A 57,671-nucleotide genomic window follows, 5' to 3' on the forward strand; every position below is an offset into this window, starting at 1 on the left:
GGAAGCGGGGGAGATGCCGAGTTCTGGCAGCGGGGGGAATCCCCGGGTGGAAATGGGAAGGTGGCCGGGCACTGCAGCGCGGGTTGCCACGCTGATCGCAAGGCCGGAGCGGGCGATGGCAAGCAGGCCGGCGAGCCCGTTGCTGGCATGAGACACGCGATAGGGACGGGAACTTGCGTCCAGCGCGCAGCGTGCCTCGATATGGTCGATGGACCCAGGTGCGGAGAGTGCAATCGGCAACGTCGGCTCTTCCAGCAAGGTCGGTGCGTCGGTCGACGCGATCCAGACCAGCGGTTCGTGGCGGATGACCTCGATCGGGCCTGCCGAGCCCGGCTGCGACACGAGCGCCAGGTCGATGCGGCGGCGTTGCAGAAGCGGCCTCAGTTCGATGGTAGGAGCGCTGATCACCTCGATCTCGACACCTGGGTGCACGGCGCCATAGCGCCTAAGCAGATCGGGAAAGAAGGCGGTCAGGTAATCCTCGGGGCAGCCGAAGACGATGGAGCCGCGGAGGCCGTCCTGCCTGATCGATGCGAGAGTTTCGTCATGGGCAGCAAGGACGCGTTCGGCTCCCGGAAAGAACCGCTCACCCGCCACTGTAAGGGCCACGCCGGACCCGGTGCGGTGAAAAAGCTCCGCGCCCACAAGGGCCTCCAACCGCTTGATCTGCAGGCTGACCGCCGATTGCGTGCGCCCAATGCGCAAGGCGGCTGCGCGCATGGAGCCGGACCGGGACACGGTGACGAAACTGCGCAAGAGGGCGATGTCGAGATCGGGCAGATTTTGTTGCAGAAAGGCCGCCTGAGGCGTGAGTGTCCCTTTCCCGTTCGGGTTCAGGCCACGCGGACCACCTCGGCGGTGCCGAGCGCGTTGAAGCGATTGATAAGGGCGACACGGATGTGGATTTCGGCGGTCTGGCGGTCTGGGTCTCTCGCGGCGATGCGCTCGCCGAAGGCCTTCAGGCATCGCATCTTGGCCTCCACGCGGCTTCGGGCGTGGTATCCGGTCCACCGCTTCCAAAACGCCCGACCGTAGTGACGCGTGGCGCGCAGGGTTTCGTTGCGTGCCTTGGCAGCCGGACAGTCCTCCTTCCAAGCCCGACCGTTCCTTCGGATGGGTATGATTGCCGTGCCACCGCGTGCGATGACGGCGCCGTGGCAGCGGCGGGTGTCGTAGGCGCCGTCCGCGGTCACGGTGCCGATGTCTTCGTCTTCGGGGATCTGGCCCAACAGGTCCGGCAGGACGGGGCTGTCGCCTTCCCGGCTGTGGGTGAACTCGACGGCCAGGATATCCGAGGTGGCGGTGTCCATCGCCAGATGCACCTTGCGCCATTGGCGGCGACCCTGAATGCCATGCTTCCGGGCCTGCCACTCGCCATCGCCGAGGAACTTGATGCCGGTGCTATCAACCAGCAGGTTCAGTGGCCCGCCAGCACGGCGATAGGGGATCTGAACCTTCAAGGTCTTCTGCCTACGGCACAGGGTCGAGTAGTCCGGAACGGGCCAGTCCAGCCCCGCGAGTCGCAGCAGACTGGCGACCATCCCGGCAGTCTGTCTGAGCGGCAACTTGAACAGAACCTTGATCGATAGGCAGAACTGTATCGCGGCATTCGAAAAGACCGGGGGGCGCCCCGGGCGTCCCTCATGCGGCGCGTGCCAGGTCATCTCCTTGTCCAGCCAGATCAGCAGCGACCCGCGCTTCCTGAGCGCATCGTTGTAGGTGGACCAGTTCGTCGTGCGGTAGCGGGCGGGCTTGGGCTTGCTCATGCTGCTCGTCTAAGCGCATGAATTCCCGATGTGAATCCTTTACGGCTAGAGTTCTGCAACAACGCCCAAGAGACCACTCCTGCCTCTTTTCGGAGGTGTTCCTGAACTCCTTCAAGAACAAGAGGGACACATGCCTCCACAAGTTGACCCTCGGCTTGGTCAAGTTTCTTTTTGAGTTCGGGAGATTTCCTTCGAGTGGCTTTCTTTGCCCCCGGAAAGCTAGCTTCAAGCCATGCCGAGAATTGATCGTAGTACGCCTCTGCAGCGTCGAAAATAGATAAGATGATTTTACTTGCAGTCTCGCTAACTTCCGGCATTGAATTCTCATTCGGCTTCTGTGGCCGCGCCGAGAAAGTGCTGGTTGCACGAATTGACTGGTTCTTTAGCTCCCGCCGGTAATTGTCCAACAATCGTAGCGATGGCCGATTGTGATTGATTTTTGTCATGGCAGTTAGAGCATCCAGAATACCTTCACTACAAACTCACACCAATCTTACCGCGATGACAATCAAAGAAACCATCCTCACCGCGCTGCATGCGCGGCTTTCGGCGCTGCCCGCCACCGCCCTGCGCGGTGAGGTGCTGCCCGAGCGCGTTCCGACCGACGGGCTGCTGATCCTGCGCGACGGCGAGCCGGGGGAGCCGGAGGTGACGCTGTCGCCTCTACGCTACCACTACCAGCACCGTGCCGAGTTCGAGGCGGTTGTGCAGGGTGAGGCCTGTGACGCCGCTTTCGATGAATTGACCGCCAGCATCGGCGCGGCGATTGCCGCCGACCGCACTCTGGGCGGGCTCTGCGACTGGGTCGAGGCGGAAGCGCCGAGGCCAGTCGATCTGCCCATCGAGGGCGCGGCCAGCCTGAAGGCTGCCCTCATCCCGGTGGTGCTGCACTATTCCACGGCCGATCCGCTCGGCTGACCCCGACAATCCGAGGAGAACATGATGGCACGAGCCCAAGGGGCGCGGGCGCAGATGGCGCTAGCGTTCGAAACGACCTATGGAACGCCCCCCGTGGGCGGCTTCACGAAGATGCCCTTCGCCAGCACCTCGCTGGGGGCGGAACAACCACTTCTCAATTCCGAATTGCTGGGTTATGGCCGCGATCCGCTGGCACCGATCAAGGACGCGGTGACGGCCGATGGCGATGTCGTCGTACCGCTTGACGCCGAGGCCTTCGGGTTCTGGCTGAAGGCGGTTTTTGGTGATCCAACGACGACCGGCACCGGCCCCTGGACGCACGAGTTTCAGTCGGGTTCTTGGACACTGCCCAGCATGTCCATCGAGACAGGCATGCCCGAGGTGCCGCGTTACGCGATGTATTCCGGCTGCGTGCTCGACCAGATCAATTGGCAGATGCAGCGCTCGGGGCTCCTGACCGCGACGGCGCGGCTGGTCGCGCAGGGCGAGACGGTTGGAACGACGACCAGTGCAGGCACGCCTGCCGCTCTTGAATTGCAGCGCTTTGGCCATTTCAACGGAGCAATCACCCGCAACGGCTCCGCCCTCGGCAACGTCGTTTCGGCCGACATCACATATGCCAACAACCTCGACCGCATCGAAACTATCCGTTCGGACGGTCGCATCGACGGCGCGGACCCGTCCATTGCGGCTCTGACCGGCTCCATCGAAGTGCGGTTCGCCGATCAGACACTGGTGACACAGGCGATCAATGGCGATCCCTGCGAGCTCGAGTTCGCCTACGTGCTGCCCTCGGGCGAAAGCTTCACCTTCACTGTGCACGCTGTCTACCTGCCGCGCCCGCGCATCGAGATTTCCGGGCCGCAGGGCGTGCAGGCGACCTTCGACTGGCAGGCCGCGCGCGACAGCACCGTCGGCCGGATGTGCACGGCGACCCTGATCAACGACATAGAGGTGTATTGACGATGCTGACGCTCGACCTGACGAATGAACCGCGCTGGCACGACCTTGCGTCTGGCGTCCGGGTGCAGCTGCGCCCGCTGACCACCGCGCTGATGGTGGCGACGCGCAGCGATCCGGCTGTCGAGGCGGTTCCCGAGGAGGCTTCCGACGAGGAACGCGCCGTGGCCTTCGCGAAGGCTCTGGCCCGGCGGGCGGTGCTCGCCTGGGAAGGCGTGGGCGATGCCCACGGCAAGCCCATCGACCCGAGCCCCGAGGCCATCGACGCGCTGCTCGATGTCTGGCCGATCTTCGAAGCCTTCCAACTGACCTACGTCTCCAAGGGCCTGCTGCTGGAACGGGAAAAAAATGTCTCCGCGCTCTCGCCGAATGGTCCTTCGGCGGGGGTGAGCGATACTGCCAAGCCTGCACGCAAGCCTGCCAGGACTGCCCGGCGCGGCTGAACCGGCCCCTGACGCATGAAGGCTGGCAGGTCTGGGACCTTGTCGGCCGTCTCGGTGGCCAGCTGCGCGTGCTGCCCGGCGCGGTGATCGGCTGGGACATGTCGGCGGCGCTGGCGCTCGGAGACGCCCTCGGCGTGCCGCCGCTCGCAATGGCCGAACTGCTGCCGGTCATCGAAGCGGTGATGGTGGCCAAACTCAACGAACAGATGGAACGCCCCAATGGCTGAAAAACGCGTCAGCGTCCGGCTCGCCGCGGTCGGCGGCCGACAGGTCCGCGCCGAGCTGGAAGGCGTCGGCGAGGCTGGTGCCAGAGGCTTTAGTCGGTTGAGCCGCGAGATGGAGGCGGCCAATGCCCGGCTCGCCGGTTTCGCGCGCCGAGTTCGCGTGGCGGCAGCCGCGGCCGTCACCGCAGCCACGGCCGCCGGTGTCGCCATGGTGCGGTCCGGTCTGCAAACCGTCGATGCGCAGGCGAAGCTGGCGCAGTCGCTCGGCACCACCGTCGCCTCGATCCAGACCCTCGAGCGCGCAGGCGAGCTGGCGGGCGTGTCGATGTCCGGCATCGAGCAGGCGACGAAGGATCTGACACGACGGCTCAGCCAGGCGGCCGCCGGGACTGGGCCCGCTGCCGACGCTCTGGACCGGCTGGGGCTTTCGGCTGCCGATCTGATTTCCCTGCCGCTGGATCAGCGGGTCGGCGCGATCAATGCGGCCATAAAGGAGTTCGTGCCCGCCGCTGAACGTGCGGCTGTCGCGGGACAACTTTTCGGTGAGGAAGGCTCCATCGCCATGTCGCGGATCGACACCGCGACGCTGCGCCAGGCGACCGAGGACGTGCGCGCCTTCGGCGTTGTCGTTTCGGAGCAGGACGCCGACCAGATCGAGCGGACGAACGACGCCATCTCCCGCCTTGGCCTGATCTGGCGCGGTCTGTCGAACCAGCTTGCCGTTGCCGCGGCTCCCGCGCTGGAAGCCGTGGCAGATGCCATGGCGGCGGTCGCCAGTCGCACCGGGCCGCTTGGCATCGCGATCCGCGGCCTCTTCGACAACATCGGCCGCCTGACCACCTATGCCACGACCTTCGCGGCGTTCCTCGCGGGCCGCTGGGTCGCCGGCATGGCCGCCGCGGCGCTCTCTGTCCGTGGACTCGCCACGGCGCTGGTCCTGCTGCGCGGCGCGCTGATCCGCACCGGCATCGGGGCATTGATCGTCGGAGCAGGTGAGCTCGTCTACCAGTTCACCCGCCTCGTCTCCGGAGCGGGAGGATTTGGCGAAGCGATGTCGCTCCTGAAGGACGTCGCCGTCGAGGTCTGGGAACGCATCCGCATGGGTGCCGCAGCGGCGGGCGCGGCCGCCACGGCGATGTTCTTCGACCTGAAGGCTGACGCCGCCTCGGCCATGCAGAGCGCCATCGAGAGCGTCGTCGATTTCGGGAATACGGCGGCGAACACGTTCGAGGGCGCCTACGAGGCGATCAAGGCGATCTGGGGTCTGCTGCCCGCGGCCATCGGCGATCTGGCTTTCCAGGCGGCCAACAGCCTGGTCGACGGCGTGGAGGCGATGCTGAACGGCGTCGTCTCGCGCATCAACGGCTTCATTGGCGGCATCAACCAGGGGCTCGAAGCCCTCGGCTCCGAGCGGCGCATCTCGGTCATCCCCGACCTCGACCTTGGGCAGATCGAGAACCGCTTCGAGGGTGCGGCGACCGCTGCGACCACCGCCGCGCAGACGGCATTCGACCGGGCCTTCGAGGATAACCCGCTCACTGCGCCCGATCTCGGGCTCACCCAGGCGGCTAATACTGCACTGACCACGGCCAACACGTATCGCGATGCCGCGCGAGATTTAGCCGAAGGCGCGCGTGCGCCACTCGCCAGCTGGCAGGCCCTGCGTGACGCGGTGCAGGGCAGCAATCAGGGTAGCGCGGACGCGCTGACCGAGGCGACCGACGCGGCTGAGCGGTTCGAGACAGCCCTTGGTGACGCCGGACGCGCCGCTGCCGGTGTGGGCGCAGAGGCCGGGGCTGCAGCGGCCGCCGCCGAACCAAATACCGAAGCCGCTGTTTCCGGCTGGCAGGCAGTCACCGCAGCGCTCAGTGACTATGCCAGCAAGGCCCGAGATATCGGCAGCGATATTGGACAGAGCCTCGTCAGCGCGTTCCAATCGGCCGAGAATGCAGTGGCTATGTTCGTGAAGACCGGCAAGCTGGATTTCCGCGATCTCGTCACCTCGCTGCTGGCCGATCTCGCCAAGCTCGCGGCGCGACGGTTCATCCTGGGGCCGATCGCCAACGCGCTTTCCGGCGCGCTCGGGGGTGCGGGCGGCATTTTTGCCAACGTCCTGCATGCGGGCGGGATGGTCGGATCGGTTGGGCCGTCGCGCATGGTCCCGGCCATGGCTTTCGCCGCCGCGCCCCGGATGCATTCAGGCGGCATGGCCGGACTTCGCCACGATGAGGTTCCTGCGATCCTGCAGCGCGGCGAGCGGGTGCTGTCTCGGCGCGAGACGCAGAGCTACGGTGCCGGCGGAGGGGTCAACGTCACCATCTTGGCTCGCGACGCCGAGAGCTTTCGGCAGTCGCGCACGCAGGTCGCGGCTGACATCGCCCGCGCCGTGTCGATGGGTCGGAGGGGCATGTGATGGCTTTTCATGAGGTCCGATTTCCGGACAACATCAGCCGGGGCGCACGCGGCGGGCCTGAACGCCGCACTCAGATCGTCGAACTGGCCAGCGGCGACGAGGAACGCAATGCCAGCTGGGCCAATTCCAGACGCCGCTACGATGTTGCTTACGGCATCCGCCGCGCGGACGATCTTGCAGCGGTCGTCGCCTTCTTCGAGGCGCGCAACGGTCGCCTCCATGGCTTCCGGTTCAAGGACTGGGGCGACCACAAGTCCTGCCTGCCTTCGGGTGCGCCATCGCCGATGGATCAGGCGATCGGCACCGGCGATAGCACGACGACCGCCTTCCAGCTGGTGAAGCACTACGCCTCGGGCGCGCAATCCTGGACTCGCGCCATCGCGAAGCCAGTGGCGGGAACTGTGCGCATCGCGTTCGGTGGGGTGGAGCAGCCCTCCGGCTGGTCGGTCGATACGACCGCTGGCCTCGTCACCTTTAGCTCCGCGCCCGGCGCTGGCGTCGCGATCACGGCGGGCTTCGAATTCGACGTGCCGGTCCGCTTTGATAGCGACGCGCTCGATGTAACGCACGACATTGAGCGACTGGGCTCGATCACCTCAATCCCGCTTCTGGAACTCCGCCGATGAAAAGCATCAACCCCGACCTGCAGGCCCATCTCGACGAGGGCACGACGACGCTGTCCTGGTGCTGGCGGATTGCGCGCGCAGACGGCGTGAGCTTTGGCTTCACCGATCATGATCGGACGCTGAACTTCGACGGCACCACCTTTGAGCCGGAGAGCGGGTTGACGGCCTCCGAGGTGAGATCGGGGTCTGACCTGTCGGTCGATGCGCAGGACGCGGAGGGCGTGCTGACCTCGGACCGGATCACCGAGACCGACATCCTGGACGGCCGCTGGGACAACGCGGAGGTCGAGGTCTGGCGGGTGAACTGGGCGGACACGGGTCAGCGCGTCCTGATGCGCCGCGGGGCCATCGGCCAGATCCGGCGTGGGCGGCTGGCGTTCGTCGCGGAGGTGCGCTCGCTCGCCCATGTCCTCGGCCAGACGGTCGGGCGGACGTTTCAGGCAACTTGCGATGCGGCACTCGGGGATGCCCGCTGCGGCGTCGATCTCGAGGATCCCGCATTCAAGGGCACGGGCACCGTCATCGATCTCCTGCGCGACCGAGCATTCACCGCCTCAGGACTCAGCGGCTTCAACGCTGGCTGGTTCACCTTTGGCACCGTCGAATGGACTGGCGGCGCGAACGCGGGGCGGCGCACCGAGGTGCTGGGCCATGACGAAACGGACGGTATCGCGGTGCTGACTCTGCTTGAACCGCCAGTGCGGTCCATCGCTGGCGGCGATGCCTTCACCGTCCGCGCGGGATGCGACAAGCGGATCGAGACCTGTGGCACGAAGTTCGCCAATACCGCCAATTTCCGGGGCTTCCCGCACATCCCCGGCCAGGATGCCGTCCTGCGCTACGCCACCAAGGATGGCGGCCACGAGGGAGGCGTGCTGTGACGCAACCCCTCGCATTGGCCGACCCCGCGCGCGTCATCACCATCGCGCGGGCCTGGCTGGGGACGCCGTATCACGACCAGGCGAGCCTACGCGGCGTCGGCTGCGACTGCCTCGGCCTCGCGCGCGGCGTCTGGCGCGAGGTCGTCGGCCCGGAGCCGTTCCCGATCCCACCCTACAGCCGCGACTGGGGCGAGACCGGTCCCCGCGAGGTTCTGGCCGAGGGCGCGCGGCGCATGATGACCGAGGTGCGGCCCGCCGACGCCGGACCCGGTGCGGTGGTCCTCTTCCGCATGAAGCCCCGCGCCATCGCGAAGCATGTCGGGATCCTGACCGGGCCCGACAGCTTCCTCCATGCCTATGAGCGGCTCGGCGTCATTGAGGAACCGCTCACCCCATCCTGGCGGCGGCGGATCGCCTTCGCTTTCCTGTTCCCGCAACGCTGAGACCCCGACATGGCAACGCTCGTTCTCGGCGCAGCCGGCGCTGCAATCGGCGGTTCGATCGGCGGCGCGATCCTCGGTGTCAGCGCCGCGACCATCGGCGGCTTCGTCGGCTCCACCATCGGCTCGGTCGTCGACAGCTGGATCATCTCCTCGCTCGCGCCGACCCAGCGCATCGAAGGCGCGCGGCTGGACAATCTGCGCATCACCTCGGCCACCGAAGGGGCGGTGATCCCACGCCTCTATGGCCGCATGCAGATCGGGGGTAATATCGTCTGGGCGACGGATTTTCGCGAGGAGACAAAGACCACCACGCAAGGCGGCGGCAAGGGCGGTGGGGGTGGCGGCAAGGTCAAGACGACTGAGTATTTCTACTATGCCAGTTTCGCGGTCGCGCTCTGCGAGGGGCCAATCACCGGCATTGGCCGCATCTGGGCCGACGGCAAGCTTCTGGACACCGCCGGGATTACATGGCGCTGGTATCCGGGCGATGAGAGCCAGGCGGCCGATCCGTTCATCAAAGCCAAGATGGGCGCGGCCAATACGCCCGCCTATCGCGGCACCGCCTATGTCGTTTTCGAGGACCTGCCACTCGGGAATTACGGTAACCGCATCCCGCAGATGAGTTTTGAGGTGTTTCGCCCGTTCGCCGATCCGGACACCGCGGAGGGTCTCACGCAAGCAGTCACCATGATCCCGGCCTCAGGTGAGTTCGCCTATGCCACGCAGGGCATCCGCAAGGGCGGAGGTGGCTCGTCCGAGCCCGAAAACCTCAATGCCCTGACCGACACCGCCGACATGGTGGTGGCGCTGGATCGGCTGCAAGCCATGGCCCCAAAGGTCGGAAGCGTTTCGCTGGTCGTGGCCTGGTTCGGCGACGATTTGCGGGCGGGCAATTGCAAGGTGCGGCCCGGCGTCGAGGTCACCGCGAAATCGACCACGCCGTCGACGTGGTCCGTGAACGGCGTCAGCCGGGCGAATGCCTTTCTGGTCAGCCGCGATGATCAGGATCGCCCGGTTTATGGCGGCACACCCGCCGACTTCGCTGTCGTGCAGGCGATCCAGGAGATGAAGGCCCGTGGGCTGCGGGTCACTTTCTATCCGTTCATCCTGATGGACGTGCCGCCGGACAACGCGTTGCCGAACCCATATTCGGACAACGCCGCCGACACGGGTCAGCCCGCGTTCCCCTGGCGGGGGCGGATCACTTGCTCCCCGGCGGCAGGCTACGCGGGGACCGTGGACAAGACCGCTACGGCCGCAAGCCAGGTCGAGGCGTTGTTCGGCACGGCCACGCCCGCGAGCTTCAGCATCTCGGGTCAGTCGGTTTCGTGGACTGGCACTGCGAACGACTGGGGTCTGCGGCGCATGGTGCTGCACTACGCCCATCTCTGCGCGGCTGCGGGTGGGGTCGACGCCTTCCTGATCGGGACCGAGATGCCGGGGCTGACGACCATCCGCTCGGGCGCGTCCACCTATCCCGCCGTGCAGGCGTATCGGGATCTGTTGGACGATGTCCGCTCCATCCTCGGGTCCGGCACCAAGATCGGATACGCGGCGGACTGGTCGGAGTATTTCGGGCACCAGCCGGGTGATGGCAGCGGCGACGTGTTCTTCCACCTCGATCCACTCTGGGCCGACGCGAACACCGACTTCATCGGGATCGACAACTACATGCCGCTCTCCGACTGGCGCGACGGCTTCGAGCATGCTGACGCGGCCGAGGGCTGGCCTGCGATCTACGACCGGACCTACCTGCAGGGGAACATCGCGGGCGGCGAAGGCTTCGACTGGTTCTATGCCAGCGCGGCCGATCGCTCCGCACAGGTGCGCACTCCGATCACGGACGGCGCGGCGGCCAAGCCATGGGTCTTCCGCTACAAGGATCTGAGCAGCTGGTGGTCGAACGCGCATTACGATCGCCCGGGCGGGGTGGAGAGCGGCACGCCGACGGCGTGGGCGCCCGAGTCCAAGCCGATCTGGTTCACCGAGTTGGGCTGTCCCGCCATCGACCGGGGCACAAACCAGCCGAATGTTTTCTTCGATCCAAAATCGTCCGAGAGCTTCACGCCGCATTTCTCGCGGGGCTGGCGCGATGACGCGATCCAGCGGGCTTATCTTGAGGCGACCTATCTCTGGTGGGGTGAGGCCGCGAATAACCCTCTGTCATCGGTCTATGGCGGCCGCATGGTGCATGTGCCGGAATGCGCCGCATGGACCTGGGACGCGCGGCCCTATCCCTTTTTCCCGGCGCTGACCGACGTCTGGACGGACGGGGCGAACTGGCGGCTCGGGCACTGGCTGACCGGGCGGCTGGGCGCGGTGTCGCTGGCGGCGCTGGTCCGGCACCTCTGCTTGCGCGCGGGCCTGCCCGAGGATCGCATCGACGTCACCGGCCTCTGGGGCGCGGTCGAGGGCTACGCCATCGGCGCGCTGGAGAGCCCGCGCGCCTCAATTACGACGTTGTCGCGGCATTTCGGCTTCGACGCGGTCGAGACTGAGGGCGTCATCCGCTTCGTCATGCGCGGCCGGGCGCAAGTGGCGAGCGTCGCGCCGGACGATTTGGTCGCCGCGCGCGAGGGCGATGTCCTCGAACTGACCCGCGGCCAGGAGACCGAGCTGCCGCAGGCCCTGAAGTGGCAGGTTGCCCGTGCCGACGAGGACTACGACGCGGCCCTCGTTGAGGCGCGCCGCATCACCGTGGACACGACCCGGATTGCGTCGGAGTCATTCCCGATGGCGGTGCCGCCCGAGGAGGCCGAGCGCCGCTGCCGCCGCGCGCTTATGGAAGCCTGGACCGGGCGGGAAACGGCCGCGTTTAGCCTGCCGCCCTCGCGGCTGGCGCTCGATCCGGCCGATGTCGTCACACTCGCCCATGACGGTCACGCCGTGCCGCTGCGGCTCGTTTCTATTGCAGATGCAGGCGCGCGCGGCATCGAAGCAGTCCGACAGGATCGAGAGGCCTATGACTTGCCGCCGGGTGCCCCGCGCCCCTCGGCGCTTTCGCAGGCCGTCGTCTTTGGTGCGCCCGAGGCGGTTATACTCGATCTCCCGCAGCTGACCGAGGACCAGCCGCCGCATCGCCCTTTCGCGGCAGCCCATGCCGTGCCGTGGCCGGGCGAGATGGCGGTGTTCCGCAGCCCATCGACGGACGGCTTCGAGCTGCTCACCACGTTTGGCACGCGGGCTCGGATCGGGACGCTGGTGTCTGATCTCTATGCTGGACCGACATCGCGCTTCGACCTCGGCAATGTGCTGGTGGTCGATCTACTCTCGGGCACGTTGGAGAGTGTCACCGACCTGACGCTCTTCGGCGGTGCCAATGCGCTCGCCATCGAGAGCACGCCCGGGGTCTGGGAGATCGTTCAGGCGGGCGTGGCCGAATTGCTGGCGCCGGGCCGGTATCGGCTCACCCGGCTCCTGCGCGGCCAACGCGGGACGGAAGTCGCCATGGGCAATCCGACGCCCGCTGGCGCGCGGGTGGTGGTGCTCGACGACAGCCTCGCATCGCTGCCGATCGCCGAAGCCGATCTCGGCATCCCGTGGAACTGGCGCATTGGCCCCGCGAGCCGTCCCGTCAGCGACGAGACCTATGTGGCGCAAACCTTCACGCCTTCGGGTGTCGGGCTACGGCCGTTCTCCGTCACCCATGTCGAACAGCCGTGGCGCACACCGCGCACGCCCGGCGATCTGACCATCCGTTGGACGCGCCGGTCCCGGTCACTCGCGGCCGATAACTGGGGCGCGGTCGACGTGCCGCTCGCCGAGGAAACCGAGGCCTACGAGGTCGAGATCCTCGACGGCGCAACCGTGGAGCGGGTGCTGAACACGACCACCACCAGCGCGGTCTACACCGCCGCAGACCAGACCCGCGATTGGGGCGCACCGCTCGCCACCGGCGACAGCCTCACCGTCCGCATCTACCAGCTCTCCGCACTCGTCGGGCGGGGCGCGCCGAAAACCGTCACGCTCACGTTCTGAGGGCCCCATGTCCGACACCACGACGCATCTGCTGCTGCCATACATCCTAGCGGCGCAGGCCCAGAAACATGTCACCCACAACGAGGCGCTGCGGCTGCTCGACGGGCTGATCCAGCTCGCCGTACTCGACCGCGACCTGACCGCTCCGCCTGGCAGCCCCGCTGATGGCGACCGATACATCATCGCATCAGGCGCGACGGGAGACTGGGCGGGGTGGGACCAGAACGTCGCGCTCTGGACCGACGGCGCCTGGATGCGCCTTCAACCACGGACCGGCTGGCGAGCGTGGGTCGAGGATGAGGGGCTGCTGCTGGTCTACGACGGCGCGGGCTGGGTCGGCACCACGCCCAGCGAGTTGCAGAATATGGCGCTGCTCGGGGTCGGCACGACGGCGGATGCGTCTAACCCGTTCTCGGCCAAGCTGAACGCCGCGCTCTGGACCGCCAAGATGGTGGCCGAAGGCGGCACGGGCGACCTGTTCTACACCATGAACAAGGAGGCGGCGGGCTACGATCTCGGCCTGACGCTGCAGACCAACTTCGTGACCAAGGCGCTGGTTGGGCTGTTCGGTTCGGACAGGTTCCGCTTGGCGGTCTCGGGCGACGGCAGCACCTTCTTCGACGGGCTCAGCGTCGACAACGCCACCGGCATTGTCGATCAACCGCGGCTCCCGCGCTTCAAGGCCTACACGAACTACGACAACTATGTCGGCGTCGGGACCTGGACGAAGATCGGTCTCAACAACACCGATTATGACGATCAAGGCGTCTTCGATGCCGGGACCAACCTGTTCACCGCGCCTGTGGATGGGACCTACCTCTTCGGCGCAACGCTGCTCTACAAGGTCAATTCCAGCACCTCGGCCCGGATGCGCGGGCGGCTTGTTCTGAACGGCGCGACTGAAATCCGGGGCTCCTACGGCGAGATCAGTGGCGCGCATGTCTCGGAAGCCACGGCCCTCTGGCTGCAGACGATGGTGCCGCTGACGGCAGGTGATACCGTCGAGCTGCAGGGGTATTTCCGCGCGCAGGACGGATATTTCGCGGCGGATCACACGTCCTTCTGGGGCTGCAAGATCGGCTGAGCGGAGAGAGGAATACCACATGACACCACCCCGATCCGATCAGGGTTTCGTGCGCATGCCCGACGCCGAGTTCGAGGCCATGCTGGCACGCGCCGCAGAAGAGGGCGCGAAACGCGCGCTCGCCGATGTCGGCCTCGATGGTGAAGAGGCTGCCCTCGACATCCGCGACCTGCGATCCTTGCTCGACTGCGTGCGGCTGGTGCGGCGCACCGCGATGCAGACCGCCGTCCGCATGATCACCACCGGTGTGATGCTGGCGCTCCTCGCAGGCATCACGATCAAGCTCAAAATCTTCGGTGGCAGTCCATAGCCGCTCGCCACCCCAAACTGTCAGTCCAATCGACCCGCCTCGGAGGCGGGTTTTTTCGTTTCTGGAGGATCCCCAATGACCACGACTTTTTACGATCACTGGCGCGAGGTGCCCGAGAGTGCCTGGCGCTGGCCGAATTTCAGCCCGGCCGAGATCGCCTGCCGGGGCACCGGTAAGCTGCTCGTAAACGAACTGGCGCTCGACAAGCTTCAGGCGCTGCGTGACCGGCTGGGCAAGCCGCTGATCGTCCGTTCTGCCTATCGCAGTCCAGAACACAACCGCTCCGTCGGCGGCGCAACCCGGTCGAAGCACATGGACGGTGCGGCCTTCGACATCGCCATGTCGAACCACGATCCGTTGGCGTTCGAAGCGGCGGCGCGGGAGGTCGGCTTCCTCGGCTTCGGTTTCTATCCGCGCTCGGGGTTCATGCACATCGACCTCGGCCCAGCCCGCCAGTGGGGCGAGCGGTTCCCGGTCCGGGAGACGGCATTTGCAGCCGAAACCCCGCCTGCGCGCGAGGTTCTGGCGCAGAGCCGCACCATGAAAGGCAGCGGCGCAGCGGGAGCGGCGACGTTGGGCGCGGCCGGTGTGGAAGTGGCTGAGGCGGTGCTGACCGACACCCAGACAGCGATCCTACCGCTCGTCCCGTATCTCGACACGCTGCGTTGGGTGTTCATCGCCGTCGCGCTCGGCGGTATCGCGGTCACGATCTATGCTCGGTTCGACGACTGGAAGCGTGGGCGGCGATGATCGGCGGCCTCCTCGCTGCGCTCGCGGGATCGGCATGGGCAAGCGCAGCGCTCCGCTACGGCGTCACAGCCTTCGCGATCCTTCTTTTCCTGCTTGCCCTGCGCCGCTCCGGCGAACGCGCTGGTCGCCTCGCGGAACGCCTCGACACCAGGGAGAAAGCCAATGAAGTTCAGAGAAGGATGCTGGAGGCGGCGGCTCGCCGTCCTCGTAATCGCGACGAGCTTGTTGACCGGTTGCGCGACGGCAGGTTTTGAAGCTGGCGGCGTGGCAGCGTGTCCGCCGGTCGTGGAATACAGCAGGGAGTTTCAGGCACGGGCGGCCGAGGAGATGGCGATGCTGCCTGACGGGTCGGCTCTCGTCGAGATGATGGGTGACTACGCTGTTTTGAGGAAACAGCTTCTCATTTGCTTGTCGCAATAGGTTAAAATTATCAACAAAACTCAACGTAACCAATCAGTTCAGCGGAATAGCTTCCATCGCCACTAGCCGAACCTTTGTGCTTCAATTCCCGCTGCAGAGTGGGCTCCATATGCCGCTGAAAAAGTTCAAAACGTTGTTCAACACTCATGATGGGAGGTGAAGTCTTTGCGCGAAGAACAGCTTCTACTTGGCGTTCAGCGGCGGGAATCCGTTGCCCATCCAAATTAACGGCAATGGTTTGAAGTGTGGTTTTTCGTTCTCCCGTGCTGTTCGAAGTCTCAACCATCCAAACAGAGAGGACACCCTGACCAAACTCTGCGCCGTCTATCGAGACGCCGAGATCTTCCGGGGGGACACTACGCCAGCGACCCAACTCCTCTTGGACGACCGGATGGTCTAGTCCTAAAAGGTCGAAGTCATCGCGTGTGGTAGCTGTTTCGCGGTCGAGGGTGAACCGATTGAGGCGAGTTCCGTCTGCTCCAACAAGATCTAACGTTTGCTCATCGACCATGACAATGCTGAGGTTGCGTCCGGCAAATGCTGTTGAAAGAAAGTCGACCAAACGCCCCAAACCAGATGTGACATCAGAAAAGGGCTTGTAGTCGTCCAAACTGAAGCCATCGAGATCTTGGAACAAATCAAATACCACCTCCCTTGCTTCCCGCGCATTAGACAAAGCGGCCTCCAATTCCACGGCTGTCCTTTTTAGTTCCGGATCGCCTAACGCCTCCTGATACAGGCGGTCGTAGTTCAAGCGTTCAGAGAGCTGTCCAAGTATTTGCGATCGAAGATCTTCAGCAACATTCCCTTCGGCATCCACCTTGCCGAGAGTACGGGCAATCTCTTGAAGCTTATCGTCAAGAAGCAGAAAGATCCGTCCTTCGATCGTGTCGGATAAGACTAGATTGTAGACCTGTGCAGTATGCGTTTGGCCATAGCGGTGAATTCGTCCGATCCGTTGCTCCATGTCCATCGGGTTCCAAGGGAGATCAAAATTGAACAGGATGCGCGCGAATTGTAGATTGATACCCTCCCTGCCTGCCGCCGTACAGACAAGCACTCGAGGTCCATTCTTCTGTTTGAAACGACGCTCGGCAGCGACTTTTGCGCCGTGATCACCGCCTCGGAGCACCACGACGCCTTGCCCCGGGTATACTTCTTCGATTTCGCGGGCGAGTAGATCAACGGTGCCTAGGTATGTTGCGAAGATCACGACTTTCTCGTCGGAGTTCTGCCTCCAAAGAACACCGAGCCCATCCAGCAGTTTTTGAACTTTGGTTTCGCGTTGGCTTGGGAAACAAGCAAGCAGATCGGCGATGCGTAGCCGCTCTTCAGGCAGATGAAGTTCTACCGCCGCGGACGCTATGTCCTCTACGTGAGACGAGGCAAATTCGCTGCCATATGGGTCGGAGGCCATTTCAAGCGCTTCTTCGTCCAGCTTCTTTGCCAAGCGGTATTTTAAATCCGCCATCACCCGGTCAACTTCGCTTCGGCTGATCGGATCCCGCTCTAGTCCCCATTCTGCGTGGATTAACTCGCGGGCTTCATCGTAGAGTCGTTCCCGACCTTCAATGTCCAATTCTCGGTCGCGTAGCAGTGCCTCCTGCAGAGTAAGCATCAGCATCCTGCGCTTAAGCGTCCTTCGCACGGCCGCAAAACTTGATGCTGCAATCTTTTGGAAGATCGCCATCAGAAACCCAAGAGCACGGCCTTGATTTCCTTGTCGCTTAGCCAAATCGAAACCGTCTTCAAGATATTCTCTGAGCTTTTCGTAGAAACCGCGCTCTTCCTCTCCCATCAGGAAAGATTCGGTATGCACCCAGCGACGCGCGAACAATGCATCTCCGTCTGGTTTGCACGCGTCCGCCTTTGTTCTCCTGAACATCACGGTATTCAAGCGATGACGGTTTTCGAGCATATCCTCGGGATTGTTAAAGAGCGTCGGGTTCAACAACTGGACCAACATCCAGAACTGGAAGTGGTTGCCTTGGTGCGGCGTCGCAGAGAGCAAAAGCAGGTCGCGAGTATGGCCTTTGAGAGCTTCGCCCAGCTTATAGTTCTCTGTCTTTCGGACCTTTCCGCCGGTGCGGTGCGCCGTCAGATGGTGGGCTTCATCGAAGACCACTAGGTCCCATCGAGGCGCATCGAGAAGCCGCTTAATCCGTGCCGGACGCTTCAATGTGTCAATGCTGGCAATCAGCCTGTCATGTTTGGCGAATGCATTTGTCTTTCGGTCCGTGATATCGCCTGCGGATCCAAAGACTTCAAAATCCAGATTGAAGACATCATTCAGTTCTTCGTGCCAGTTATTCACCAACCCAGCGGGAACCACCATCAAGGCGCGATCCAACTCACCTCGACTAGCCAGCTCTCGAAGGACCAGCGCAGTTTCGATAGTCTTTCCAAGGCCGACTTCATCGGCAATCAGATACCGGCGGGGAGAGGCCGTTGCGATCCGGTGGGTCAGAACAACCTGGTGCGGCAACAGGTCAATCCTTGCGGAGGTAAGCGCTGAGGCGCTTTCCATCGCGGGCAAAGCATGTGCCTCATAGGAAAGCCAAACCTTCTTCGCCCGATCAGCAGTTCCTTCAACAGATCCCAGGATTCGCTCTGTTCTCGACAGTTCGCGCTGGATGCTGGCGACGGGCACGCGGCGTTCGCCGCCGCTGAAGAACGCGCGTAGATAGCCGTCCCGAGGTGCTTCCAAGACAACGCCGGGGCCATGGTCAGAATGGTTGATCCGTTCGCCTGGGGAGTATGTGACCTCTTCAACCTCCATGCTCAGGTGATCCGCAGATGAAAAAGCCCGGCAGGCTTGTTGCCGTTTGCGAGGATGATTTCCTGTGGATACTCGCGTGCTTCGCCCCACAGCAGTCGGCCAAAGTCCAGCGTTTCCCCTCCATATGGTGCAGAGCATTTCCAGGTGACAGCATCGCTCGCCGTCTGAACCTGCAATCGGCGTTGACCACCGGGGAGCCAGAACACCAGTGCGGCATCACCTTCATAGGCATCCTGAAATGACAGGATGACATGCTTGAGCGTGTCTGCGAGCCACTCTTCGGCTTCGGCAGGGGACAGCAGATCGATGCAAGCGTCCAGACCCGCAACGACCAGTGTGTTCCCAGCATTGCTGGGCAGATCGTCGGGCCAGTTCTTCGACGCGCGGATCATTTCGCGGAGGCTGAAAACCTCTCCGGCCTTGGTGACCTCGGAGAAGGCATCGTTCTCCCAGATCCAGCTTACGCCGCGCCGTTGCCAAACCGTGTCATGCAGCAGCTTCATGGTCAGTCCTCCTGAAACAGGGACAGCTGCCGGACCTGGTCTTTGTTGCTGGCGGCCCAGTTGTTGTAGATGGTCAGCGCCCGCGACGCGGCGTTTCGCATCGATTGCGTCTGCCCCCGCTTGCTCAACCATTCGAGCAGGCTTTTCAGGGCGGCGTGCGGTTTGAAGTTTTCGTTCTTCAGCGTGTCCGACGCGTTGATGCCGCTGCCGTCGAAACATGCGCCGATGATCACCAGCGCCTGATCAAGATCGGCGGTCAGACGGCGACGATGCTTGCCCTGCCAATCGCGGGCGAAGGCCAGCGGATCGGCGAGGTGGAACACCTTCTTCTCTTCGCTGCACCAGCCTCGATTGACGAATTCGTCAGGCGCGATGCCGGAACCGCGCAGCAGCTTCTGCATCTGGTCGCGGGCGAGCTCGGTCTTGCCATCGAAGATGCGCAGGAACTGCCGGGTGATGGGCTCCGCGATGACTGGGGGCGGTTCTGAGGCCTTATTGGCATCCTCATCGATCAGCTGGTTGATGCCGACCAGAGCGTCCTTGACCGAGATCGGGCGGCCTTCGTCGACGTAGACCTTGCCATAGTGGCGCGAGAAGTATTCGAGCGCCTTACCACGACGGATGACCTGAAGGTCGGCCGCGGGCAGACCTGCGCGAGCATGGTTTTCCAGCATACCCTGAAGCTGGCGAACGTCGGCCAAGACCTCTCGGCGCATGCGGCCCCAGCTGACTTCCTTGGGCTCTTCAATGCGTTTCCGGCAAACGTGGATAATGTCGTACTCAATAGTTTTTGACCCGAACTCCCCGTCGCCTTTTGTTTCGTCAGATCGGATTGGATAGGTGGCTTCAAGATAGAAACCTGCGTCAAACAGCGACTCCAACACTGAAACCCAAGGCGCATCCTCGCTGTGATGAAATGTAAAGGCCAGCATGCCGCCCGGTTTTAGTATGCGATGGGCTTCCTTCCAGCATTCGGTCAACAGCCTTTGATAGAAAGCATCCGGATCCTCGGGTTCGCGAGCTCGGTTTGCTACAGCTTCCATGGCTTTAGGGGTGAGTTCAGGTTGAAGTATTTCAGGGTACCGATCTTTAAGAACTAGCCTTAACCAGACATAAAAGAAGTCAGACAATTCTGAATAGTGTAGTAGCCCTCCAAATGGCGGGTCCGTAATGACAAGATCTATGGAGTTGTCTTGGTAGCTAATTAGATCGGTCGAAGATACGCAGGAAATATCTTTGACTTCAGTTGGCGCATCGGTGCAGGGGATCTTCTCTGTGCTTCCGACTTGTCCTTCTGAGAGGTTTAAATCGCTTTCAAGCCTGGCCAGTTCCCATGGAGACTGTTTCCACTCCAAGGACTTGAAGAGTGGCTTTGTAGCAGAGCTCCAGGGCCCGTAGCCCACTGGGCAAAACACTCCGGTTTCTACGACGTTTGTTTTAGGGTGAAAATTGCTGTTCGATAGCGCGGGCGCGAGCGTTCCTAGCTTTTTATGCCAGAAAGCAAACATACTCTGGTTTCTCAGGTAGTTCTGGAACGAGCCCAGGACGTACTCTCTGGTTTTCCAATCGTGATCTCCGCATTTAGCAATAGCTTTCAAGATTTGAGCGTGAACAAGAAGTTGCCGCGGATTGAACATTGTCCACCAATGGGTGAAGCCATAGTTCTTTCTTATATCGCTATTGGCAATAACCGTCATAAAGCCATACGGGATTTCGGATTTTGGCCAATATGGCTCCAAATCTGAGACTTTGCGACTCTCCCACTCACGCAAAGCGCAGTTGTATTGTTTTGCAGAATATTCTCCAAAGGGGGCAAAAAATCTCTCGTATGAGAGCTTTTCATCTTTCTTAATGGGTAATATGCCTTGGAACGCATAACCAGCGACCTGGCCGCCCTTGCCAGAGTCTCTTGTCGATTTCATTACGTCTTGTTGAGTGCCGCAAGAGGCGCATGTGAATGTAGACCGTTTTGGAACTGTTCCACTTCCCTTTCCCGTTGGAAAGCTCACGCCTGTTTCTGGGCAGGTTACAGTGTTTGGTAGTTTTCCACGAACTTCCAGGAGGCGAGCATTTAGCGCTCTTTCGTCATTCCATTTTGCTGTTGCTTCCACGCTATCCTGCGGTGACCCGCCGTAGATCAGCCCGTCAGGTGCCGATTTACCGCTGCCCTTTAGCCAATCTGGATGGACAAGCAGTGTTAGACTGATCGCCTTATTCTTACCTTTTCCGAGGCGCACTTGCCCTCGCTGTCCTTCGATGTGCAGGCCGGTTTTCGGATGAATGTGGGCATTGAAAGAAGCCTGGCAGCTAGGGCATATCACGCGCCCATCTTCGGAGAGTACAGCGAATGGATGTTCATCTGGAGCTACATACAGTGGCACATCCGGCGCAAGTCTTGCGGCACTGGCCTCAATGTCAAATTCGGTGTTGCAAGACGGGCATGTGTGCTCCCATCTCTTTACGGAAATTGACTTAACGGCCATCGCAGGATCGGTCATAATAGGAGTGCGATGACCGCAGCCGGTCACCTGGCAAGGTCCGTGCTTGGCCCAGAAGGTGTAAACGATCTCAGGCCCTTCGTAGTCGTAGTCTTTTCGCTCCTCCGGCTTCAATGCCAGCGGATCGAAATCTTGGCCCATGACTTCGCCAGTTGACTTGTGCGTCCAGGTTCCTTTTTCGCCATTCGGGCCGTCGCAGTAGTAGAACGGCATGATCTGCGGCTTCACCTCGGCCTCGATGTCGGCAAGTAGTCGCTCTACCTCACCCAAATCGACATCCGAAAGCTCTTGCTTGACCACGAACCACGCAACGGGGTTCAGGTCGTTCCCCGACATCTGCATGCCAAGGCGCGAGCCCTCGACCAGCGTGGTACCGCCGCCCATGAAAATGTCGGCGACCTTAATGTTATTGAAGGCCCCCTTCTTTTGATGGTTGCCATAGTATTTATCCCAGACCAGCTTGGCTGCGTGGGACGGATCGTCCGGAGCCTTTGTGGCGGCTGCTATAAGTAAGGAGCGGAAAACGCTTGAAGGTCTCCGTGCCCACCACTTTGACATTTGATATATTGGCTTTGTGGTAACACCAGCATGGGCTTCCATTTTGGCGATACCATTGATCGGCAAAATGGGGAAATCTACTTCCAGGCAAGTCTTTTCTCGGTCCGGATTGGCAAAATCTACAGTTTCTGAGGATATTGTTCGCCCTGCTCCGACAGCTCTGGCGATTTCTTGTACGATACGTTCTTTCTTCGTCGCCATGAGCGGGAAATCCTTACTTCGTCAATTCAATAAATGGGCAGAGCATCTCCAGCAGGGAGAGGCCGCCGTGTGCCAGTGTCGGGTAGCCGCCCTGGCTGCGCCATTTCCAACGGCCGAGGGCGAGCAGGTGCGGGCCATGCGGGCTGTTGGCTTGAAGCGCCACGGGGGGAACAAAAGGCCCCGGGTCGTGGTCGCCGGACACAAGCCGACCGCTTTTCAGGGCGCTCTTCAAAAAAGCTGCCTGTTCGTCAGGAGCATCAAAGAATTCACCGGTCGCGGCGTAGCCGTGGTCAGACGTAATGAGGAGGCGGCGACCCGTCGCCAAACGCTCCAGGAACGCCCAGAAGTCATCGCTGGTAAGCTGCGCGGAGATATCGTTCGTGAGAACGCTCAGCCCTTGTCCGGCCCCGGCGGTGGCGTGGAGCTTTGTGTCGGGCCATTGGTGCCAGAAGATCCAGTTGGGCGAAGGATCGATCAGATCGCCGCAATCTTTCCAGGGAAGGTCAATGCATTCGGTTTGTGCAGGCGCGAGCCGATGCAGCATGCCGCCACCGTTGTTCTGCAGCTGGCTACGACTATTGAAGCCAAGTGCCTTGGCGAACGCGTTCGTCTCACTCGGGATCTCCGCCCCATAGGCCGTAGAGGCATGCAAGGTGAAGCCACGCTCTTTCGCTCCCTCAATGATCCAAGGCATTTCCCGCAAGCTCAGCCCGTCGAGGATCAAGACTGCTTTCTTGCTGTACGGCTTGCCCCACCATTCGCTGACCTGATCGGCGTTACGCGGAACCACATCTCCGAACGCTTCCCATAGATCCCATGCGACTGAAGAAAGAAAATGGTCCAGCTCTCCAATTGAGCGATCGCGACGTGTGACTTCGGCCGATGCATTGTTCACGCTCAAAGGGGCGCAACAAGTCTCCAGAACTAGATCAAACACCGCTCGCCAAGCTTCTTCATCCGTCGCATTCGTCAGATCGCCAAGGTGCCGGGTGTCGAGCGCCATTAGCTATCCTCCTTGTCCAACGAAATCTCGAACGTCATGCCATCAGGCAGCTTCTTCAGTATCTCTTTAAGCTGCGCGCCAGTTGCAGCCGACACCTTCAGAGTCACTTCCTTAACCGGTGTTGCCGGGCCGATGCCCCAGCCTTCCATCTTTCCGATTAGGTTGAGCGGCGACGTGGGTGCGCTGAACAAAGGTGTGCGGCCACCGCTCGTCCCGCCGCCGAAAATCCCGCCCGGCGCTGGCCCTGTGCCCCCCGGGTCGTCGGCTGGTCCTGCCCCAGTAGGGGCATCCGTGGGCGGCTCGCCTCCTGTGCTAGGCCCTCCGAAAAGCCCCCCAGCCGGAGGGGTGCCAGCGGGTGGCGCTACTGGTGCGGATCCTCCTGTCGAAGGCACCGCAGATGGCTTTAGGAGGAAGACTTCATCCAGTTGACGACCCGTTAATCCAAGTTTGGAACGCAGTCTTTTCCAAGCTGTATCTTCGTCTTCACCTGCTTGAGCCTGCAGATATTCCATGCTCCGAAGATTGATCGCGACTTTCCCACGCGCGCAAAGCCGAATGATCCTCTCTTTCATTGCTGTTTCCCCAAGCCAGGGAATGCAGTCTTGTCCAGAAGGACGGGGTTCTTGCAGCTCCTTCAACAGCTTTCCGACGGAGCTGTTGTTGTTCGCGGCCTCCAAAACTAGATCTTGGAAGTCCTCGGGCACAAAGAGGTCGCTTGTAAGTGAAGCTTCAATAGCATCAGGGATTTTGGAGCCCTGTTCTTTGAGCGTTTCAATGTGGAAAACACATTGCGACGGATCGGAGAAATTCCACCGGTGCAGGGCCGCAAAGCGATCAAAGCGTTTCTTGAGAATGTCGCGCAGCTCGCCTTGGTACTTCGTTTGTAGCTTCCGGTATTCAGGGTTCTGTGCCCCCCACTCCTGAGCCTTCATTTCAGCGCGAGCGAGAATAAGCAGGTCTCTATCATAGAAGGCGTTCGTGGATCCTGAACGTGGCAACAAGAAACGAACCGTATTGCGCCGTTTCTGAAGGTGCTCCTTCAGCCATTGACCTAGCCGTTCATTTAAACGATCAGGTTCTTCTGGCAAAACTAGGATCGGTAGTCTGTCGTCCCATTTGTCGGGATGCTCGCCTTCGTCCAGGCCAGTCCATGGATCAGTCAACCAATTCCGCGGAAGTGCGATGACGCGGAAATTCTTTGCGACCTCCTCCGTGCCACCGATAACGTATCGGATCTCTTTCGCCAGCTGCACCAAGTCGGTGCCATCGGTGAAGAGCTTGTCATTCCTGGCAGATGCCATGACCTTGGCTTGAGGATTCTCCTCTTCCTTGAAGACGAGTCGCGTTCCATCCTGATGGATGTTGAAACTGTTCTCGATGATCGTCGCCAGTTCCACCTGGAAGGAGTTATCATCGATCTTGTTGGCCTTTGTGATGTCGGCTTGTAGGACAGCAGGTTCCGCTCCAGCCATATTGCCCACTGCGATTGATCGCAGCCAAAGGGCACCCACGATATCCTCTAAGTGAGGCGCTTTGGTTGTGTGGTCTGGAACCGCCTCAACAACCGACGTCAAATTTCGACGAGCTTTATCTCGCAGTGCGCGATGCTGCTGATTTGCGACCGAGTCGAGCAAAGCGCCTATACCGGTAGCCTCATCGTCCAGTTTGAAATCCGCAGAAGTCAAAACTGGGGTGCTCTCTCCACGACTCTTAAACAAACTTGCCAGAATGCGGATCAAGTCCCGCGTTTCTTGGGCGTCGGTAGCTACGAGAACCTGATCTTCAAGAAGCTGCAAAAGATGGGGCGCGAATGGCCAAGACTCTCTAAAGTCATGGAGCTTTCGGTCTTGCTCTGCTGAAGGGACATTGAGCAGTCGAAAGAACTCAGCCACATGGGTTGCTAAAACGCCATCCACTGCAGAGTCGTCAATTTGGAGTCTGTTTTCAAATAGTCGGTGCAGTAGCATCCTGCGGCGATCATTCTGAATTTTGTCGGGACTACCTCCAGCGCGAAAGTCTACTTGTACCGGATTTACGCGGTGAATTTGCTGATAAGCATCGCTTGTTCCATTTCGAACAGACACGACAAGGACAAGAAGGTCAGGATGTTCCTTCGCAATTTCAGACAAGATCTGAACAAAGTTGAACGCCCAATTCTTCCAAGGATACTGCTTAGTGTTGGTGAGCCCATCGAACCAAGTCTGGAATTCATCCAGAAGAAGCATCATCGGGGTGTGACGAAGGAGCTCTAGAATCAGCTGATCGGAAGGGATGTCCGGCTTAGCCGAACCCATTCCTTCCCATTTACCCTTGATATATGTTCCGTGAGGATGGCGATCAAAAAGAATGTCCCACAGAAATTTGTAACGCTGGCGATGCAGGCTTTCTCCGATCACCAGCATTTCGTCACGAAGTGGAATTGCCCCTGTTTTGGGATCACCGAGTTTTCCTGACCAATCTGAAAGCCACGCTTGGGTCGATTTCGGGTCACTAACAGCGTGATATAGCGCCGCCATTAAGTGCGACTTGCCGAGCCCACGCTCCCCGATCACCACGACGGGACGTCCTTGGCTGGGACCGACGGCCTCAATACCCTTGAGAAGATCCAAAGTTGGATACGTTATTTCCAGAAAATTCTCTGCCGGCACTTGAGTAGCGCCAGTATTCGACTCGTTTGAGAGTTCGATAGCTGTGCCTTTCAGGCGCCGCCCCAAAAACTCATCCCTTAATTTAAGCCCTAGCATCGAGGTCCCCTCAAACTCCGGTCTCAGCACGGTTCAATTCCGTGTGAGGTGTTAATAAAACAATCTGCTGATCCTGCGGTTTCCTAGCACCTGGATCGGTATCGAGCCCCAGACGTTTCAGAGCATAGTAGAGGAGAGCGCGTCGAACTTTGATTTTCGCCCTGCCACCGCGCATTCCATAGTCGAGCGCGATCACATTCTTCTGGTTTTCAGAGAGTTCGGGGTGGGGAGCAATCTCAAGCGTGACGTGCTCTTGCCAATCGGCATCGGCCGCATCCGTAGTTCCGCTGGCCTGTACACCACGTGTCTGGAGGATGCGCGAAAGCAGGAAGTCCTTGAAAACTTCGTCGGTTTTACAGAACGCCCGGGTGTGCCACCGAAAGCCATCGAACCCAATGGCGTGGGGCGCGATCCACCGCCAGCTCGGCTCCGGGCGCGAGAGGGACTGATACTTCACCTCGATCGCTTCAGAGCGACGGATGGCACTGACAACGGATCGCAGGATGACAGGGTTCACACCACGGGCCGGAGTGGGCGTGGCGTCATAGGCTGGTAGTTCGGCAATCCACGCGTCGTCGCTGTCCATGAGGCCATCAGCCAAAGAGCGAAGCTGTGCGAGGTAGCGGCTAGCATCGGGTTTCAGGAACTGTGCAGCATATTCGGGGCCTCGGACATACGTCCGCGCACTCTTGTCGTAGACCATGTTGTCCGGCGCTATACCGATATAGCGGTTCAGATCGGCGGACGCTTGGTTCACCGATAGTCCAAACTGCTCCATCAAGTCGCTTCGGTTCACATGTCCCTCCCAAAACAATCGGAACTCGATGAACTCGAGGCGCTGCGCGACCCCCCAACGAAGCTCCGACTTCCCGTTTTCCACTTCGCACTCCCGACTCAGCGCGCATGATTAATGTACGCGCCCATTTTTTGTGCTCACTGCACGCTAGCGGGGAGTCGTTTAGGGTTCAATCGAAATCCTGCGATTTTTCGGGGGTTTGCTCGAACGAATAGGACCGGACCGCTAGTTGTGAGCCAGGCATGCCGGGCAACACTCTTTGCACCTAAGAATCAACCGAAACTGGCGGCTTTCGTGCCATTCAGCCAATCCGACTGCCTCGAGCAGTTCCTGGATCGCGCTGAGCTTGCCTGCCTTTAGTTCTTCATATCGTTGCGTGAATTGCCGTCTGTGATGAGCGTTGTTTCCAGTGGGGCTCGATCGCGATCATTCCATCAATACCGGCCGGCATCCCATTGCCGAAAGCGAGCTCTCGAACATCTACCGCGATGACCTCAAGCTTTGGACGCTCTTCAGTCATGAGCACGAACTCGCTAATCTTTCCCGGCGGACAGTCCCCAGAAGCGGGGTAGACGAGCGCCAATTGTTTGCACCGGTAGCGAGCGGCGTAGGCGTTCATCTGATACGCGTCGCCGCTCGAGACGCCGGAGTTCGCGTTGCCGAGATCTAGGCGCTTCCATTTGGCATCGAGAATGGCGACGGTCTCAACTTCGTTCTGAATGGTGATGTCGGGGCGCAGTTGGAAGCCCGCCGTCGCGAGGTTCTTCACAGGGCTCTGCAGCCCCACCGAAAGGCGACCACCATACTTCGTCTGACAGGCATGCCGGATGCGCAGTCCGATAACCGTCTCGAAGAGCTTCTCCATATTGAACAGCAGCGCTGAACCAGCAGCGTCCCCGGTGCGAACATCCGGATAGAGGCCTGACAGTAGCCAGCGGGCCCGCGCAAATACTGGTTCCCAGTGCCGGATGGTGCGGTCAAGGCGGAGACCGTCGATGTCGCGAGCTCTGACCCTAATATCGCTAACCTCGTCAAAGCGATGCAGGAAAGCCGTCACCATCGCGCGGGTCCGTGGGCTCAACGCGAATCCGAGAAGGATCCGGAGTGCGCCCTTAAGCGCTTGATTGTATCGGTTGTCGATGCTGCGCTCGTCGAAACGACAGAGTAGATGAGAACGGTCGAAGGCGTTCGTGCGCAGGTGCTCGGTCAGCTCGAGCCGTCCGCGGATGGCATTGAGGTTCTCCGTCTTCTCCGAGTACCGGGCAATGGCCCCGCCTCGGAGCGCGGATTTCACCTGGCTGCAGAAATCCTCGATGAAGATGTCCAGGAGGTGGCTGTGCTGTTGCCCGAGGCCGGCCTCGCCTACGCGCTTCGATCCGAGCTCTCCGGCACGAGCAAGCATGGCCACTAGAAGGCCCCGCATGTCTTCGCTGCTATCGCTGCCATGGTCGATCTTTGGAAGTATCTCGATCGCCAGCTGCTCGGTTTGCAGGACTCCGCAGAACTGCCCGAACTTCAATGACCGATGGCCCCAAGTGAGGACCCCGGATGGCAGACGTCCGGCGAGTTTCGCGATCCCTTCTGCCTCAAGCTCGCTGATCTCGCCGTCCGGGCCGATGCTGACGCCCTCCCTCTCTCGGAAGGTCAGGCATCTCATTCCGGTGGCTCGTAGATCTTCCGGATGGCGTCCGGGGTGATGTCGTCTTCCCGAATGATCTCGAACGCCTCGCCGTCCCCAATTTCGGTCGGGTCCGCCTTTGGAAAGAGCTCGGCAGCACTCTGTGTGCGCGCCCGGACCAATTGCAGCTCTTCCTCCACTGCCTGGTCGGCGAGGACGTAACGGATCTGACGCCAGTCGTCGTAGAACGCCTCTTGCAGGAACGGCAGTATCTCCCGCGCAAATACACGGCGCAGCTCGTCGAAGGACTTCACGTGGTAAAAGTAGCTGTGGCCGAGGCTCTGGTCGCGATGCAGCAGGCGGGACAGGCGGGCATTCATGGCTTGCAGAAGCTGACGCAGGTCGATCGCATTGCCCTCACCGTCATCGATCGATTCAAGCAGTTCCGGCTTCGGCGTGAGTTCCTCGAACCGGAACCGGCGCCGTAAGGCGCTGTCGAGCAGAGCGATCGAGCGGTCCGCGGTGTTCATAGTGCCGATCACGTCGACATTCGCGGGCACCCCAAAACGCTCGCCGGAGTAGGGGAGCGTCACTTCCAAGCCCTTGCAGCTCGCCGCGCGGTTGCCCGACGCATCAATGCGGATCCGCTTGTCCACCTCGAGAAGCGTGATGAGCTCGCCGAAGACCTTGGCGACGTTTCCGCGATTGATCTCGTCGATGAAGAGGGCGAAGCGCTTGTCCGGCGCGCGCCGGGCCTGATCGCAAAGCCGCTTCAACACCCCCGGCCGCACCTCATAGGTGACAGCGCCGTTCTCCGTGACAGGGCGAATGCCCTCGACGAAGTCCTCGTATGCGTAGCTCTGATGGAACGTCACGAACTCGAAGCGATCACCGGCCTCGTCCTGGTATCGCGGCAGGTAATCGTTCTTGAGGCGGTAGGTCTTCCCGGTGCCGGGCGGGCCGTAGAGAATGAGGTTCAGGGGCGGCGCGAGTTTCTTTGGAGATGCATCCACAGACCCGGCTTCGTCTTCCGGCGCAGTGGCACCCGATACGATTGGTGGCAGCGCCTTCCATAGGCGCTCGAGGATGCGGGCAGCCTTTGCCCTGATCTCGACTCCGGAAGACTGCGGGTTCCACTCCTGGCCGGGTTCGCGACTTTGCAGCTCTTCAAGAGGGACGATTTCGTCCGTCGTTGCATCGCGGACGGAGTCGAATGCGACGTCAACGAAACGCGTCGTCTCGCCGGCGTCGGCGCGGGCCTGTTCCCAGTGCTCCGCTTCGTAGGGCGCGCGCGTGATCTTTCCGACGGCCACGACGCCTTTCGGAGGATTGCCGGTGCGGATCAGAAAGACGCGGTCACCCTCGCGTGGCTTGCTTGAGCTGCAGCGCCATCGGTTGTCGGCCTTCTCCCCACTGATCGTCGTGGCGCGGTCGGCCGCGAGTGTGTCCCAGGTCCATCTGGACGGGTTCCAGCTGAGAAGCCAGTTCTTCGTCTGGTTCTTCCACTGGGACTCGAACTCTTCCTGGTAGAAATCGATGTCCGAGCCATGCTCTTCTTCCAGCCTGCGGCGCAGCTCGAGCAGAGCGCGGTCGATCTCGACAGTGCTCCACTTCTTGATCTCCTTCTCCGTCGTGTCTCCGAAGCCGGCGAGTATCAGGCGCTTGTCGCCCTCGGAACTGATCCTCTCGAAGGTATCAGGGAACAGCAGGTGTGGCAGGATGTGGATCAGCTGTCGGTGCCGCGCCTCTGGAAGTCTGCTCAACCAGCCAGAGAATGCCCACGGATCCGAAGCGATCTGCTCGCGCTCGGAGCCATCGCGAGCCTTGAAATCTTGCAGAGCACCGATGAGAAAAACCAGCTCGCGCCAGCGGTGTGTGTTGTAGGCAGTCCCGGCGGAGCCGATGCCTTCGAGAACAGCGTCTGCGAGGAGTGGCTGGGTCGGGTTCAGGTCCTCTCCTGACCAAGACCAGATCTCCTGCACGTTCTCGCGCTTCTTTACTGCGCCGACGTTCGACGGGAAGAGCAGCGTAAGCCACAGGCTCTCCGCCATCAGCCTGCGGCAATTTGGGGAGCCCTCCGAAAGCTGCATCTTCAATTTCGAGAGAAAGTCACCTTCACCTGCGTCAAGGTTTTTTACGAAATGCTGATCAAGCTCGCCGAGCAGATTGGTCGTCCAGAGGTTTTCACCTTTCGACAATACCGACCCGTCTGCGAGAAAGCAGTTGTCTTTCCACTCCTGAGCCGCGTCATAGATTGGGTCGACATAATGGTTGGGATTGTACTTCGACAAACTCGACGATTCCTCTTCCGATTAATGAGCTCCGGCTATTTCGTGTTTCCCGCCAAGGCTCGCACTCCCGACTCGGCGCGCATGATTTATGTACGCGCCCATTTTTTGTGCTGACTGCACGCTAACGGGGAGTCGTGTCGGGTTCAATCGAAATCCTACGATGTTTCGGGGGTTTGCTCGAATGAATAGGACCGGCCCGCTTGCGGCAAAGCAGGCGTGCCGAGCCCGCGCTTCCTCGGCACGCCTGCGATTATCGCAACCGCTTTTGCGGCCGCGCGGCCGGCGAAAACTCGAGCCGGCCTGGTGGGCTCCATGCGGGTTCGCCGCCATCCCCACCGCCGCGCTCGATCCGGCCCACAGTCCGGCGTCTCCCGCGGTCCCCGCGCTTATCGGGTCCGGGTCCCCATCAAGCCTGCAGTGACGGGTTACTCGGCCTCCGCCGGCACCACAGACTCCATCTCGGCGACGGTCTGAAACTCGGACAGGAACTCAGGGCGCGTCTGCATCAGATACCGCACCACGCGCGCGTTCCCGAGGAGCTTGCCGACGTAGCCACGGAGCACGGTCAGCTGGAGGTGGTCCTGGCCGTAGGTGTCCTGGATCTGTGTGATCCCTTCCTGAAGCCGGGCAAGCTCCTTTTCCATTCGAGCGACCGCCTGAGGCGTCACGCCCTTGATGCGTTTGGGCTTGTTCGCCTCGACCAGCTGCGTCTGCGGTGTTGCGGCGAGGATCGCCGAGATGTAGGCGACGGAGTAGTTGTTGGCGTTCACCATGAGCTCGGCGGCTTCGATCTGGCGCAAGGGGATCATCTTGCGCAGCGTGGTGAACACGGCCGCAGTACAGGCCTTGTCCTTTAGAATCGCCACGGCTTCCGGGCAAATGCCGTCGAGCAGCTTGACCTTGCGCTGGATGCTGCGCGGGTTGAGGTCCAGCGCGGCCGCGATCTTCTCCTCCGAGACACCGCGCTCGATCGCTTTCAGGATCATCCGGTGCTCCTGAATGGGCGCGATACGGCTGATGCGCTTGTTGTAGGTGAAGGCCTCGTCGTCCGTCGACACGAGGCATTCGACCTGTTCCCGACCCAGATCCTTGAGGACTTCGATCCGGACATGTCCGTCGAGCAGCAGCCAGCTGCCGCTGGCATCCCCGTTTCGCGCGACCACCGGCGGCTCGACCAAACCGATCTCGCGGATCGATGCTGTGATCTGGGTGTATTTCCGACTGGACTTGATGGACTTGCTTAGCACCCTGACAGGCAGGATGTCCGCGACCGGGATCGTGACGCAATCGTTCTCGAAGCCGAGTTGAACCTTCTTGGTCATTGCGCTGCCCTCTCGGCGAGGGAGTCCTGCAGGTAGCTGGGCATGGTTTCCAGACCTTCCGCGCGCAGCAGCGTCACGAAATGGTCGTCCTCGAGGAGGGTCCGGAATGCCTGGCAGATGAACAGCAGCCGCCCCTGCGTCAGTTCCGCTTTCTTGATCAAGAGCTTCTGGCGGTCCGCCTCTTTTTGGTAGGCACGCACCAACGCCTCGCTCGTCAGAGGTCGCCGGTTTCGGCCGTCGCGGCCGTATTGCTTGGGATGGATCTTCTTTCCACGCGCCTCGCGCTGTTCGATCAGGCGCCGGGCCGCCGCGAGTTTTTTTCCGCGCAGTTTCTTCTGCGTGTAGGCATCCATCAGCGCACGCTGCGCGCCTTCGGCATCGGTCTTCGATATGTCGATGGCGAGGTTGAGCGGCAGCAGACCCGTCTCGACGGCGGTGACGAGCCGCTCTTCGCCGCGCTCCAGGAGACCAGCAATCATGCCGACATAGTCCGGTGAGACGCCGATCTTGTCGCCGATTTGCCGGTCGTTATAGCCCCGTTCGCGGAGCGTGCCGATTTCCCGCATCAGATCGATCGGACGATGCTGGCGACGCGCGCAGTTCTCGACGAGGCTCATCACCAGGCAGTCGGACTCATTGGCATCGATGACAATGGCGGGGATGGCTTTCTGCTTCAGTTGAATGAAGGCCTCGAGCCGCCCTTGGCCGCAGACGAGGTCATATTCCTGTGGATCTGTGTCGGTGCGGCGGGTGACGGTGATTGGGCGCTTCAAACCGATCTTGGCGATGTTCTCCACCATGTCCGCAAACGTCCTGGGGTTTCGGACCCGCGGATTGAGAACGCGAATGCGGTCGGTCGGGACCAGGGTGACTTCCGTCTGGTGAGTTTCTTCCGCGCTTTTGGCCATCATGCCACCTCCGTCACCTTCGCCCGCCCGGCGAGGGCGTAGAAATCTTCAAGTGTTTCAGTTCGATAGGCATCGAGCCACAGGCCGTTCTGCTCGGCCATCTTCAGCCGCGCGTCGGTCATGTCGATGCTGGGTAGAAGGTAGAAATCGCGCGGCGCGTCGTTGGTCTCGTTCATCCGCACAGCAATCGTGATGTCCGGAACGAGGCCGGTGTCGAGACGGATGTGCCAGCGCAAGGATCCAGCTGCCGTCGCCTGGCAGCGGGCCAGAACGACCGACACTGTGAATTCATCATTCACGCGCAGCAGCTGCGTGTCGGGGGCCTGCACCACGCGACCTCCCTGGGCGGCCACGCCCTCGATGATCTCCTCAACGACCTGGGGGTGGGCAGCGCGCAGCGCCTTGTTGATCTCGATGTAGCGGTAGTCCCGCTCCGGCTCATAGCCGATGAGGCGATAGGCGCGCAGCAGGCTGCCAAACCGGCTGCGGTAAGCACTGGACGAGGGCAGATCGTTTTCTTCGTCGATGATCAGGCCGGACAGCGTGCCCTGCCGTTTCAGGATCGCCCGCAGGGCATCGAGCAGCTCCTCGTCCGAGAAATGGCGGCTGCGCGCATCCACGATTTCCCGCGCGCGCAAGAACAGCGCATTGTCGACGATGGCCGGATAGGCGCCCTCGGCCCGGATCCACATGTCCCGTGGATTCACGATACGGCGCTGCTTCAGCTTGAACGATACCTTGTTGAAGACGTTGTTCCCGATGTATTTTTCGTTGGTCAGAACCTGATGGACCGTCGCCCGGGTCCACGGTCGGTCGAGATCGGTGCGGTGCCCTTCGCCGTTCAAAACCTCCGCGATCTCGCGCTCGGACCGCCCCTCATTCACGAACATCTCATACATGCGCTGGACGACCCGCTGTTCCTCCTCGGGGCCGGGGACGAGGATCACGCGGTCGGTCTGCAGGCTCTTCTGCTCGCCGCGGGACAGTTCGCCCTTGGGGTTTCCATGCTCATCGATCAATACGCGCCGGAGCCCGTATCCGGCCGCGCCGCCTTGGCGATATCCAAGCTCTACCAGGCGGCATTGCCCCGCAAAAACCTTCACCGAAAGCTCACGGCTGTATTCGCCGGCCATGACGCGCTTGACGGTCTTCAGAAGGTTAGAGCCGATGCTGCCATCGTTCTCGAACTGTTCACCGCAGTAGTGCACACGGATTCCGGCGCGGGAACAGACGTGCTCATGGTATGCGCCCTCATCGGCGTCCTGAAATCGACCCCAGCGGCTGACGTCATAGACGAGGATCGCCTTGAAGTCAGCGTGGCCGGATTGGACCTCGGCCATCAGGTTCTGCAGCGCCTCGCGGCCGTCGAGCCGCAATCCCGACCTGCCTGAGTCCTCAAACGTATGCAGAATGGTCAGGCCACGAGCCTCGGCATAGCTGCGAATGACATCGAGCTGGTTCTCGGTGGAGTACTTTTGGTGATCGGTCGACATCCGCACATAAGCGACGGCTGGCACATCCTTCTCAGGGTGCACCTCGTGCTTATCGGAATGGGTCGCCCAACGACCGCTCACATGCGTATCTCCTCATTATTCCAGGCAAATCCATCGCTCCCGTCGGAATCAACGGCTGAATTCTTCGCGTCCATGTAAAGCGAAGGAGGGTGGAATGTCGTTTCCGAAAAAGGGCAAGTTCTTTCCAAGGGAAAACGGATATAATGAAAAAACGGAGCAGCTAACGAATGGCGGCTTCGTCGAAGAAATCGCGGCGGCGTTGAAACGATCGTTGGGAGATAGTCGGGCGGGCGTGAAGACCGTGGCAGCCTGGACGGGTGCCAACGAGAAGACGGTGAAGAACTGGTTCTCCGGTACTTACGGTCCGAGCGGTGCTCACCTGGCCGCGCTGGCGCGCCACTCCGACGAGGTGCTCGCCACGTTCTTGGCTATGGCGGGGCGCGAGGATCTGATGGTTGCCATCAAACTCGCGGCGGCCGAGCAGGCGGTCGAGGAACTGCTTGAAGCCGTGCGGCAGCTGAACCGCGAGGAACCTAGCGATACCGTCATTTGATCAGTCGTCAGGCGGTCGAGAGTTTTGTCCCTCACCAGCGCGCAGGATTTCGAAGCGATCCTGCGCGGTGGAAACCTGCACGAGAGAGAGTTGGTCGCCGGGTTCGTTTCCACCGCCACTTGCCCCCGCGAAAGCGTTCTCCCGATCCGGCTGCGGCCGGATTTTTCCGTTGTTTTCGAGGGTTATGCGGGAGGGGCTGTTAACCGGCCCACGCCCCGAAGGGCGCGCATCCGTTCTCTCCAGGCCGATATTCTCCGGACCTGTTAACCGCGCGCGGTCCGGTTAAGCCGGTCAAGGCCCTGATAATGAAGGGTTTTGAGCCACAGGTCATTCGTAACCGTTGTGAAAGACGTATCCATGCCGCAGGGAACTGGCGTCGAACTCTGTGATGGTTAGGGCAAGTAATCGAATGCATCCGCGCTTTCATACAGAGCCTTGATGGTTGTCGCGGCAGAGACCGACGCGCGCGTCGCGGCTTCCTTTAGGTCCAAAACACGGAACTTGTCGCCGATCTTCGCAACTGCCTCGATCCGACGATACTGGTCGCCGAAGCGTTCTGCGTACTGCGCCAGCCCCTTGAGCTTCGGCATCGCGTCGCCGAACTGAATGCCGTGCGGATCGACGATATCGGCGGCGACGGTCCCATCGTCCTGCTGAACGAAAAAAACGAAGTCTGGCCTGACGATCCTTGGTTTGCCCCCATCCTCGTAAATGATGCCAAGCGAGTCCTGGCTGGCGCGCGACGGGTTCCGGTACCACGCGACGGCTCCCGCCCGCGCGAGTTCGGATTTCACGACTTCACCTTCCCAGGAATTGAAGTCCTCGGGGAACATCCCATGCTCATCGCACAGCATGTGCCGCTCGAACGATGGCAGCGGGGTCTCTGAGCCGTTCGCCTCGCGGATCGTCGTCGGTTGCATCCAAGACGTCGGTCGAGCCAGGTCCACATCCATGGGGCTCGCGCTCATCTCACGGATCTGGCGATACACGTCCTGACGCTCGTCGGAGAGGTTCTTGATGTCGACCCGGAAGCGAGTGAGCCATTGGTTCGCGAGTTTCTCGGCCTCAGTCTCAAGTGTCTCTCGGATGCCGGGAACCAATCCCAGAGCGCCAATCGTGACGTGTGCATCGATGATAGCGGCCTCCATGTCGTCCGCATCGCCTTCGCTCCGCGCCAGGTAGTCGCTGTACGACGTCGCAAGATCCGGACTGATCGCGCGGCCCGCCCTGCGATATGCGTCTTCGATCACGGCGTAGTCCGCTTCCTCGAGGAAGTCGTCGAACGACATGCCGCCGCCTTTCAGGTCGGCCTTCAGGCTCTTGCCTTCGACTGTCAGGACCGATTTGCGGGCAGTCTCGATTTCCGCCTTGTAGCGCGCTCTGGCGCCATCGAGCACCTTGTGCATTTCCGCATGAGCAGCCTTGCCAGCGTCCTCGAGCAGGCCATCCACGGCCAGCTCGTGCGCCAGCGAGGTCAGTCTCTTGACGGGACGGGCATGCCGCTTCGGCAGGGATTGGGATGGCAGCGAGAGCAGCTTGTCCCAAACCGCCTCCGGGATCGCAGAATTGGGCTTCAGCTCGACGGGGTTGATCAGCACGCGGCGGCCCGGCAGGTCGTCGCCGCCGTCCCCACCGGACATCAGCGCCTTGGCGACGTCCTTGACCGAGGCTTCGTCGAAGAACGGTAGCAGGCAATCGACCGAGTTCAGTCGTTCATTGCCCGGGATCCGCCGCGCCAATGGGGTGCGTACCATGCGCCCCAGCAGCTGCGTGATGTGCGTCTTGTCCCGAGCGGGCCGGAACGACACCATGACTTCGGCGCGCGGACAGTCCCACCCTGTGCTGATGGCGTCCTTCGCGATCAGGATCCGGACCCACGTCGATTCCTGAACACGTTCGGGCGAGATGTAGGGCACGGTATGGCGGCCGAAGGTCTGGGTGGAGTGTTCCCCGAACACATGCGCCACCGCATCCTCGGGGCTTTGTTGCGCAAAGACTGGGTGAGGGATTCATCTCGTGAATCCAGCGTGGTAGCTGTCCTGCATGAGCAGACCGATCCCGCCGAGCTACAAGACAAAGAACTGGCCGGCCTACAACGAAGCGCTGAAGCAGCGTGGTTCCCTGACGATCTGGTTCGATCCGGACATGGTCTGGGTGCCGCCGCCGACCGGCAAGCGAGGCCGGCAGCCGTTATATAGCGACGCCGCGATCCAGACATGCCTGACGATGAAAGTCCTTTTTGGCATGGCGCTCCGACAGACGACCGGGTTCATTGAAAGCCTCCTGCGCCTGGTCGGCCTCGACTGGGCGGTGCCCGACTTCAGCACACTGAGCCGGCGCCAGAAGACCTTGTCCGTGACTATTCCCTACCGCGGCTCAGATGGGCCGCTGAACCTGTTGATCGACAGCACCGGCATCAAGGCAGAGGGTGAAGGCGAGTGGAACGCCCGCAAGCATGGCGGCGCGAAACGCCGTCTATGGCGCAAGATCCACATCGGCGTCGAYGAACRSACGCTGGAGATCCGAGCCATCGAGATCACCGGAAGCAACGTCGGGGACGCGCCCATGCTGCCCGAGTTGCTCAACCAGATCCCCGCCGGCGTGGAGATCGGATCGATCACCGCTGACGGAGCCTACGATACGCGCAAGTGCCATGACGCCGTCGCCGACCGCGGCGCCCATGCCGTCATACCGCCGCGCAAGAATGCCAAGCCGTGGAAGCCATCAACCCCAGCCGCCATTGCCCGGAACGAGGCTCTGCGCGCATCGAGATACCTCGGCCGCGCCATCTGGCGAAAATGGAGCGGATACCACCGCCGGAGCCGCGCCGAGACGAAGATGCATTGCGTGAAGCTACTGGGGCAGAGCCTCCTGGCGCGCGACTTCGATCGCCAGGTCGCCGAACTTCAGATCCGCGCCGCCGTGCTGAACGGCTACACCGCGCTCGGCATACCCATCACAGAGCCTGCGGGATAAGTGCGTCCGGGGAAAGGGGAAGTCCGGGATTTACGGTCTTTGCGCAACAAAGCCTCGTCGATGAGGAAGGAACCGTCGCGCTCGAAAGCAAGATCGAGGCGGAACCTTCCTCGATCCTGGCTCTATAGCGAGTTGCGCACTGCCGGATTGCCGGCCGTCTGCATGGAATGTCGACATGTGAAGGCCGGACTGGGCGCGATGCGGAACAAGACCGACCGCAATGACGCACGCGGCATCGCCCAGCTTGTTCGCCTCGGCTGGTTCCGCCATGTCTTCGTCAAGAGTGACGAGGCGCAGCGCATTCGCATGCTGCTGGTCGGCCGCACCCATCTCATGAGCAAATCGCATGACCTGGAGAACTGCATCCGCGGATCGTTGAAAGTGTTCGGGCTGAGGATCGGCATCGTGACCCGACAGGGCTTTGAGGCACGTGTTCTGAACCTGATCGACGGCAGYGCGAGCCTAATTTTGATCGTGAAACCGCTGCTCCGGGCCCGTCGAGCGATGATCGAGGAGTTTGAGCGGCTCGACAGGCTATGCCGGGAATTTGCCAGGCGAGACCCGGTCTGCCGTCGGCTGATGAGTGTCCCTGGCGTGGGGGTGATCGTCGCGCTGACCTACAGGACAGGCGTCGATGCTCCCGAGCGGTTTGCGCGGTCCCGGGACGTCGGTGCTCACTTCGGCCTTACACCACGCAGGTACAGCTCCGGGCAGACCGATTACGATGGCCGGATCAGCCGATGCGGGGACGAAATGGTCCGCACCGCCCTCTATCAGGCCGCCCACGTTCTACTGCATCACGGCCGATGGTCGTCGCTCAGGGCCTGGGCAATGCGGATCGCCAAACGCCGCAGCCTGAAAGCCGCAAAAGTCGCGCTCGCGCGCAAGCTTGCCGTCGTGCTGCATCGCATGTGGGTCGACGGAACCGACTTCCGTTGGTCGGACACATCCCCAACCTGCGTGACGACAGAAGCAGTCTGAGGAGGCCGATGACGTAACATAGACACCCGGTTCCGCCGTTCCGGCGGGAGAAAGCGCCCGGGAGGGTGCGAGGGTCGGATGAGCCCGTATCGTTGGTTGCGACGCCACGGCCCGGCGCCATGTAGATCGCGCGGCAGAGCTCGGCCATCCGATCCTTCCCAACCCATCCTGTCCGCCGACGCCCCCCCAAGGCATCAAGCACGCAAAGAAGCCTGAATGTTCAGTCCCGGACGATCACATAGACTCTCGCCGGTCTGCGCTCTTCATGGCAAGGTCGTTTCTGCGTGAGGTTCGGGATGGGGGACGATCATGCTGATCTCTCTTCACAAGCAGGCGACGACGACACCCAGGATCAGAGCTGCGATGCAGGCGAGCGATGAGCCGGCGTGGATGGTTGCGGAGCGCTACAGCATCTCCGAACAGACGGTCTGGAAGTGGCGCAAGCGGGATGGCGTTCACGACCACAGCCACACCGCGCACAGGCTGCAGACGACGCTGACCCCTGCCCTGAGGTGCCCCTAGAGCGGGATGAAATCAGCCTGAATCGATAGAGGATTCACAGGCCTGCATTTTGGTGATTCACTGTTGCCGACCACAAGATGGAGGGCGAGTAGTGGGTAGAGCACTTTCAATGGACCTTCGAGAGAGGGCAATGGCGCGGCTGTTGGGGGGCGAGAGCGTGCGTCAGGTCGCAGCGGCCCTGGATGTGGCTCCGTCCAGTGTTGTGAAGTGGTCGCAGCGTTTGCGTGCGACCGGGAGTTGCGCTCCGGCAGGGACAGGCGGCCACCCGCCACGCAAGATTGCAGGCGGGCATGAGGCGTGGCTTCTGGAGCGGATAACGGAGCCGTTCACACTGCGCGGACTGGTGGTGGAACTGGCCGAGCGCGGGCTCAAGGTCGACTACCGCACCGTCTGGGCCTTCGTGCGCCGCACGGGCTACTCGTTCAAAAAAAGACCCAACTCGCCGAGGAGCAGAACCGCCCCGACGTGAGCCGCCGCCGTGTGCGCTGGAAGCGGCACCAGGGCCGGATCGACCCCCGTCGTCTCGTGTTCATTGATGAAACCTGGGCCAAGACCAACATGGCCCCGCTGCGCGGCTGGGCTCCCAGAGGTGAACGCCTGATCGGGCGGGCCCCGCATGGTCACTGGCGCACCATGACCTTTATCGCAGCGCTGCGTCATGATCGGATCGACGCGCCCTTTGTTTTGGACGGTCCCGTCAACGGCGAAGCGTTCCGGGCTTATGTCGCGCACGTGCTCGTCCCAACCCTGCGCCCGGGCGATGTGGTGGTTATGGACAATCTGGGCAGCCACAAAGGGCAAGCCGTGCGGCAGGCGATCCGTAACGCGAAAGCGCATCTACTTTTTCTGCCGCCCTACAGCCCCGACCTGAACCCGATTGAACAGGTCTTCTCGAAGCTCAAACACATGCTCCGCAACGCAGCCGAGCGCACAATGGAGGCAACGTGGCGCAGGATCGGGACACTGCTCGACCGCTTCAGCCCACAGGAGTGCGCGAACTACCTCGCCAATACTGGATACGCTTCAAGCTTATCTCATCATGCTCTAGTGCGGCACCCACAGGACCCCGGCGGCGGGGATCGTCGCGCCGTCCACGGTGACCGGTTCCGGCGCGTAGTTGAACCAGAACCGATGGGTTTCGGTGTCGCGCAGGCGCAGCCCGTCCGGCAGACGCCGCGTTCCGATGCCCGCCTCCCGGCAGAGCCCGCCCAGGATCCGGTCGCGCGCGGTCTCATCCGGCCAGCCGCCCATGTAGAGCACCCGCCCGGCCCGCAGGATGGCCGCGGCGCCGTCGGATCGCCGTTCCACGGTGTCGGCATCGCCCTCCAGATCCTCGACCCATCGGGTGAAGTTTCCGCCCGGGGCCAGCGGTCTGTCCGCGCCGGGCGGCAGGCTTTCGACCATGGTCACGCGCGCGTCGAGCCCGGCCAGGGCGGGCGGCAGCGGCACCGGGGTGGCCATCTCCGTGTCGCGCGCGTTGGTGCGCGGGCCCAGCAGCGCCAGCCCGTCGAGCCGTGCCGCGAACCCGTCCGGCAGGGTCGCGATCCCGGGCGCGACCACCAGCCCGTAGCCGGACGCATCCCCGTCGGGCGGCAGGATGTCGATGTTCAGGCCGAGGGCGCGCAGCCCCCGGTACATCTCGAACGCCAATTCGAAATAGTCGAAATCGCGGCCCTGGGGCTGCGTCTCCCAAGCCCATGCAGAGGCGTAGTCGACGATCAGCGCCACGTCCCCCCTGGCGCAGCCGGCGGTCGGCAGCTCGGTCAGTTCGCTGGCCACTTGCGCGGCCTCGGTCAGGGCTGGGGCCGGGGCGCTGTCGGGACGCAGCAGGCCTGCGTGGTGCTGTTCCTGTCCGAACGGCGCCTGACGCCAGCGGAAATAGGCGACGACCTCCGCGCCGTGGGCGAAGGCCTCCCAGGCCCAGAGCCGCGCCATGCCGGGCAGGGGGGCGGGGTTGTGGGGCGCCCAGTTCACCGGACCGGGCTGCTGCTCCATCACCCACATCCGCCCGCGACCGACGCCGCGGTAGAGGTCATGGTGGAACGCCTGCATGTCAGGGTCGCCCTGACGCAGGAAACGCGCCTTTCGCGCGGCACTCGCCGGGGTGCGGTCGGACAGGAAGCCGATCGGATAGCTGTCCCAGGAGGCGATGTCCAGATCGCGTCCGACCGCGAAATGGTCGAAGGCCAGTTCCCGGCCCATGTAGTTGTGCAGGAGCGGCGCGTCCGTCGCCGCGCGCAGGATTTCGGTCTGGGCGCGGTTGAACCGCACCACCATGTCGGACGAATACCGCCGGAACGCCATGGCATGGGCGGGGTTCGGCTCGGTCACGGTGAGATGGGGCAGGCCGATCTGGTCGAAACTGCCGTAGTCCATGGACCAGAACACGTTGCCCCAGGCCCTGTTCAGCGCCGCGACAGAGCCGTAGCGGTCCGCGCACCAGCGCCGGAACCCGTTCCGCGCGGCATCCGAGTAGCTGATCACCGTGTCGTGGCAGCCGTATTCGTTGTCGGTCTGCCAGGCCGCGATCCGCGCGTCGCGGCCGTAGCGGTCGCCCAGCAGTGTGACGATGCGGCGGCACTCGTCCAGGTAGCCGTCATGGCTGAAGCAGTAATGCCGGCGTGAGCCGAAACCGCGCGTGCGCCCCTCGGCGTCCACGGCCAGCATGTCGGGGTGGCGGTCCAGCATCCAGCGCGGCGGCGTGGCGGTGGGCGTGCCCAGGATCACCTTCAGCCCCGCGTCGGCCAGCACCCCTATCGCGCGGTCGAGCCAGTCCCAGTGAAGTTCGCCGGGCGCGGGCTCTATCCGGGTCCAGGCGAATTCGCCGATCCGGACCCAGGTCAGGCCGGTCCGGGCCATGCGCCGCGCGTCCTCGGCCCAGATCGCTTCGGGCCAGTGTTCGGGATAGTAGCAGGTGCCCAATGTGCGCGGCGTCATGGCGAGACCCGGTGCTCCCTCTGCCCCCTGGCCATCCCGCCGACGCGGAAGGTGCGCCCGTGGCCGCTTTCGGCGGTCAGAACCTCCTCCGGCAGGCCGACGGTGGCCGAGGTGCAGTAGAGCGTGGAGAGATCCGCGCCGCCCAGCGCCGGGCAGGTCACCTGGCGCGCGGGCAGGTCCACCGCGGCTGCGAAATCCCCCATGGGCGTATAGCCTGCGACCCGCCCGCTGCCCCATTGCGCGGTCCAGATCGTGCCCTCCGCGTCGCAGATCGCGCCGTCGGCCAGATGGTCGCTGCCGCGCAGGTCCACGGCGATGGCGGCCTCTCCCACGGGCCAGCCGTCCCCGTCCAGCCGCAGGCGCTGGATCGTCTGCTGGGGCGTATCGGTGTAATAGGCCGTGCTCCCGTCGGGGGCGAAGCAGATCGCGTTGGGGATCGACACCTCCGCCACGATCCGGCGCAACTGGCCCTTGTAGTAGCGGTAGATCGCGCCGGCGCCGGCGGTCTTGGCCAGTCCCATCGTGCCCACCCAGAAACCGCCGAACGGATCCGCGCGCCCGTCGTTCGAACGGGTGTCGGGCCGGTCGCGTTCCAGGTCGCACAGGGCCTCGTGCCGCCCGGTGGCCAGGTCCAGCAGCAGCAGCGCGCGCGCCGAGGCGACGAGAAGTCGGTCGTAGTCCACCCACCCCAGGCAGGACACTTGGGTGTCGAAGGTCCAGTCCCTGAGCTTGCCGTCCTCCCGCGCCAGCACCCGGTTCGACAGGATGTCGCACCAGAAGAGCTGCTGCCGCTCCGGGTGCCACAGCGCGCCTTCGCCCAGCAGGCAGCGGGTGGTGTCGTGGATCTCGACCCCGGTCATCCCAGCACCCGGTCATGGGCTGCGGCCAGATCCGCGGCGCGGGGGGCAACGTCCCGCGGGTGGTCGCCGGGCTTGTAGAGCGAAGAGCCGATGCCGAAGCCCGCGGCACCCGCCGCGACCCAGTCGCGGAACGCGTCCGGACCCACGCCGCCGACCATGTAGAGCCGCGCGTCGGTCGGCAGCACCGCCCGGAGCGCGGTGAGCCCGTCGACCCCCATCTGAAAGGCCGGGAACACCTTGAGCGCGGTGGCCCCGGCCTTCAGGGCGGCGAAGCACTCTGACGGGGTGAGCACGCCGGGATAGCTCTCCAGCCCGGCGGCTAGTGTCGCCGCGACGACATCCGGATCGAAATTCGGCGATACCACCATCCGCCCGCCGGCGTCGCGCACGCGGGCCACGTCCTCTGCGGTCAGCACGGTGCCGGCGCCGATCCGTGCCGCGTCGCCATGGGTGCGGGCCATCGCCTCGATCGAGGCGAAGGGCGAGGGCGAGTTCAGCGGCACCTCGATCCGGGTGATCCCGGCCTCGATCAGCGTGGCGCAGATCGGCAGGGCTTCTTCGGGGTCGATGCCGCGCAGGATGGCGATGATCTCTCTCATGGTGCGGTCTCCAGCAGGGCACGGGCGGCCTTGAGGCCGGCCAGGGTGCAGGCGTCGGCGCGGGTGCGCAGGGGCCGCGCGCCCTGCGACTCCAGCGCCCGGGCGTAAAGGGCGCAAAGTGCGGGCGCGCCGACCAGCGCAACCTCCGTCCCCAACCAATAGGCGCGGGCATGGGCGAGTTCCGCGCCGATGAGCAGCCCCGACAGCCGCGCCCGGGCGGCGGCGGGCGCCAGCCCGTCCAGAAGCGCCGCGGCGCGGATCTGGAACAGGCGCGCGGCGGTGGCCTCGGGGCGCGACAGCCCGTCCGACGCGGCGCCGTCGAAAGCCGCGTCGTCCCAGCCGTCCGACAGGCTGTGGCGCAGGACCGTGTGGCGGGCGATGGCGGCGAAGAGCTCTCCGGTCATCGCGGTCTGGAACGACACCACCTCACCGGCGGAGACCTGGACCCACTTGGTATGGCTGCCGGGAAGGGCGATCACGCCGTCAAAGCCGGGGTTGATGGCCAGGAACCCGGCGATCTGGGTCTCTTCGCCGCGCATGATGTCGGGCGGCGCGGCCTGTGACAGGCCCGGCACGATCCGGATGTCGAGCCGCGGGTCGGATGCGGCCGCCCGGGCGAACCCGCCCGTGAGCGGCCGGCAGGGAACCCCAACATAGGCCGCTTCCGACCAGCCCTGCCGCGCGCCGACCATGCCGCAGGCCACGACCGTCACGTGGTCGGGCAGGGTCCAGCCGGCGACCAGGTCCAGGAACGCCCGCTCGAACGCGTCCGGCGCCAGCGATCCCATCCCCAGGTCCGAGGCCGCCTCTGCCAGCACCGACCCGCCCCGGTCCATGGCCCAGGCCCGCACGTTGGACGTGCCCCAGTCCACGGCGATCCACGCGGGCGCGGTCACAGCCGCTCTCCCTCGATCACCCACATGGTCGCGGGCCACGACCACGGCAGCTGGATGCCCTGCGCCATCAGCGCCGTGCCCGACAGCGTGACCGGACCGTCCAGCAACGCCGGCGTGCCGCGGCTCTGCGGCGGGCGGTCCTCGGGGTTGGCCAGGGTCAGGCGGTAGCGCGCGGCCGGCTCCAGACCGGCCGCGCGCTGCGGGCGCGGAAGCGCCTGGGCAGAGGTCGCGTGGCGCCCGACGAAGAGCACGAAACGGCTGCCGTCGCGGGCGATCTGGATCTCCGACGTGATCGCCGGGTCCGCGCTGTCCAGCGGCAGCGTATCGCCACCCAGGCGCCAGTCGCGCGTGGCCTTCCACCAGGCGGTGATACGGGTCAGGGCCGCCGACTCGTCCCCGGTCAGTTCGCGCGGGTCCATCTCGAACCCCATGTGGCGCTGGGCGGCGACCCAGGCGCGAAACGCCATCGGCAGGACCCGGCCGGAGGAATGGCAGGTCCGCGGCCCCACATGGGAGCCGGTGACCGCAGGGGGCAGGACCAGCGCGGCCTCATGCTGCATCCGCAGCCGTTCGATCGCGTCGTTGCTGTCGGAGAGCCAGACCCTGTGGGTGCGGGCCAGGATGCCGGCGTCGATGCGCCCGCCGCCGCTGGCGCAGCTTTCGATCTCGACGGCGGGATGGGCGGCGCGCAGGCGGTCGAGCAGGTCGTACACCCCTTCCGTCTGGGCGGCATCGACCACCGGCAGGACGCGGTTGTGGTCCCATTTCAGGTAGTCGATGGCATGCGCGGTCAGCAGGCCGTCCAGCACGGCGAAGAGATGGTCGCGGACATCGCCGCGGGCGAGGTCCAGCACGAACTGCCGGCGACCCGGCACCTGGTCGTCGGGCCCCAGGACCCAGTCGGGATGGGCGCGGAAGAGGTCGCTGTCGCGGTTCACCATCTCCGGCTCCACCCACAGCCCGAAGGTCATCCCCAAGCCCTGCACCCGGTCGATCAGCGGCGCCAGCCCGTCGGGCCACTTGCGGCGGTCCACGGTCCAGTCGCCTAGGCTGGTGGTGTCGTCGTCCCGCTGTCCGAACCAGCCGTCATCCAGCACGAACCGCTCCGCCCCAAGGGCGGCGACGCGCTCTGCGATATCGGCCAGTGTGTCCAGCGAATGGTCGAAATAGATCGCTTCCCAGCAGTTGTAGTGCACCGGGCGGGGTCGGGCGGGATCCGGCCAGGCCACCACCCGGTCGCGCAGGTAGCGCTGGTGGGCGCGGGCGATGCCGGCCTCTCCGGTGGCGGAATAGGCCAGGATCAGGGGCGCCGAGCCGAACCGGGTTCCGGGTGCCGCGTGGGCGTCCCGGGCGCGGCCCATCTGCAGCTGACGCCGACCGTCCGGCAGTTCTTCGGCCAGGAAACGGTGCCCGCCGGACCAGGCGAGGTGCAGCGCGTGGATCTCTCCCGCGTGGCGCGTGGCGCCGTGAGAGCGGACCAGCGCCATCGGCGGGTGCTCATGGCCCGACCGCCCGGTGCGGGCTTCGCGCAGGCGTGCGCCGTGGGTCCATGGGGTGGACTGCCGGTGGAATTCGCGGATCCATGTCCCGTGCCAGTCCTGGATGGCGTCCGACATCTGCGGCGCCGGCACGACCGGAGCGGAAAGCCAGTGGCAGCGGATCGGCGCGGCGCTTTCCAGCGTCGCCTCGGCCACGATCACATCGTCGAAGGCCGCGAACCGGGCGGTGTAGTCCAGGCCCAGCGCGGCGTCCGTCAGGCGCAGGGTCAGCCCGTCGCCCTGCTCGGCCGTCTCAAGATGGAACCGCGGCGACAGCGGGCCGGAGGCATCCGACAGCGCCAGTCCCGGCTGGCCGGGAAAGCCCCGCGATGCCTCGGGGCAGATCGACAGCGGCGCGACGAGGTCCAGGGATCCGCCGCCCAGGTCCGGCGCGGCCGCACGGGCCAGGGCCGACAGGTCTTCGTCCCAGGGCAGGGGCGCGCCCCAGTGCACCACCTCGGCCATGCCGCTGTCCGGCATGGCGATCACCAGACATTGCGTCTTCGTATCCAGGCGAAATGTGCGCATGGCTACTTGACGGCCCCGAGGGTCAGCCCGGCGATGAAATGGCGCTGCATCAGGAAGAACATCGCCACGGGGGGAAGTGCGGCAACGATGCTGCCCGCGCTCATCAGGTGATAGGCCGCGCGGTACTGGGCGTTGAAGGACGTGATCCCGGCGGTCACCGGCTGGCTCTCCGCGCCCTGGGTCAGGACCACGGCCCAGAAATAGTCGTTCCAGATGAAGGTGAAGACCAGCACCGACAGGGCGGCCAGGGCGGGTTTCATGAGCGGCAGGACGATGTACCAGAAGATCCGCCATTCTGCGATGCCCTCGACGCGGGCGGCCTCGAACAGCTCACGCGGGAGCTGGCGGATGAAGTTGCGCATGAAGAGCGTGCAGAACCCTGTCTGGAAGGCGATGTGAAAGAGCACGAGGCCCCTCTTGGTGTTGTAGAGGCCAAGCTCCAGCGTCAGGTCGCGCACGGGCACCATGAGGATCTGGAACGGCACGAAGTTTCCCGCGACGAACATGAAGAAGATCCACAGGTTCGCGCGGAACCGGTAGATCCCCAGCGCGAAGCCGGTCATGGCCGACAAGGCCACGGCGCCGATCACCGTGGGCACGGTGATGAGCACCGAGTTCAGCATATAGCGCGGCATCTGGCTCTCGAAGAACACCTTGCCGTAGTTGGAGAAACCTTCGAAAGAGGACGGCCAGCCCCAGTAGTTGGCGTTGGTGAAATCCGCCCCCGGCTTGATCGAGAAGATCGCCACCGCGATCAGCGGCAGGAGCCACAGGATGAGGGCGAGCGGCAAGAACGTCTGGTAGGTCAGTTGCGTCGCGCGGGGCCGTTTCTCGACAGGAGTGGGAAACATGGCTCAAAGTTCCTGAACGGGGGGCAGGGCGGCTTGCGCCTTTTTCGTCAATCCGGCCCGGATGGTGCGATAGGATTGCGCGATGCGGTGCGCGGCCTCGTCCGTGTCGAGAGACGGCAGATCGAGCCTGACCCAGGCGCCGCGGAAATAGGCGGGTTTGCCGGCCGCGCCCACCTCGATCAGCATCCGCGCCATGTCGATATCCGGACACCGGACCACGGCATGGTCGTCGTTGCCGGCGCGCGCGCCGCCATGACCGAAACAGGCGAACATCTTGCCGCCGATCTTCCAGGCGTCGAGCTCTCCGGGTCCCGACAGCACCGCGCCCGGATGCGCGGCGCAGAGCGTGTCGAACTCGGCCCGCGTCATCGCCCCTGCTCCTCACGCCACATGGACCACAGGAAATAGGCTATGAAACACAACATGATAAGGAACAGGACCACGGCGATGGCCGCGCCATAGCCCATGCGGAACCCGTATTCCGACAGCGCGACCTCGAACATGTAGAAGCTGAGCACCCGGCTTTCCCCGAAAGGGCCGCCGTTGGTCATGATCGAGATCAGGTCGAAGGACCGCAGCGCGCCGATGATGGTCACCACGAAGGCGATGAACGTGGCCGGGCGCAGCTGCGGCAGGACCACGTGGCGCAGCATCCGCCAGCCCTTGGCGTTGTCCAGGCGTCCGGCCTCGATCAACTCCGGGTTCACGGCGTTCAGACCCGTGAGATAGAGGATCATGCAATAGGCCGTCTGCGGCCAGAGACCGGCCAGAATGATGCCGTAGGTGACATAGGCCGGGTCGCCCAGGACGTTGATCGGCCCCAGCCCGATCCAGCCCAGCATGATGTTCAAAAGGCCGAAGGCGGGGTCGTAGAACCAGGTGAAGACCAGTCCGACGACCACCTGCGAGATCACGAAGGGAAAGAAGAACAAGGACTTGTAGATCCGGATGCCGGTCACGGTCTGGTTGAGGAAGAGCGCGATGAACAGCCCCGCCGGGATCGCCAGAAGGTAGAGGAGCAGCCAGATCACGTTGTTGCGGAGCGACGTGTAGAAGGCCGGATCGTCCCAGAGTTCCCGGTAATTCGCGAGGCCCACGGGCTCTGGCGCGCCGAGCCCGTCCCATTGGGTGAAGGAGATGCCGACCGACTGGAAGATCGGCAGGATCACGTAGACGGCGAAGAACAGGATGCCGGGCGCCAGGAACAGCCAGGGGGTGACGGCGATCTGGTTGCGGTGCCACCAGGAACGGCGGACGCGGGACTGGGGGAGCGTCGCGGTGGTCATGGGGCCGCCTCCGATGGGGGTCCGACGCGGGTCGGATGCCCGTGCGACTCCTGTCGGAGTCCTGTAGGAGCCTGCGCGCGCCGGGGAAGGGTGCGGTTAACCCGGCCGCGGCGCCGGAGCAGGCCCGGGCCGGGCGCGTCCGGAATGTCGGGGCGGGCGGCGGCGCGGGCCGCCGGGTGCAGGCGGCGGCGTGCCTGCGGGACCGCCGTGGCCCGATCCGGCCGCGGGCCGTCGCCCTGTCGCGCGGGGCCGAAGGCGCCGTGCCGCAGGACGGCGCCGTCCGCCGTTCCCGCCGGGGCGGGGTGCCGGCGGCACGGGGCCGCGCCGGTGCGGCGGGCGGCGGGGCCGGGCGCGGGTGGTGCGCTGCGGGCCGTGGCGCGGGTGCGCGCCGCGATGGCGCCGGGGGGCGGGTCGCGGCGCATCGGGGCGCCTGCGGTCCGGCGGGTGCCGGTGCCTGCCGCGCCCGGGACGGCGACCGGCGGCCGGCGGAGGGCGGTGCGGTCGTTGGGAAGGGACAGGGCCATGGCACGCTCCGGCGGGGAAGGGCCCGGCGCGGCGGTGCGCGCCGGGCCAGTGGGTCACTCGTAGATGCGCTGGCGGGCCTTTTCGAGCTGGTCGAGCACCATGTCGAGATCGTCCGGGCGCACCATGAAGCGCTGGAACCCTTCCATGGCGACCTTGGCCATCTCTGCCGGTGCGTCGCGGTCGAAGAATTGCGCGATGCCCCCGGGGCTGTTCGACGACAGCGTTTCGAACCCGGCCTTGAGGAACTTGTCGTCCGCGACCGAGCTTTCGGAATTCACCGGCAGCTGTCCCAGCGCGTCGGGTTGGTTGATCCGGGTCTGCACCTCCGGCGAGGTCACGTAGCGCAGGAACGCCTTGGCGGCCTCCGGGTTGGTCGCGCCGGAGGGAATGTGGAACGTGTCGGTCGGCGCGTCCTCTGCCAGCTCCACCTCCGGGTTGATGGCGGGAAACTGGTTGTAGCCCAGCTGCGCGTCCGTCAGCCCGCCTTCGCGCATCGGGGCCACCGCGAAGTTGCCCATCAGATAGGCCGCCGCGTCGCCGTTCAGCATGAACGGCAGCGCCTCCTGCCACGAATAGGCGGTGTGGTCGTCGATATAGGCGCCCATGTCGATCAGCTCGCGCCAGTTGGCGAAGGTCTGGCGCACGCGGTCGTCGGTCCATTCCACCTCACCGTTGGTGAGGGCCATGTGGAAGTCGTAGCCGTTGGTGCGCATGTTGATGTAGTCGAACCAGCCCGCGGCGGTCCAAAGGAACTTGGTGCCGATGGTGAAGCACTTCACGCCCGCGTCCAGAAGGGTCTGGCAGTTGGACTTGAAGGTGTCCCAGTCGTCGGCGGGTTCGATCCCGTTCTCTTCGTAGATGTCGGCGCGGTAGTACACGCCCCACTGATAGTAGGTGTAGGGCACGCCCCATTGCTTGCCGTCCATGGTCATCGCCGCCTTGGTCGAGGCCAGCTGGTCGGACAGATCGCCCTCCCACACGTCGCTGATGTCCATGAACAGCCCCGCGTCCACATAGGGCGCCATGCGGTTGCCGGCGTACCAGTTGGCCACGTCGGGCGGGTTGGCCGACAGGAAGTTGCGGATCTGCGTCTTGTAGGCCTCTCGGTCGATGACGGTCAGATCGACGGTGAGGCCGTCGTGCATCTGGTCGAATTCCCGCGCCAGCCCCTCGATCACGGCGCGCGGCGCGGGGTTCGACATGTCCGAGAAGATCCGCAGCGTGCCGGACAGGGCCGGTTCGTGCTGTTCTGCGGCGGCGGCGGACGCGGCGACGAGCGCGACCAGCGCGACCCCTGCCTTGAAGCTGGATCCCATGAGTTCCTCCCTTACGGTTCCATTTTACGAAACTTGGTTTTGATTGTTGAAAACGATAGACGACCCGCATAGCTTGTCAACAACCGACGTGCCGGCGCGGGTCGGCAGGCAGAGGGGTCCGGACATGGCTGCACGGGACGGCACCGTAGGCAAGGCGCTGGACGTGCTGGACCGCGTGGCCGCCTACGGCCGGCCGGTGCGGTTCTCCGAGCTGCTGGCAGAGGGGCGCTATCCCAAGGCCACGCTCTACCGGTTGCTGCAGGTTCTCACCAGCCAGGGGCTGCTGTCGCACGATCCCGACACCGGGCAATACGGGCTGGGGATGCGGCTGGTGCGGCTGGCGCATGCCGCCTGGGCCACGGCGTCGCTGGCGCCGGTGGCGCGGCCGCATGTGGACGCGCTGGCGGCGCGGACCGGGCAGGTGGTGCATCTGGCGCAGCTCGACGGCGGGCAGGTGCTCTATGTGGACAAGGTCAGCCCGCGCGCGGGGGTCGAGATGTTCTCTGCCTCCGGGCGGATCGGTCCGGCCTATTGCACCGGGGTGGGCAAGGCGATGCTGGCGTTCCTGCCCCCGCGCGAGGCCGAGGCGGTGCTGGCGCAGCAGTCGTTTCATGCCTTCACCCCGGCGACGCTGGACGCGGCGGCGCTCGGGGCCGATCTGGAGCGGATCCGCGCCGAGGGCGTCGCCTGGGACCGCGAGGAGCATGAGCCCGGCATCGTCTGCGTGGCCGCGCCGATCCTGAGCCGGGGCGGGCGGGTGCTGGGGGCGGTGTCGGTGACATCCGCCCTGGGGCGGGACGGTCTGGACGGGCTGGCGGGACATGGCGAGGACGTGCGGCGCACGGCGCGCGCCATCGGGGAGGACGCGCAGGCCTGGCGGTTCCCCGAGCGCGCCGAGATGCGCATCGCGGAACGAGGGTGAGGAGGAGAACGGCATGGCGGGCGTGAGCTTGACCGGCGCGATCAAGAGATACGGCGCGACCCAGGTGATCCACGGCATCGACCTGGAGGTGCGGGACGGGGAGTTCGTGGTGTTCGTGGGCCCGTCGGGCTGCGGCAAGTCCACGCTGCTGCGCATGATCGCCGGGCTGGAGGAAACCAGCGAGGGGCGGATCGAGATCGGCGACCGCGATGTGACGCGCGAGGATCCGGCCGAGCGCGGCGTGGCGATGGTGTTCCAGACCTACGCGCTCTACCCGCACATGACGGTCGAGGAGAACATGGGCTTCGGCCTGCGCATGACCGGCCACGACAAGGCCGAGATCAAGCGCAAGGTCGGCGCGGCGGCAACGGTGCTGCAGCTCGACCCGCTGCTGAAACGCAAGCCCGCCGCACTTTCGGGCGGCCAGCGCCAGCGCGTCGCCATCGGCCGCGCGGTGGTGCGCGAGCCCGACGTGTTCCTGTTCGACGAGCCGCTGTCGAACCTGGACGCGGAGCTGCGCGTGGAGATGCGGGTGGAGATCGCGCGGCTCCACAAGGAGTTCGACGCGACGATGATCTACGTCACCCACGACCAGGTCGAGGCGATGACGCTCGCCGACAAGATCGTGGTGCTGAAGGACGGGCGGATCGAGCAGGTCGGCGCGCCGCTGGAGCTTTACCGCGATCCCGACAACCGCTTCGTCGCCGGGTTCATCGGATCCCCGTCGATGAACTTCCTGGAGGCCGAGGCGGTGGCCGGCGGGTTCCGCGTCCCGGCGCTGGACCGGGTGCTGGAGGTGCCGGTGCGCCATCCCGGCGAGGGCACGAAGGTGGTGATCGGGCTGCGCCCCGAGCATCTGGAGACCGACCGCGCCGCCTCCGGCATGACCGTCACCCTGACCGAGGCGCTGGGCGGGGTCAGCTACGCCTATCTCGAAACGAAAGGCGGCGAGCGGCTGGTGGTGGAAGAGCGCGGCGACACGCGCTCTTCGGACGGCGACCGCGTCGGGCTGACCTTCGATGCGGGCAGGGTGATGGTGTTCGACGCCGAAAGCGGGCTGCGGATCCGCTGACGGACCGGTCCCGCCCCCATCCCCGCGGCGGCCGGTCGCCGGCGCGGTTCGGGACCGACGTGCGGGGCGTTGCGCCGCACCCGCCTGTGGCCCCGGCCGGCCCGCGCTAGAACGATACGAGAGCCTGTGCAGGAGACCGACATGGCCCACGACACCCGCGCCAACCGCCGCTTCCGCTCTCAGGAGTGGTTCGACAACCCCAACAATCCGGGCATGACCGCGCTCTACCTGGAGCGCTACCAGAACCAGAGCTTCATCCGCGAGGAGCTGCAGTCCGAGCGGCCGGTCATCGGCATCGCCAACACCGGATCGGACCTGGCGCCGTGCAACAAGATCCACGTGTTCCTGATGGACCGGATCAAGGCCGGGATCCGCGACGCGGGCGGCATCCCGATGGAGTTTCCCGTCCACCCGATCCAGGAGACCGGCAAGCGGCCCACCGCGGCGCTCGACCGCAACCTGACCTATCTGGGGCTGGTCGAGGTGCTGCACGGCTATCCCATCGACGCGGTGGTGCTGACGACCGGCTGCGACAAGACCACGCCGGCGCTGCTGATGGGGGCGGCGACCATGGACATCCCGGCCATCGGGCTGAACGGCGGACCGATGCTGGACGGCTGGTGGAAGGGCAAGCGCGTGGGCTCCGGCGGGGTGATCTGGGAAGGCCGCCGGCTGCTGGCGGAGGGCCGGATCGACTACGACGAGTTCATGGACCGGGCCTGCGCCTCCGCCCCCTCCATGGGCCATTGCAACACCATGGGCACGGCCAGCACCATGAACGCCCTGGCCGAGGCGCTGGGCATGACCCTGCCGGGCCAGTCCGCGATCCCCGCGCCGTTCCGCGAGCGGCTGGAGGCGGCCTATGCCACCGGCCGGCGCATCGTCGAGATGGCGTTCGAGGACCTCAAGCCCTCCGACATCCTGACGCGGGAGGCGTTCGAGAACGCCATCGTGGTGAATTCCGCCATCGGCGGGTCCACCAACGCGCCGCCGCATCTGGTGGCGCTGGCGCGCCACGCGGGCGTGGAGCTGACGACCCGGGACTGGCAGACGGTGGGCTTCGACGTGCCCTTGCTGCTGAACATGCAGCCGGCCGGCGTCTATCTGGGCGAGAGCTTTCACCGCGCGGGCGGCGTGCCCGCGATCATGGAGGAGCTGCGCCGCGCCGGCCGCCTGCACGAGGGCTGCATGACCGCGACCGGGCGGACCGTGCGCGAGAACGTGGAGGGGCGCGGGTCAACCGATCCGGACGTGATCCGGCCCTATGACGATCCGCTGCGCGAGAACGCGGGCTTCCTGGTCCTGTCCGGCAACCTGTTCGATTCGGCGCTGATGAAGACCAGCGTGATCTCAGCCGATTTCCGGACCCGGTTCATGGAGGGCGGCGTCTACGAGGCAACGGCGGTGGTCTTCGAGGGCCCCGAGGATTACCACGCGCGGATCAACGAGGCCGGTCTGGACATCGACGAGACCACGATCCTGTTCATCCGGGGGGTCGGCTGCGTGGGCTATCCCGGCTCCGCCGAGGTGGTGAACATGCAGCCGCCCGACCGGATCCTGAAGGGCGGCCTGATGCATCTGCCGACCGTGGGCGACGGGCGGCAGTCGGGCACGTCGGAAAGCCCGTCGATCCTGAACGCCTCGCCGGAGGCGGCGGTGGGCGGCGGGCTGGCGCTGTTGAAGTCGGGCGACCGGGTGCGGCTCGACATCGGTGCCGGCCGGCTCGACGCGCTGGTGGACGAAGCCGAGTGGGCGGCGCGGCGCGCGGACTGGACCCCGCCGAAGCTGGTCAGCCAGACGCCCTGGGAAGAGATCTACCGCAGCCATGTGGGCCAGCTGGGCGAGGGCGGCTGCCTGGAACTGGCCACCGCCTATCAGCGCATCCGCGCCACCCTGCCGCGCGACAACCACTGAGCCGGGCAACGGGCGGCGCGCAGGGCCGGCCAGCGGCGCCGGATCGGGCCGGGCGCGCCACGGGAACGCCCCGGGGCCGAGACGGCGGTGAAAGGGGGCGCGGCCCCCGACGTTCTGGTTGCTGTGGTTGGCGAACAGTGAGTGTTGAAACTCGCGTCCTGCAAGGCATCGGTATGCCTTATGTCAGGGCGGGAACGAAACGTTCAGACAGCGGAAGACCGCTCGAAGAATTCTCCGGGCGCCTCGATCGGCACGGCGTTGGTGCCGCGCACGGTCGGACCCTTCGCCGTCAACGTCTGTCGCAATGCGCTCTGCGCCTCGTTCTCGTTGCCTCCGATCCCGCACGAGGCGCGCCGGGAACGCGCCCGCGATAGGATCAAGGGGTCCGGCGAACATCGGGCCTATATCTGCAACGTCTGCGGACAGGGTTCGCGGTGGACGTCCGACGTCGCCATGGTGGAAGATTATTCCCGCCTCAGGCGTCCGAATAGGGAGCCAAAACGGGATCATGTCCCGAATTCAGCGTGTTCCAGCCACCCTGTGCCGCTCACCCAGATGAACTCGGCCCTTCGCGCGCCCCAAGGGTGATCCGCGGTATCGGTGCACGCGCTGCAGGAAAAACCTTTTCCATCGGATCGCGAAAGCGCCGGCAGGATCAGACCAGGGAGACCGGTGAAATCCTGCGGCTCCCGGTCAGCGATGTGCCGCTCCGAAGGATCATGGAGATCGCCGATGCGCCCAGCCGCCGGCTCTGCAACCGGATCGACTTTCCGGCCCGGCCGTGTCGGGATTTTCTGCACAAGGACAAGGCGTTCGCTGGGAGAAACCGCGTTCTTTCGACCGGCGGGCAAACCATCCTGGCGAACGGGCGGCATGCCAATCGCGTTCCGGATGTTCCGATCCGTCACCCGGTCACGGTCGACCGGGACACGGGCTCTGTCGTCGCCGCCACCACCGACTTCGGCCCCGAGACCGACGCGATCGCGCGTGCTTCGTCGATGCCTTTGATTTTCCCCGCGCGTGGCATCTGCGCGGTCGGGTGAACGCCCTGCCGAACACCCCGTTCGCACCGCCTGAAACGACCGGCGAATACCGCTCCGGTCGTCCGCGCCGGATCGACACGGACCCCGAACTGCGCGCCTTCCTGCTGGCGCGGATCGACCCCATGACCGATCCGGAGCCCGCGCAGGCCGTCGCCGAGACCTTCCCGCTGCACTGCCGCGTCGGCCAGAGCGCCATCCAGGACCGGTGGATCAACCGCCCTGGCCGCGAACGCCCGTCCGGATCAGCGGACCATCCCGGAACCGCGCCGGTAGTCCGCCCTCTTCCGGTGGAAAACCAGTGAAACGGGGTGACAGAAACAAGTGAAAGCACACACGAGGGGACATGACGGGGGCGGCGTGTCGGTAGCGGCCTGCCGGCACGGGCGACGACGGGGGTCTGCGGCGGCGGTTGACCGGAAACGGCCGTGCCGGGCGGCGCGCGACGGGGAGGGTGTGACAGAGGACGGCCGTGACGGGACGGCATGTCAGAGCCGGTCGGACGGTGACGGGTGTCCGCGGCTGGGGTGAGCGGAACTGGCCGTGCGGGCGGCGCGCGACGGGGAGGGTGTGACAGAGGACGGCCGTGACGGGACGGCATGTCAGAGCCGGTCGGACGGTGACGGGTGTCCGCGGCTGGGGTGAGCGGAATTGGCCGTGCGGGCGGTGCGCGACGGGGCGGGCAGACCGGGGGGCTGTGGCGGGCGCGCGACCGGGGGCGCCCCCTGGCGCGGCGCTCCGGGGCGTGCGGACCGGAGAGCTCTGGCGGGGGCGCGAGTGAGGCGCCCCCTGGCGCGGCGCTCCGGGGCGTGCGGACCGGCCGGCGGGGCCGAGGGGCGCGATGCGGCCCCGGCCCCCGGGTCCGGTCAGCGGGTGCCGGAGGTGCGGCGGCGGCGATTGCTTCCGCCGGGCTTGGCCGCGCTGTTGGCCGGCTTGCCCTTTGCGCCGCCGGCCCCGCCGGGGCCGCGGCCGCCGGGGCGACCGCCGCCGCCGCCGCGCCGCTTCGGCTTGGCCGCGGGGGGCGGGGGGGCGTCGGACCAGGAGGCTTCCAGCGTGACCGGCAGCTTGCGGCCCAGCATCTTCTGGATGTCGTGCAGGAACTCCAGCTCATCCGGCGCGCAGAAGGCCACGGCGCGGCCGTCACGCCCGGCCCGCGCGGTGCGCCCGATGCGGTGGACGTAGGTTTCCGGGATGTTGGGCAGCTCGTAGTTGTAGACGAATTCCACCTCCGGAATGTCGATGCCGCGGGCGGCCACGTCGGTGGCCACCAGGACCATGATGTTGCCGTCCACGAAAGCCTTGAGCGCGCGGTCACGCTGGTTCTGGCTGCGGTTGCCGTGGAGTGCCGCGCCGGGGAAACCGGCCCGGTCGAGCTGTCGCATGAGCCGGTCGGCGCCGTGCTTGGTGCGGGTAAAGACCAGCGCGCGCTCACCGCGGTGGGCGGCCATCAGTTCCGCCAGATGGGCGACCTTGTCCTCCTTGGGCAGGAAGCGGACCTCCTGCTCCACCTTGTCGGCGGGCTTGCCCGGGGGGGCGGCCTCGACCCGGATGGGGGAGGTGAGGAAGGTCTGCGCGATCTCGTTCATGTCCTTGGACATGGTGGCCGAGAAGAGCATCGTCTGGCGCTCTGCGGGCAGGAACCGGGCGATCTTCCGCAGCGCGTGGATGAAACCCATGTCGAGCATCTGGTCGGCCTCGTCCAGCACCAGGATGCCGGTGTCCGCGAGGGTCAGGGCACGCTGCTCGATCAGATCGATGAGGCGGCCAGGCGTGGCGATGAGCACATCGACGCCGCGTTCCAGGCGGTTGATCTGCCGGTTGGCGGACACGCCCCCGGTGACCACGGTGATGCCCAGCTTCGATCCGCCGGCGAGGGGGCGCAGGCTTTCGGCGATCTGGTTGGCAAGCTCGCGCGTGGGGGCGAGGACCAGCGCGCGGGCGGTGCGGGCCGCCGGACGGCCGGGCTGGGCGACCAGCGTCTGCAGCATCGGCAGGCCGAAGGCGATGGTCTTGCCGGTTCCCGTCTGCGCCAGCCCCATGACATCGCGCCCCTGGAGCGCGTGGGGGATGGCCTTGGCCTGGATCGGGGTGGGCGTGTCGAGACCGGCCTCTTTCAGGCGGTCGAGAAGGGCGGGCGCGAGGCCCAGCATGTCGAAATCCATCGGTGTTTTCCCTGTGCGCGGCACGGTTGCCGCGACGCATGCGTTCCGCCCGCGAACCGCCGACATGGCGGGCCGGACCGGCGATGCCGGTGCGACGGGGCGGATCCCGCGACGAGCTGACTGCGGGACCGCATTGTCCCGACGCCGACATCGCGTCTGCTCCCCCGCGTGATCTGGGAAACTCTGCGCCGGTCCTGACAGGGCCCGATGGCCCGACTGCTCACGCGGCAGGGACGCGGCGA

46 protein-coding genes and 2 pseudogenes are annotated in these 57,671 nt (G+C 64.3%); 23 read left to right on the forward strand and 25 right to left on the reverse strand.

Translation table 11 applies throughout. The annotated features are described in order from the left end of the window. The 3 genes from KW83_RS07440 to KW83_RS20505 all read right to left on the reverse strand — a co-directional run. Nucleotides 1-756, reverse strand: a 756-nt coding sequence (locus KW83_RS07440; RefSeq protein WP_268745536.1) for a LysR family transcriptional regulator, incomplete at its 3' end; no start/stop codon positions are given. 77 nt (nucleotides 757-833) lie between these two features. After that, nucleotides 834-1,766 (reverse strand): IS5 family transposase, encoded by a 933-nt coding sequence (locus KW83_RS07445; protein WP_036173704.1) that lies wholly within the window; start codon nucleotides 1,764-1,766, stop codon nucleotides 834-836. Beyond that, complete coding sequence (locus tag KW83_RS20505; protein ID WP_152563511.1) at nucleotides 1,763-2,212, reverse strand: hypothetical protein; 450 nt, start codon at nucleotides 2,210-2,212, stop codon at nucleotides 1,763-1,765. The genes KW83_RS07445 and KW83_RS20505 overlap by 4 nt, the downstream gene beginning before the upstream one ends. A 55-nt stretch (nucleotides 2,213-2,267) precedes the next feature. Between KW83_RS20505 and KW83_RS07450 the strand changes: the two genes are divergently transcribed. From KW83_RS07450 to KW83_RS19760, 13 genes are all read left to right on the forward strand, one after another. Continuing rightward, complete coding sequence (locus KW83_RS07450; RefSeq protein ID WP_036177009.1) at nucleotides 2,268-2,684, forward strand: hypothetical protein; 417 nt, start codon at nucleotides 2,268-2,270, stop codon at nucleotides 2,682-2,684. 24 nt (nucleotides 2,685-2,708) lie between these two features. Continuing rightward, complete coding sequence (locus tag KW83_RS07455; RefSeq protein WP_036177010.1) at nucleotides 2,709-3,647, forward strand: phage tail tube protein; 939 nt, start codon at nucleotides 2,709-2,711, stop codon at nucleotides 3,645-3,647. A 2-nt stretch (nucleotides 3,648-3,649) separates the two neighbouring features. Beyond that, entirely contained in the window at nucleotides 3,650-4,087 is a 438-nt protein-coding gene (locus KW83_RS07460) for a hypothetical protein (RefSeq protein WP_036177011.1), read from the forward strand. Nucleotides 4,088-4,155: 68 nt separating this feature from the next. After that, nucleotides 4,156-4,314, forward strand: a complete 159-nt coding sequence (locus KW83_RS19755) for a DUF7697 family protein (RefSeq protein WP_235191380.1) — start codon at nucleotides 4,156-4,158, stop codon at nucleotides 4,312-4,314. Beyond that, on the forward strand, nucleotides 4,307-6,724 hold the full coding sequence (locus tag KW83_RS07465; RefSeq protein WP_036177012.1) for a phage tail tape measure C-terminal domain-containing protein: 2,418 nt from the start codon (nucleotides 4,307-4,309) through the stop codon (nucleotides 6,722-6,724). Before KW83_RS19755 ends, KW83_RS07465 begins: the two co-directional genes overlap by 8 nt. Beyond that, nucleotides 6,724-7,350 carry a DUF2460 domain-containing protein gene (locus KW83_RS07470; protein WP_036177013.1) on the forward strand — a complete coding sequence of 209 codons (627 nt, stop codon included), beginning with the start codon at nucleotides 6,724-6,726 and terminating at the stop codon, nucleotides 7,348-7,350. The genes KW83_RS07465 and KW83_RS07470 overlap by 1 nt, the downstream gene beginning before the upstream one ends. Continuing rightward, the gene (locus KW83_RS07475; protein WP_036177015.1) at nucleotides 7,347-8,231 is read left to right on the forward strand and encodes a DUF2163 domain-containing protein; all 885 of its coding nucleotides are present in this window, start codon (nucleotides 7,347-7,349) and stop codon (nucleotides 8,229-8,231) included. The genes KW83_RS07470 and KW83_RS07475 overlap by 4 nt, the downstream gene beginning before the upstream one ends. After that, the gene (locus tag KW83_RS07480) at nucleotides 8,228-8,674 is read left to right on the forward strand and encodes an NlpC/P60 family protein (RefSeq protein ID WP_152563512.1); all 447 of its coding nucleotides are present in this window, start codon (nucleotides 8,228-8,230) and stop codon (nucleotides 8,672-8,674) included. The genes KW83_RS07475 and KW83_RS07480 overlap by 4 nt, the downstream gene beginning before the upstream one ends. A 9-nt stretch (nucleotides 8,675-8,683) precedes the next feature. Then, nucleotides 8,684-12,652 carry a baseplate multidomain protein megatron gene (locus tag KW83_RS07485; protein WP_036177017.1) on the forward strand — a complete coding sequence of 1,323 codons (3,969 nt, stop codon included), beginning with the start codon at nucleotides 8,684-8,686 and terminating at the stop codon, nucleotides 12,650-12,652. A gap of 7 nt (nucleotides 12,653-12,659) precedes the next feature. After that, the gene (locus tag KW83_RS07490; protein WP_036177019.1) at nucleotides 12,660-13,736 is read left to right on the forward strand and encodes a DUF2793 domain-containing protein; all 1,077 of its coding nucleotides are present in this window, start codon (nucleotides 12,660-12,662) and stop codon (nucleotides 13,734-13,736) included. A 19-nt stretch (nucleotides 13,737-13,755) separates the two neighbouring features. Next, nucleotides 13,756-14,046: a DUF6127 family protein gene (locus KW83_RS07495; protein WP_036177021.1), complete on the forward strand. Its 291-nt coding sequence runs from the start codon at nucleotides 13,756-13,758 to the stop codon at nucleotides 14,044-14,046. 75 nt (nucleotides 14,047-14,121) lie between these two features. Then, nucleotides 14,122-14,796, forward strand: a complete 675-nt coding sequence (locus KW83_RS07500; protein ID WP_036177022.1) for a YcbK family protein — start codon at nucleotides 14,122-14,124, stop codon at nucleotides 14,794-14,796. Next, nucleotides 14,793-15,050 (forward strand): hypothetical protein, encoded by a 258-nt coding sequence (locus KW83_RS19760; protein ID WP_081904508.1) that lies wholly within the window; start codon nucleotides 14,793-14,795, stop codon nucleotides 15,048-15,050. Before KW83_RS07500 ends, KW83_RS19760 begins: the two co-directional genes overlap by 4 nt. Nucleotides 15,051-15,226: 176 nt before the next feature. Here KW83_RS19760 and KW83_RS19765 read toward each other — a convergent pair whose 3' ends face one another. From KW83_RS19765 to KW83_RS07560, 11 genes are all read right to left on the reverse strand, one after another. Further along, a complete protein-coding gene (locus tag KW83_RS19765; protein WP_081904509.1) occupies nucleotides 15,227-17,995 on the reverse strand; it encodes a DEAD/DEAH box helicase in 2,769 nt (922 codons plus the stop codon). Nucleotides 17,996-17,997: 2 nt separating this feature from the next. Then, nucleotides 17,998-18,498, reverse strand: coding sequence for a hypothetical protein (locus tag KW83_RS07515; RefSeq protein ID WP_036177029.1), 501 nt, complete (start codon nucleotides 18,496-18,498; stop codon nucleotides 17,998-18,000). 2 nt (nucleotides 18,499-18,500) lie between these two features. Further along, a complete protein-coding gene (locus KW83_RS07520; RefSeq protein WP_036177031.1) occupies nucleotides 18,501-21,755 on the reverse strand; it encodes a hypothetical protein in 3,255 nt (1,084 codons plus the stop codon). Nucleotides 21,756-21,768: 13 nt separating this feature from the next. Then, the gene (locus KW83_RS07525) at nucleotides 21,769-22,758 is read right to left on the reverse strand and encodes a hypothetical protein (RefSeq protein ID WP_036177033.1); all 990 of its coding nucleotides are present in this window, start codon (nucleotides 22,756-22,758) and stop codon (nucleotides 21,769-21,771) included. Next, nucleotides 22,758-25,532, reverse strand: coding sequence for a DUF499 domain-containing protein (locus KW83_RS07530; protein ID WP_200879667.1), 2,775 nt, complete (start codon nucleotides 25,530-25,532; stop codon nucleotides 22,758-22,760). The genes KW83_RS07525 and KW83_RS07530 overlap by 1 nt, the downstream gene beginning before the upstream one ends. Then, nucleotides 25,513-26,382 (reverse strand): WYL domain-containing protein, encoded by an 870-nt coding sequence (locus KW83_RS07535; protein WP_036177035.1) that lies wholly within the window; start codon nucleotides 26,380-26,382, stop codon nucleotides 25,513-25,515. The genes KW83_RS07530 and KW83_RS07535 overlap by 20 nt, the downstream gene beginning before the upstream one ends. 280 nt (nucleotides 26,383-26,662) lie before the next feature. Continuing rightward, nucleotides 26,663-27,955, reverse strand: coding sequence for an McrC family protein (locus KW83_RS07540; RefSeq protein WP_036177037.1), 1,293 nt, complete (start codon nucleotides 27,953-27,955; stop codon nucleotides 26,663-26,665). Next, nucleotides 27,952-30,207, reverse strand: coding sequence for an McrB family protein (locus KW83_RS19065; RefSeq protein ID WP_051928351.1), 2,256 nt, complete (start codon nucleotides 30,205-30,207; stop codon nucleotides 27,952-27,954). Before KW83_RS19065 ends, KW83_RS07540 begins: the two co-directional genes overlap by 4 nt. 425 nt (nucleotides 30,208-30,632) lie before the next feature. Next, entirely contained in the window at nucleotides 30,633-31,529 is an 897-nt protein-coding gene (locus KW83_RS07550) for a plasmid partitioning protein RepB C-terminal domain-containing protein (protein WP_036177039.1), read from the reverse strand. After that, complete coding sequence (locus tag KW83_RS07555; RefSeq protein ID WP_036177340.1) at nucleotides 31,526-32,437, reverse strand: plasmid partitioning protein RepB C-terminal domain-containing protein; 912 nt, start codon at nucleotides 32,435-32,437, stop codon at nucleotides 31,526-31,528. The genes KW83_RS07550 and KW83_RS07555 overlap by 4 nt, the downstream gene beginning before the upstream one ends. Further along, the gene (locus tag KW83_RS07560; RefSeq protein ID WP_036177041.1) at nucleotides 32,437-33,954 is read right to left on the reverse strand and encodes a recombinase family protein; all 1,518 of its coding nucleotides are present in this window, start codon (nucleotides 33,952-33,954) and stop codon (nucleotides 32,437-32,439) included. The genes KW83_RS07555 and KW83_RS07560 overlap by 1 nt, the downstream gene beginning before the upstream one ends. Nucleotides 33,955-34,105: 151 nt before the next feature. Here KW83_RS07560 and KW83_RS07565 point away from each other — a divergent pair, with 151 nt between their 5' ends. Next, on the forward strand, nucleotides 34,106-34,504 hold the full coding sequence (locus KW83_RS07565; protein ID WP_036177043.1) for a hypothetical protein: 399 nt from the start codon (nucleotides 34,106-34,108) through the stop codon (nucleotides 34,502-34,504). Between the two features lie 392 nt (nucleotides 34,505-34,896). On the opposite strand, the gene KW83_RS07570 is transcribed toward KW83_RS07565, so the two are convergent. Next, on the reverse strand, nucleotides 34,897-36,471 hold the full coding sequence (locus KW83_RS07570; protein WP_200879668.1) for a hypothetical protein: 1,575 nt from the start codon (nucleotides 36,469-36,471) through the stop codon (nucleotides 34,897-34,899). Between the two features lie 76 nt (nucleotides 36,472-36,547). Between KW83_RS07570 and KW83_RS07575 the strand changes: the two genes are divergently transcribed. The 4 genes and pseudogenes from KW83_RS07575 to KW83_RS19770 form a co-directional block, all read left to right on the forward strand. Further along, nucleotides 36,548-37,480: an IS5 family transposase gene (locus tag KW83_RS07575; protein ID WP_036177047.1), complete on the forward strand. Its 933-nt coding sequence runs from the start codon at nucleotides 36,548-36,550 to the stop codon at nucleotides 37,478-37,480. A 60-nt stretch (nucleotides 37,481-37,540) separates the two neighbouring features. Further along, on the forward strand, nucleotides 37,541-38,461 hold the full coding sequence (locus KW83_RS07580; protein ID WP_081904510.1) for an IS110 family RNA-guided transposase: 921 nt from the start codon (nucleotides 37,541-37,543) through the stop codon (nucleotides 38,459-38,461). A gap of 309 nt (nucleotides 38,462-38,770) precedes the next feature. Further along, nucleotides 38,771-38,968: pseudogene (locus tag KW83_RS07585) on the forward strand (IS481 family transposase); the annotation flags it as partial. Between the two features lie 106 nt (nucleotides 38,969-39,074). Beyond that, nucleotides 39,075-40,003, forward strand: a pseudogene (locus KW83_RS19770) (IS630 family transposase); the annotation flags it as partial. 24 nt (nucleotides 40,004-40,027) lie between these two features. On the opposite strand, the gene KW83_RS07595 reads toward KW83_RS19770, so the two are convergent. The 9 genes from KW83_RS07595 to KW83_RS07640 all read right to left on the reverse strand — a co-directional run bounded on the left by KW83_RS07595 (nucleotide 40,028) and on the right by KW83_RS07640 (nucleotide 50,319). Next, entirely contained in the window at nucleotides 40,028-41,920 is a 1,893-nt protein-coding gene (locus KW83_RS07595; RefSeq protein WP_036177049.1) for a beta-galactosidase, read from the reverse strand. Further along, nucleotides 41,917-42,780, reverse strand: coding sequence for an SMP-30/gluconolactonase/LRE family protein (locus KW83_RS07600; protein ID WP_036177050.1), 864 nt, complete (start codon nucleotides 42,778-42,780; stop codon nucleotides 41,917-41,919). Before KW83_RS07600 ends, KW83_RS07595 begins: the two co-directional genes overlap by 4 nt. Further along, nucleotides 42,777-43,379: a 2-dehydro-3-deoxy-6-phosphogalactonate aldolase gene (locus KW83_RS07605; RefSeq protein WP_036177052.1), complete on the reverse strand. Its 603-nt coding sequence runs from the start codon at nucleotides 43,377-43,379 to the stop codon at nucleotides 42,777-42,779. Before KW83_RS07605 ends, KW83_RS07600 begins: the two co-directional genes overlap by 4 nt. Then, on the reverse strand, nucleotides 43,376-44,275 hold the full coding sequence (locus KW83_RS07610) for a 2-dehydro-3-deoxygalactonokinase (protein ID WP_036177055.1): 900 nt from the start codon (nucleotides 44,273-44,275) through the stop codon (nucleotides 43,376-43,378). Before KW83_RS07610 ends, KW83_RS07605 begins: the two co-directional genes overlap by 4 nt. Further along, nucleotides 44,272-46,341, reverse strand: a complete 2,070-nt coding sequence (locus KW83_RS07615) for an alpha-galactosidase (protein WP_036177057.1) — start codon at nucleotides 46,339-46,341, stop codon at nucleotides 44,272-44,274. Before KW83_RS07615 ends, KW83_RS07610 begins: the two co-directional genes overlap by 4 nt. 2 nt (nucleotides 46,342-46,343) lie before the next feature. Beyond that, nucleotides 46,344-47,192: a carbohydrate ABC transporter permease gene (locus KW83_RS07620; RefSeq protein ID WP_036177059.1), complete on the reverse strand. Its 849-nt coding sequence runs from the start codon at nucleotides 47,190-47,192 to the stop codon at nucleotides 46,344-46,346. A 3-nt stretch (nucleotides 47,193-47,195) separates the two neighbouring features. Then, nucleotides 47,196-47,561: an MmcQ/YjbR family DNA-binding protein gene (locus KW83_RS07625; protein WP_036177061.1), complete on the reverse strand. Its 366-nt coding sequence runs from the start codon at nucleotides 47,559-47,561 to the stop codon at nucleotides 47,196-47,198. After that, nucleotides 47,558-48,478: a carbohydrate ABC transporter permease gene (locus KW83_RS07630; protein WP_036177063.1), complete on the reverse strand. Its 921-nt coding sequence runs from the start codon at nucleotides 48,476-48,478 to the stop codon at nucleotides 47,558-47,560. Before KW83_RS07630 ends, KW83_RS07625 begins: the two co-directional genes overlap by 4 nt. A gap of 578 nt (nucleotides 48,479-49,056) precedes the next feature. After that, the gene (locus KW83_RS07640) at nucleotides 49,057-50,319 is read right to left on the reverse strand and encodes an ABC transporter substrate-binding protein (RefSeq protein ID WP_036177067.1); all 1,263 of its coding nucleotides are present in this window, start codon (nucleotides 50,317-50,319) and stop codon (nucleotides 49,057-49,059) included. Between the two features lie 124 nt (nucleotides 50,320-50,443). Here KW83_RS07640 and KW83_RS07645 point away from each other — a divergent pair, with 124 nt between their 5' ends. From KW83_RS07645 to KW83_RS07665, 5 genes are all read left to right on the forward strand, one after another. After that, on the forward strand, nucleotides 50,444-51,241 hold the full coding sequence (locus tag KW83_RS07645; RefSeq protein ID WP_036177069.1) for an IclR family transcriptional regulator: 798 nt from the start codon (nucleotides 50,444-50,446) through the stop codon (nucleotides 51,239-51,241). Nucleotides 51,242-51,254: 13 nt separating this feature from the next. Beyond that, nucleotides 51,255-52,313 carry an ABC transporter ATP-binding protein gene (locus KW83_RS07650; RefSeq protein WP_036177071.1) on the forward strand — a complete coding sequence of 353 codons (1,059 nt, stop codon included), beginning with the start codon at nucleotides 51,255-51,257 and terminating at the stop codon, nucleotides 52,311-52,313. A gap of 141 nt (nucleotides 52,314-52,454) precedes the next feature. Then, a complete protein-coding gene (locus tag KW83_RS07655) occupies nucleotides 52,455-54,227 on the forward strand; it encodes an IlvD/Edd family dehydratase (RefSeq protein WP_036177073.1) in 1,773 nt (590 codons plus the stop codon). Nucleotides 54,228-54,811: 584 nt separating this feature from the next. Continuing rightward, nucleotides 54,812-55,270, forward strand: a complete 459-nt coding sequence (locus tag KW83_RS07660; RefSeq protein ID WP_152563514.1) for a hypothetical protein — start codon at nucleotides 54,812-54,814, stop codon at nucleotides 55,268-55,270. After that, nucleotides 55,267-55,572 carry a hypothetical protein gene (locus KW83_RS07665; RefSeq protein WP_036177076.1) on the forward strand — a complete coding sequence of 102 codons (306 nt, stop codon included), beginning with the start codon at nucleotides 55,267-55,269 and terminating at the stop codon, nucleotides 55,570-55,572. Before KW83_RS07660 ends, KW83_RS07665 begins: the two co-directional genes overlap by 4 nt. A 561-nt stretch (nucleotides 55,573-56,133) precedes the next feature. Here KW83_RS07665 and KW83_RS07670 read toward each other — a convergent pair. Next, a complete protein-coding gene (locus tag KW83_RS07670) occupies nucleotides 56,134-57,429 on the reverse strand; it encodes a DEAD/DEAH box helicase (protein ID WP_036177077.1) in 1,296 nt (431 codons plus the stop codon). Nucleotides 57,430-57,671 lie beyond the last annotated feature (242 nt).

Source organism: Palleronia rufa (assembly GCF_000743715.1).
Classification (GTDB): Bacteria; Pseudomonadota; Alphaproteobacteria; order Rhodobacterales; family Rhodobacteraceae; genus Palleronia; species Palleronia rufa.

Bases quoted from the DNA above. Each gene is read 5' to 3' on its own strand.
- KW83_RS19760 (WP_081904508.1), top strand. From the start codon at position 14,793: ATGATCGGCGGCCTCCTCGCTGCGCTCGCGGGATCGGCATGGGCAAGC.
- KW83_RS07615 (WP_036177057.1), bottom strand. From the start codon at position 46,341: ATGCGCACATTTCGCCTGGATACGAAGACGCAATGTCTGGTGATCGCC.
- KW83_RS07605 (WP_036177052.1), bottom strand. From the start codon at position 43,379: ATGAGAGAGATCATCGCCATCCTGCGCGGCATCGACCCCGAAGAAGCC.
- KW83_RS07640 (WP_036177067.1), bottom strand. From the start codon at position 50,319: ATGGGATCCAGCTTCAAGGCAGGGGTCGCGCTGGTCGCGCTCGTCGCC.
- KW83_RS07520 (WP_036177031.1), bottom strand. From the start codon at position 21,755: ATGGCGACGAAGAAAGAACGTATCGTACAAGAAATCGCCAGAGCTGTC.
- KW83_RS07485 (WP_036177017.1), top strand. From the start codon at position 8,684: ATGGCAACGCTCGTTCTCGGCGCAGCCGGCGCTGCAATCGGCGGTTCG.
- KW83_RS07455 (WP_036177010.1), top strand. From the start codon at position 2,709: ATGGCACGAGCCCAAGGGGCGCGGGCGCAGATGGCGCTAGCGTTCGAA.
- KW83_RS07525 (WP_036177033.1), bottom strand. From the start codon at position 22,758: ATGGCGCTCGACACCCGGCACCTTGGCGATCTGACGAATGCGACGGAT.
- KW83_RS07620 (WP_036177059.1), bottom strand. From the start codon at position 47,192: ATGTTTCCCACTCCTGTCGAGAAACGGCCCCGCGCGACGCAACTGACC.
- KW83_RS07470 (WP_036177013.1), top strand. From the start codon at position 6,724: ATGGCTTTTCATGAGGTCCGATTTCCGGACAACATCAGCCGGGGCGCA.
- KW83_RS07630 (WP_036177063.1), bottom strand. From the start codon at position 48,478: ATGACCACCGCGACGCTCCCCCAGTCCCGCGTCCGCCGTTCCTGGTGG.
- KW83_RS07625 (WP_036177061.1), bottom strand. From the start codon at position 47,561: ATGACGCGGGCCGAGTTCGACACGCTCTGCGCCGCGCATCCGGGCGCG.
- KW83_RS07565 (WP_036177043.1), top strand. From the start codon at position 34,106: ATGTCGTTTCCGAAAAAGGGCAAGTTCTTTCCAAGGGAAAACGGATAT.
- KW83_RS07555 (WP_036177340.1), bottom strand. From the start codon at position 32,437: ATGGCCAAAAGCGCGGAAGAAACTCACCAGACGGAAGTCACCCTGGTC.
- KW83_RS07600 (WP_036177050.1), bottom strand. From the start codon at position 42,780: ATGACCGGGGTCGAGATCCACGACACCACCCGCTGCCTGCTGGGCGAA.
- KW83_RS07445 (WP_036173704.1), bottom strand. From the start codon at position 1,766: ATGAGCAAGCCCAAGCCCGCCCGCTACCGCACGACGAACTGGTCCACC.
- KW83_RS07645 (WP_036177069.1), top strand. From the start codon at position 50,444: ATGGCTGCACGGGACGGCACCGTAGGCAAGGCGCTGGACGTGCTGGAC.
- KW83_RS20505 (WP_152563511.1), bottom strand. From the start codon at position 2,212: ATGACAAAAATCAATCACAATCGGCCATCGCTACGATTGTTGGACAAT.
- KW83_RS07595 (WP_036177049.1), bottom strand. From the start codon at position 41,920: ATGACGCCGCGCACATTGGGCACCTGCTACTATCCCGAACACTGGCCC.
- KW83_RS07550 (WP_036177039.1), bottom strand. From the start codon at position 31,529: ATGACCAAGAAGGTTCAACTCGGCTTCGAGAACGATTGCGTCACGATC.
- KW83_RS07500 (WP_036177022.1), top strand. From the start codon at position 14,122: ATGACCACGACTTTTTACGATCACTGGCGCGAGGTGCCCGAGAGTGCC.
- KW83_RS07450 (WP_036177009.1), top strand. From the start codon at position 2,268: ATGACAATCAAAGAAACCATCCTCACCGCGCTGCATGCGCGGCTTTCG.
- KW83_RS07490 (WP_036177019.1), top strand. From the start codon at position 12,660: ATGTCCGACACCACGACGCATCTGCTGCTGCCATACATCCTAGCGGCG.
- KW83_RS07475 (WP_036177015.1), top strand. From the start codon at position 7,347: ATGAAAAGCATCAACCCCGACCTGCAGGCCCATCTCGACGAGGGCACG.
- KW83_RS07460 (WP_036177011.1), top strand. From the start codon at position 3,650: ATGCTGACGCTCGACCTGACGAATGAACCGCGCTGGCACGACCTTGCG.
- KW83_RS19765 (WP_081904509.1), bottom strand. From the start codon at position 17,995: ATGGAGGTTGAAGAGGTCACATACTCCCCAGGCGAACGGATCAACCAT.
- KW83_RS07655 (WP_036177073.1), top strand. From the start codon at position 52,455: ATGGCCCACGACACCCGCGCCAACCGCCGCTTCCGCTCTCAGGAGTGG.
- KW83_RS07515 (WP_036177029.1), bottom strand. From the start codon at position 18,498: ATGAAGCTGCTGCATGACACGGTTTGGCAACGGCGCGGCGTAAGCTGG.
- KW83_RS07540 (WP_036177037.1), bottom strand. From the start codon at position 27,955: ATGAGATGCCTGACCTTCCGAGAGAGGGAGGGCGTCAGCATCGGCCCG.
- KW83_RS07650 (WP_036177071.1), top strand. From the start codon at position 51,255: ATGGCGGGCGTGAGCTTGACCGGCGCGATCAAGAGATACGGCGCGACC.
- KW83_RS07670 (WP_036177077.1), bottom strand. From the start codon at position 57,429: ATGGATTTCGACATGCTGGGCCTCGCGCCCGCCCTTCTCGACCGCCTG.
- KW83_RS07495 (WP_036177021.1), top strand. From the start codon at position 13,756: ATGACACCACCCCGATCCGATCAGGGTTTCGTGCGCATGCCCGACGCC.
- KW83_RS07465 (WP_036177012.1), top strand. From the start codon at position 4,307: ATGGCTGAAAAACGCGTCAGCGTCCGGCTCGCCGCGGTCGGCGGCCGA.